Origin of the sequence: Ferriphaselus amnicola, assembly GCF_000974685.2 — a bacterium.
Lineage (GTDB): Bacteria > Pseudomonadota > Gammaproteobacteria > Burkholderiales > Gallionellaceae > Ferriphaselus > Ferriphaselus amnicola.
Genome location: NZ_AP018738.1, coordinates 2572253 through 2629401, shown reverse-complemented (window position 1 = coordinate 2629401; position 57149 = coordinate 2572253). Strand labels below are relative to the sequence as shown.

The window sequence follows — 57149 nt, the reverse complement described above, 5'->3', positions numbered from 1 at the left end:
TTGCCCTGGTCAATAACCCGTTTGAACGCCTGAGGATCGTCTTCTGTCGTCAACTCCGACAGTTGGAAAACTGGCAAAATTACTTTGCGCCGCAATTCCTTCATTGACTGACTTTCTAGCTATCCGATGGGAATGTGTCCATTTTGGAAATACTTGCACAGTAAGTCAAGTCATGTAAAACTTGCATGTACTGTTGCAGGTGCCGGCGAATCGCATCGGCTACAACGTACTCGACCTCGGGCAACTGAAGATTTTGCAGGAAGTCATCACCTTGTCGGTGTTCGTGCCGTTCGCTGTCCTATATATGGGGCAGCCACTCAAGATGGACTATATATATGCGGGGCTGTGCCTGATGGGCGCGGTGTACTTTATCTTTCGTGCGTGATTCAAATGAGCCAAAGCAAACATATTCACATCCTCGGCATTTGCGGCACCTTCATGGGCGGCATCGCCGTGCTGGCCAAACAGGCGGGCTACCGCGTCACCGGCTGCGATGCCAACGTCTATCCGCCGATGAGCACCCAACTCGAAGAACAAGGCATCGAGTTGATCGAGGGCTTTGGTGTCGAGCAGTTGTCGCTTGATCCCGACGTGTTCGTGGTCGGCAACGTCGTGTCGCGCGGCAATCCGTTGATGGAGGAGATACTCAATCGCGGCCTGCCCTACACCTCCGGCCCGCAATGGCTGGCCGATACCTTGTTGCGCGACAAGTGGGTGCTGGCGGTGGCGGGTACGCATGGCAAGACGACGACAACCTCGATGCTGGCTTGGATCTTGGAGTATGCCGGGTTGAATCCCGGATTCCTGATCGGCGGCGTACCGCAGAATTTCGGCGTTTCTGCCCGTATCACTGAGTCGCCGTTCTTTGTCATCGAAGCCGACGAATACGACACCGCTTTCTTCGACAAGCGCTCCAAGTTTGTCCATTACCGTCCGCGCACGGCCATCCTCAATAATCTTGAGTTCGATCATGCCGACATCTTTGCCGACCTCGCCGCCATCGAGACGCAGTTCCATCATCTTGTTCGCAGCGTGCCGGGCAATGGCTTGGTGGTGAGTAACGGGCGCGAGACGTCATTGGCGCGCGTTATTCAGCGCGGCTGCTGGACTGCGGTGGAGCGCTTCGGTAGTGACGATGGCTGGAACATCGACGATGCCGATGTGGTGACGCTCAATGGCGAGGTGCAAGGTAACTTGCGCTGGGAGTTGCTCGGTGAACACAATCGCATGAACGCGCTGGCCGCACTGGCCGCTGCGCGCCACGTTGGTGTGCCGGTGGTGCAGGGCTTGGCCGCACTGGCTGAGTTCAAGAACGTCAAGCGACGCATGGAAGTGCGCGGAACGGTCAATGACATCACTGTCTATGACGACTTCGCCCATCATCCTACGGCAATCGACACTACCGTTGCTGGGCTGCGTCGTAAGGTCGGCGACGCGCGCATCCTAGCTGTGCTGGAACCGCGCTCTAACACCATGAAGCTTGGGGTGATGAAGGATGCGTTGCCGGTTAGTCTGAAGGATGCCGATCTGGTGTTCTGTTACGCGGGCAACCTTGGCTGGGATGCGCGCGGCGCACTATCTCCCTTGGGTGACAAGGCGGTGGTGAAGGATGACCTGAACGAGTTGATTGAGGCTATTGTCGCCGCTGCACGCCCCGGTGATCAGATTCTGGTGATGAGTAACGGCGGCTTCGGCGGCATCCATGGCAAGCTATTGGAGCGGTTGGCCTAAGAAATCTGCTGTAGATCCCAGCGTGGTTTGATGTCGAAGGCGTATCCCACTTGCGGTTCTTGCTGGCGCAGACGTAAGGCTCCGGCGAAAGCGATCATCGCACCGTTATCCGTGCAGAATTCCAGCGCAGGATAGAACACCTGAATTCCTTTACGTGTGGCGGCTGCGTTAAGCTGGCTGCGCAAGAGCTGATTGGCCCCGACCCCGCCCGCAATCACTAGTTGCTTTAGTCCGGTCTGTTTGAGTGCGAAAAGTGCTTTGCTGACTAGCACTTCCACGATGGCTGCTTGTGCAGCGTGGGCGATGTCAGCGCGCGTCTGTTCATCTAGCTCGTGTTGCTTGGTCAGTGTCAGTACGGCAGTCTTAAGTCCACTGAAGCTGAACTCCAAGTCGCCGCTGTGCAGCATCGGACGCGGCAGCTTGAATCGTCCGGGCATCCCAAGTGCGGCCAGGTTTGCCAACTCAGGGCCGCCGGGGTAGCTCAGCCCCAGCAGTTTGGCGCTCTTGTCGAAAGCCTCGCCAGCGGCGTCGTCCAGTGTTTCCCCCAATAAAGTGTATTGCCCGATGCCGTCCACGCGCATCAACTGAGTATGCCCGCCGGAGACGAGCAGGGCGATGAAGGGAAATTCGGGTGCGGGATCGGCAAGTAGCGGCGAAAGCAAATGGCCTTCGAGGTGATGAACGCCAATAACCGGGATGTCGAGCGCATAACCTAGAGCGCAGCCGATGCTGGCTCCTACCAATAGCGCGCCGGAGAGACCGGGGCCGCGTGTATAGGCGATGGCATCGAGATCGGTGAGTTGGCAGTCGGCTTGCTCCAACGTTTGTCGTATTAGCGGTAGTGCACGGCGCACATGATCGCGTGAAGCAAGTTCAGGAACGACGCCGCCATACTCGCTGTGCATGGCGGCCTGTGTGAATAAGGCATGGGCAAGCAGCCTGCGTTCTTGGTGATAAAGAGCGATACCGGTCTCGTCGCAAGAGCTTTCGATGCCGAGAACCAGCTGGGGGATAAGATTTTTCATGGCGCGTATTGTACGTTTTCAGGGGCTTGCGTGGGGTTGGTAAAGAAAGTGTAGTAATTCACTTGACGCAAAAAGTTTCATCGCTATAATGCGCACCTCTTCGCTGCTGCAGGGCGAAAAACAAAGCGATACCTGAGGGTAAAAGCGATTAAGAATCAAAAAATTGATTCTTGTTTTTCAAGTTCAGCATGAAGAAAAAACGGTAAGCGAAATTAAGGTTGACAAGAAATTTTGAGTCCCTATAATGCGCACCTCTTCGCTGCTGAGGCAGTGGATGCGAAGCGAAAGCGGAGCAGGAAAGTTCCTTAAAAGATAGAAGAAACAACTGATGAGTGTAGGTGCTTGGGTTGAGTGGTGTTGATAGTTTAGGCTATTGGCACATACTATAAAAAAACTGAAGTACCTCGCTTATATATGAAAAGACGCAAGTCGATTTATTTTGAGTGAGACCGATTGGCGAAAGCTGATCAAAAGTAGGATTGAACTGAAGAGTTTGATCCTGGCTCAGATTGAACGCTGGCGGCATGCTTTACACATGCAAGTCGAACGGATTTTGGAGCTTGCTCCAGAGTTAGTGGCGAACGGGTGAGTAATATATCGGAACGTACCCGGCAATGGGGGATAACGTAGCGAAAGTTACGCTAATACCGCATATGCCCTGAGGGGGAAAGCAGGGGACCAGTAATGGCCTTGCGTTGTCGGAGCGGCCGATATCGGATTAGCTAGTTGGTGAGGTAAAGGCTCACCAAGGCGACGATCCGTAGCAGGTCTGAGAGGATGATCTGCCACACTGGGACTGAGACACGGCCCAGACTCCTACGGGAGGCAGCAGTGGGGAATTTTGGACAATGGGCGAAAGCCTGATCCAGCCATGCCGCGTGAGTGAAGAAGGCCTTCGGGTTGTAAAGCTCTTTCAGGTGGAAAGAAAAGGTTACGGATAATACCTGTGACTGATGACGGTACCATCAGAAGAAGCACCGGCTAACTACGTGCCAGCAGCCGCGGTAATACGTAGGGTGCGAGCGTTAATCGGAATTACTGGGCGTAAAGCGTGCGCAGGCGGTTTTGTAAGACAGACGTGAAAGCCCCGGGCTTAACCTGGGAACGGCGTTTGTGACTGCAAGACTAGAGTATGGCAGAGGGGGGTAGAATTCCACGTGTAGCAGTGAAATGCGTAGAGATGTGGAGGAATACCGATGGCGAAGGCAGCCCCCTGGGTCAATACTGACGCTCATGCACGAAAGCGTGGGGAGCAAACAGGATTAGATACCCTGGTAGTCCACGCCCTAAACGATGTCAACTAGGTGTTGGGGGAGGAGACTTCCTTAGTACCGCAGCTAACGCGTGAAGTTGACCGCCTGGGGAGTACGGCCGCAAGGTTAAAACTCAAAGGAATTGACGGGGACCCGCACAAGCGGTGGATTATGTGGATTAATTCGATGCAACGCGAAAAACCTTACCTACCCTTGACATGCCAAGAAGATTCCAGAGATGGGATTGTGCTCGAAAGAGAACTTGGACACAGGTGCTGCATGGCTGTCGTCAGCTCGTGTCGTGAGATGTTGGGTTAAGTCCCGCAACGAGCGCAACCCTTGTCATTAATTGCCATCATTTAGTTGGGCACTTTAATGAGACTGCCGGTGATAAACCGGAGGAAGGTGGGGATGACGTCAAGTCCTCATGGCCCTTATGGGTAGGGCTTCACACGTAATACAATGGTCGGTACAGAGGGTTGCCAAGCCGCGAGGTGGAGCCAATCCCAGAAAGCCGATCGTAGTCCGGATTGGAGTCTGCAACTCGACTCCATGAAGTCGGAATCGCTAGTAATCGCGGATCAGCATGTCGCGGTGAATACGTTCCCGGGTCTTGTACACACCGCCCGTCACACCATGGGAGTGGAATCTGGCAGAAGTAGGTAGCCTAACCGTAAGGAGGGCGCTTACCACGCTGGGTTTCATGACTGGGGTGAAGTCGTAACAAGGTAGCCGTATCGGAAGGTGCGGCTGGATCACCTCCTTTCTAGAGTATCTTGATCCGAGTGCCTACACTCATCGGTTGTTTAAGAAGTTGTTAGTTATGAGTCGTTAGCCGTTAGTTAAAACAGTGAATGCTTTAACTGACAGCGAATGAGTTGTTGCTAACGGCTGCGTTTGGGTCTGTAGCTCAGCTGGTTAGAGCACCGTGTTGATAACGCGGGGGTCGTTGGTTCGAGTCCAACTAGACCCACCAAGTAAAGAGGGGGTTTAGCTCAGCTGGGAGAGCACCTGCTTTGCAAGCAGGGGGTCGTCGGTTCGATCCCGTCAACCTCCACCATTACCTGGTACGAGTCACAAGACATAAATGATTATCGAGATGATGATTTATGTCTTGAGTCTTAATGGCGCAAGTAGTTCTTTAAAAATCTGGAAGAAGTAAAGAAAGTGATTCTCACTGACGTGGGTGCGGGAAACCGTGCGCATGTGAGTGGAAAAACTAAATGGGTTTTGATTGTATCAAGCCGTATTGATGCTAGTCGTATCGATGCGGTCACAAACGCGAGACAAACAACACTTGTAATGTTGACCTCTTCGGAGGGCTTAACGTTATAGGGTCAAGCGAATAAGTGCATATGATGGATGCCTTGGCGATTACAGGCGATGAAAGACGTGTAAGCCTGCGAAAAGCTACGGGGAGCTGGCAATAAAGCTTTGATCCGTAGATATCTGAATGGGGAAACCCGGCCCTTTGGGTCATTCCTGACTGAATACATAGGTCAGGTAAAGCGAACTCAGCGAACTGAAACATCTAAGTAGCTGAAGGAAAAGAAATCAACCGAGATTCCGTAAGTAGTGGCGAGCGAACGCGGAGCAGCCTGCAACCTTTAGCCATTCAATTAAGAGAACAGCTTGGAAAAGCTGGCCATAGTGGGTGATAGCCCCGTATTTGAAAATTCAGTGGTGGAAATAGGGTTGGAACAAGTAGGGCGGGACACGAGAAATCCTGTCTGAACATGGGGGGACCATCCTCCAAGGCTAAATACTCGTAATCGACCGATAGTGAACCAGTACCGTGAGGGAAAGGCGAAAAGAACCCCGGAAGGGGAGTGAAATAGATCCTGAAATCGTATGCATACAAACAGTGGGAGCGGACTTGTTCCGTGACTGCGTACCTTTTGTATAATGGGTCAGCGACTTACATTCAGTAGCGAGCTTAACCGAATAGGGGAGGCGTAGGGAAACCGAGTCTGATAAGGGCGATAGTTGCTGGGTGTAGACCCGAAACCAAGTGATCTATCCATGGCCAGGATGAAGGTTGGGTAAAACCAACTGGAGGTCCGAACCCACTAACGTTGAAAAGTTAGGGGATGAGCTGTGGATAGGGGTGAAAGGCTAAACAAACTTGGAAATAGCTGGTTCTCTCCGAAAACTATTTAGGTAGTGCCTCACGTATCACTCTCGGGGGTAGAGCACTGTTATGGCTAGGGGTCTATTGCTGATTACCAAACCATTGCAAACTCCGAATACCGAGAAGTGCGAGCGTGGGAGACAGACATCGGGTGCTAACGTCCGGTGTCGAAAGGGAAACAACCCAGACCGCCGATTAAGGTCCCCAAGACATAGTTAAGTGGAAAACGAAGTGGGAAGGCTAAAACAGTCAGGATGTTGGCTTAGAAGCAGCCATCATTTAAAGAAAGCGTAATAGCTCACTGATCGAGTCGTCCTGCGCGGAAGATGTAACGGGGCTCAAACTATGCACCGAAATCGCGGATATGTACTTGTACATATGGTAGGAGAGCGTTCTGTAGGCCTGCGAAGGTGTTCTGTGAAGAATGCTGGAGGTATCAGAAGTGCGAATGCTGACATGAGTAGCGATAAAGGGAGTGAAAGGCTCCCTCGCCGAAAACCCAAGGTTTCCTGTTCAACGTTCATCGGAGCAGGGTGAGTCGGCCCCTAAGGCGAGGCTGAAAAGCGTAGTCGATGGGAAACAGGTTAATATTCCTGTACCTCAATGTAATGCGATGTGGGGACGGAGAAGGTTAAGCAAGCTGTCTGTTGGAATAGGCAGTTTAAGCGTGTAGGGAGATTTCTTAGGCAAATCCGGGAGATCAATTCTGAGGCGTGATGACGATGCACTTAGGTGCAGAAGTTGCTGATACCAAGCTTCCAAGAAAAGCCACTAAGCTTCAGTTATATTGAGACCGTACCGCAAACCGACACAGGTGGGTAGGATGAGAATTCTAAGGCGCTTGAGAGAACTCGGGTGAAGGAACTCGGCAAATTAGCACCGTAACTTCGGGATAAGGTGCGCCCCGGTAGATTGTAGAGACTTGCTCTCGAAGGTCGATGGGGTTGCAGTGAAATGGTGGCTGCGACTGTTTAATAAAAACACAGCACTCTGCAAACACGAAAGTGGACGTATAGAGTGTGACGCCTGCCCGGTGCTGGAAGGTTAAGTGATGGGGTGCAAGCTCTTGATCGAAGCCCCAGTAAACGGCGGCCGTAACTATAACGGTCCTAAGGTAGCGAAATTCCTTGTCGGGTAAGTTCCGACCTGCACGAATGGCGTAACGATGGCCACACTGTCTCCACCCGGGACTCAGCGAAGTTGAAATGTTTGTGAAGATGCAATCTCCCCGCGGCTAGACGGAAAGACCCCATGAACCTTTACTGTAGCTTTGCATTGGACTTTGAACAGATCTGTGTAGGATAGGTGGGAGGCATTGAAGTAGGGACGCCAGTCCTTATGGAGCCATCCTTGAAATACCACCCTGATGTGTTTGAGGTTCTAACCTAGGTCCGTAATCCGGATCGGGGACCGTGCATGGTAGGCAGTTTGACTGGGGCGGTCTCCTCCCAAATTGTAACGGAGGAGTACGAAGGTTCTCTAGGTACGGTCGGACATCGTACTGATAGTGCAATGGCAAAAGAGAGCTTAACTGCGAGACTGACAAGTCGAGCAGGTGCGAAAGCAGGTCATAGTGATCCGGTGGTTCTGTATGGAAGGGCCATCGCTCAACGGATAAAAGGTACTCTGGGGATAACAGGCTGATTCCTCCCAAGAGTTCATATCGACGGGGGAGTTTGGCACCTCGATGTCGGCTCATCACATCCTGGGGCTGTAGCCGGTCCCAAGGGTATGGCTGTTCGCCATTTAAAGTGGTACGTGAGCTGGGTTTAAAACGTCGTGAGACAGTTTGGTCCCTATCTGCCGTGGGCGTTGGAAGTTTGAGGGGACCTGCTCCTAGTACGAGAGGACCGGAGTGGACGAATCTCTGGTGTACCGGTTGTCATGCCAATGGCATTGCCGGGTAGCTAAATTCGGAAGAGATAACCGCTGAAAGCATCTAAGCGGGAAACTCGCCTCAAGATGAGACTTCCCTGGGCACTAGATGCCCCTAAAGAGTCGTTCGAGACCAGGACGTTGATAGGTCAGGTGTGGAAGCGCAGTAATGCGTTAAGCTAACTGATACTAATTGCTCGTGAGGCTTGATCCTATAACATTAAGTAACAAAACAGGTGTTGCTCGCAACAATCAAAACCTCTTTACTTCATCCAGAATATGGCCGACTGGCCTCTCAACTGAGACACCAGTCAGCCGACAGTTATGTCTGACGACCATAGCAAGTTGGTCCCACTCCTTCCCATCCCGAACAGGACAGTGAAACGACTTCGCGCCAATGATAGTGTGGATTGCCCATGTGAAAGTAGGTCATCGTCAGACTCCTTACAAACAAAAAGCCCAGTTCATTCTGGGCTTTTTGCTTTTATGGCTACCAATTAGCTTGCATACATCTCTAGCCTAGCCAATAGCTTGCTTAGTGCAATTGCGCGGTGGCTTATCTTGGCCTTTTCCTCATGCGGCAACTCTGCCGCCGTTTTTCCGTAGTGGGGTAGCCAGAAATACGGATCGTAGCCGAAGCCGCCATCGCCGCGCGCTTCATGGGCGATCTCGCCGTGCCATTCACCTTCAGCGATCAAAGGTTGGGGGTCGTCGGCGTGACGTACCATTACCAGTACGCAGTAGTAATGAGCGCGGCGGTCAGTAGCGCCTTGCATCGTGTCTAATAGCTTTTCGTTATTGCGCTGGTCTGACTTTGGATTATCTCCAGCAAAACGTGCCGAGATCACGCCGGGTGCACCGCCCAGCGTGTCCACGCAGATGCCAGAATCGTCAGCCAAGGCGGGTAAACCGCTGGCGCGACTGACGTGGCGTGCCTTGGCCAGTGCGTTTTCGACGAAGGTGCAGTGCGGCTCTTCTGCTTCGCTGATGCCAAGCTGGGCTTGTGTCAGGACTTCTATGCCGAGCGGTGCCAACATGCGTTGAAACTCGCGCAGTTTGCCAGGATTGTTGGAGGCAATGACCAGCTTGTTCATTTTAGCCGCCTAGCACGTCGCCTTGAATCTCGACGAGCTGTGCGATGCCAGCCTGCGCCAAATCCAGCAGTGCATTCATTTCGGCGCGAGAGTAGGGGGCGCCTTCTGCCGTTCCCTGCACTTCGACGAAGCCGCCTGAGCCAGTCATCACTACGTTCATGTCGGTGTCGCAGTCGGAGTCTTCGACGTAGTCCAGATCCAGCACGGGTATGCCCTGATAGATGCCGACCGAAATGGCGGCGATGAAATCCTTGAGCGGGCTTTCAGTTAGCTTCTGATCGCGGATCAGTTTGGTCACCGCATCGTGCAGAGCCACATACGCGCCGGTGATGCTCGCGGTACGGGTGCCGCCGTCGGCCTGGATCACGTCGCAATCCACCTGAATGGTGCGCTCGCCTAGCTTTTGTAGATCGACCACGGCGCGCAAGCTGCGACCGATCAGGCGCTGGATCTCTTGTGTGCGCCCAGATTGCTTGCCTTTGGCCGCTTCACGCTGCATCCGTTCACCCGTGGAGCGCGGCAACATGCCATATTCCGCAGTCACCCAACCTTCGCCACTACCACGCTTATGCGGGGGGACGCGCTCTTCGACACTAGCGGTACAGATCACTTTCGTATCGCCGAACTCAATCAATACTGAACCTTCGGCGTGCTTGGTGTAATGGCGGGTGATACGCACTCGGCGCAGTTCATTGGCTAGACGTAGGCTGGGACGCATGGTGACTCCTCAAAAGAATGTCGCCCATTATACCGAGTATAATCACGTGCTTGATTCTCGCAGGAGTGGTAATGATTTATAGCATGACAGGCTACGCCTCTGTAGCAGCAGATTTGCCGAGCGGCGCGTTGACGTTGGAGTTGCGCTCTGTTAACCATCGCTATCTGGATTTTCAGGTGCGGATGCCGGAAGACCTGCGCTCGCTCGAGCCGGCGTTGCGCGAAGCTGTGTCGGCCCAAATGCAACGCGGTAAAATTGAGTGCCGCATCAATTATGCGTCCCGTGGCGTCGCCACAACCACGACCAAGCTTAATACTGAACTTCTGCATCAGCTCGCTGACTGGAGTCGGCAAATTCAGACGGTGCTTCACGATGCGCGCGGATTGAGCGTTTCGGATGTGTTGCTCTGGGAGGGTGTGTTAGAAAGTCCCGCTGCATCAGCGGAGGAGTTGCGGACGGCTGTCTTGCGATTGATGCAGGAGGCAATTGAGGAGTTTTCCTCTGCTCGTGCTCGTGAAGGCGAGAAACTCAAGCAATTTCTGCTGCAACGAGTGGCGCATATTGAGGAGATACGCGTGGCCGTTGCCCCGCGAATTCCTGCTGCGATTGCAGCTTATGAAGCAAAGCTGGCTGCTCGTCTCCGCGAAGCTATGCAAGGACAGGATAGTGACCGCTTACATCAGGAGGTGGTGCTATTCGCTACGCGTATCGACGTTGACGAGGAGTTGTCGCGCTTGTCGTCCCATCTGACCGAGGTTCAGAGAATCCTGGAAAAAGGAGGTGCTGTTGGCAAGCGCTTAGACTTTTTGATGCAGGAACTGAATCGCGAGGCTAATACGTTAGGCTCTAAGGCGGTCGATAGCGAAGTGTCACGCGCCTCGGTAGAGGTGAAACTGCTGATCGAACAGATGCGAGAACAGATTCAGAATTTGGAATAGGCGGTGTTAGTCGGTATAGTCGCGGCCGCAAAGTAAAGAGGGGCGCACTCTGGTGATCAAGGCTGCTGGATATTAATAATTGTGGGGATAGTGTAGATGTCCAAGGATTTGTATGTGTTGCTCTTGAGTGTCTTATTGCTGATTTTAGTGATAAAGGTCTGGCGTAAGATTTCTTCGGTGAGGGAAAAGGCCATTGCAAGAGGCGAATCCATGGCTATTTCGAGAGCGTTTTCATTCGATATATTCCATGGCTTGGGCGCAATTGTGCCACTGGGGATATTTGTAATTGCGGCGGCCTTGTTTCTGGTCATCTTTCCATGCGTGTTTGCGGCAGGATTGAATTACACTGACCCTACGTTCTACCGCGATTATTTTAGTGAAGACATGGGTAAAATTTGCGCTGCATTAGGCCTGGTGAATGCAACAATCTTTGCGATTTTCTTCTGGCCGAACTTCTTTGAAGTTGTGATATTCGGGCTGATCGCGCTTTTAGTAGGTGCCTTGTATTCCCTAGTCGCTGGCTTCGATCCTTCTCAGTCTGTGGTGTTTGTTACCCATACCGTCCAAAACCAGATTGCGCAATTCATCAGCTTTGTGCGCCTTGATTTGCTTAAAATTTAGTAGCCGGGGTAGCCAGGCTCGTATATTGAAACCAGAGTTCAAATTTTAAATATTTCAGATATTACTCATGTCAGGCAACCTTTTCATTATCAGTGCTCCATCTGGGGCGGGCAAGACGAGCTTGGTGCAGCGTTTGCTGGTCATAAACTCGGGCATAAGGCTTTCGATTTCTTACACAACGCGCTTACCGCGCCCAGGCGAAGTCAATGGCCGAGAATATCATTTCGTTAGCCGTGACGAGTTTGTGCAAATGTCCGAGCGTGGTGATTTCTTAGAAAGTGCTGAAGTGTACGGAAATCTTTATGGGACATCGGAATCGTGGATAAATTCGCAGCTGCACGAGGGGAGTGACATCCTGTTGGAGATCGACTGGCAAGGTGCGGCTCAGGTGCGCAGGTTGTTTCCGGAAGCGATTAGTATTTTTATCCTGCCGCCCTCGATTGAAGCATTACACACTCGCTTGAGTGGTCGCCGGCAGGATAGTGAAGAAGTCATTGCCAATCGGATGGCAGCCGCACGTGAAGACATCTCGCATGTCTCTGAATTCGATTATGTTATTATCAATGACAAGCTGGACGAAGCTTTGCGGCAACTGGATGCGGTGGTTATCGCCGCTCGGCAGCAGCGCAAGCGTCAAATGGTCAGATACCAAGACCTCATCAATCAATTGCAATCCTTGGAGTAAATAATGGCACGTATCACTGTAGAAGACTGTCTGAAGAATATCCCAAATCGCTTCGAATTGACCTTGGCCGCTGCTTATCGCGCTCGCCAACTAGCCAATGGCGCGAGCTACTTGGTGGAAGAGAATAAGGACAAGCCGACTGTAGCTGCCTTGCGCGAAATCGGCGAAGGTAAGGTCGGCTTAGAAGTTCTGAATCGCGGTCAAGCCTGATTCTGTCTAGCGGTCGCTTCCAGTGACCGCATCCCCTGTTTTTTCGTATGACTGACGCCGAGATACTGATCGAAGAGGTCGCCGCCTATCTCAAGCCCAAGGACGTGGAACATGTCCGCGAAGCGCTTGAGTATGGTGAGGCGGCGCATTTGGGGCAGTTTCGTAAATCCGGCGAGCCTTACATTAGCCACCCGATTGCGGTGGCTCGCATTCTTACGCCCTTGCATCTGGATGTGCAGGCGATCATCGCGGCACTTTTGCATGATGTGATCGAAGATACCGACATTACCATGGAGCAGATCGCCGAGAAATTCGGCAAGCCGGTGGCGCAACTGGTGGATGGGTTGTCCAAGCTGGATAAGATCGAATTCGAAACGCGCGAAGACGCGGAAGCGGAGAATTTCCGCAAGATGCTGCTGGCGATGGCGCGCGATGTGCGGGTCATCCTCATCAAGCTGGCTGATCGGCTGCACAATATGCGCACGCTGGGGTCGATGACGGCGGAAAAGACCGAGCGGATCGCCCGCGAAACGATGGACGTTTATGCGCCTATCGCTAATCGTCTTGGCCTGAATGCTATCTTTCAAGAGCTGGACGACCTGAGCTTCCGCTATCTGCATCCGAACCGATATGCGGTATTGACCAAGGCGCTGAAGGTGGCTCGCGGCAATCGCCGTGAAGTGGTAGGTAAGATCTTGGATGCTATCCGGCAGCGGCTGACCGAGCAACATATCCAAGCGGATGTGCAAGGGCGCGAGAAGCATTTGCATAGCATCTATCGCAAGATGCAGACAAAATCGCTGGCGTTCTCGCAGGTGCTGGATATCTACGGTTTTCGCGTATTGGTGGATGATGTGGCATCCTGCTATGTAGCGTTAGGTGCGCTGCATGGCTTGTACAAGCCGATTCCCGGCAAATTCAAAGATTACATTGCCATCCCTAAGGCCAACGGCTATCAGTCCTTGCACACAACACTATTCGGCCCCTTTGGTACGCCGATCGAAGTGCAGATTCGTACCCACGAGATGCACAAGATCGCCGACGCGGGCGTGGCTTCTCACTGGCTATACAAGACACCCGACGCACCGTTCAACGACTTGCACAAGAAAACCCATCAATGGCTGCAAAGTCTGCTGGAAAGCCTGTCGCAGAGTGGCGATTCGGTCGAGTTTCTGGAGCATCTCAAGGTTGACCTGTTCCCCGATGAGGTCTATGTGTTCACGCCCAAGGGTAAGATCATGGCGCTGCCACGTGGCGCGACGGCGGTGGATTTTGCCTACAACGTCCACACTGACATCGGTAACCGCTGTGTTGCTGCTCAGGTCAATTTCGAGCTGGTGCCATTGCGTACCGAGTTGAGCAACGGCGATCGCGTCGAAATCATCACCGCGCCGCATGCCAAGCCCAATCCGGCGTGGTTATCGTATGTGGTCACTAGCAAAGCGCGCAGTGAGATCCGCCACTTTCTGCGCACAGCACATTTTTCGGAAGCGATACAGCTGGGCGAGCGTCTGCTCAATCAGGCGCTTTCGTCTCTTGGCCTGAAAAGTTGGGCGGCAGACGAAGCGAGCTGGAACCGGTTCCTTAAGGAGATCGGCGTTAAGTCGCGTGACGAAGTTTTGGCGGACATCGGCCTCGGGCGCCGTTTGAATATGGTGGTTGCGCGTCAGCTGATGCGCGTCGGCGAAGAAGGCGGTCATGAGGCCACATCCAGCGGTGTGGTCACGATCCAAGGGACGGAAGGTATGGCAGTGCAATTTGCCAAGTGTTGCCGCCCGATTCCTGGCGACCCTATCATCGGCGTCATTAAGAGCGGTCAAGGCTTAGTTGTCCACACTCACGACTGTCCGACTTTGCGCAAGGGGCGTAGCGGCGTGGATAAGTGGCTCGATGTCGCTTGGGATCGCAACATCAACCGTCCGTTCGAGGTGAGCGTCAAACTCTTGGTGGCGAACCAGCGCGGGGTCTTGGCCAAGGTCGCTGCCGCTATCGCTGAAGCTGAATCCAACATCGAGAATGTCAACTTCACCAACGAAGGCGACTACACCTGCTTGCACTTCACCTTGCAAGTCAGTAACCGTTTGCATCTGGCAAACGTTATGCGCAGCCTGCGCAAAATCCCAGAAGTTGTGCGTATTTCGCGAGTGAAGAACTTGCCGACTTAACTTTTGGATTATCCAGAGGCTTAAGGCGAACGGGTCTTAGCCCCTGCAAAGCCTAGGAGGCATCACTTGGGCGATCCCAGTCGATTACCTTAGGCGACCCCACTGTAACAATCAGATTTAAAAGCTAATTGAATCGCGACGCTAGATCATAGGCTGCTTGCTTGTGCAGCATTTCTAGTGATAATGACGGCATCCTATGTAATGCAAAGGCGGTGAGGCTATGCAGCACGGAGAAGGCAGATTTCAGCGTTGGCTTGTGAGTCATCTGATCGAGAGTGATCAAGGTGGCATGCGCGCGAGTTTATTTGTTCCGTTGACGCTGGTTTGCAGTATGTAACGTTCTTTCCCTCTGTCACGCTTGCGGCAATTCTGGCAGGGTATCGGGCAGGACTGATCGCCACGGTGATGGGAATGGTGTTCGCTACCTACTTTTTCACGCCGCCGTATTACTCCTTTTCCCATGAAGTGCTGAAGCTCAGTCTGTGGTCAAACCTAGTGTTTCTGGGTGATGGGATCATCGTTTCACTGTCCATCGAAGCGATGCATCGATTTCGTAACCGATACAGACGCGAGCTGCGGTTGATCACAAGCTCTGAGGAGCAGTTGCGAGTGCTGAATGGTGAGTTGTCGGCTTTGGTTGAGAAACAGCGACAGACCGAGGCCGATTTGAAAATATTGGCCGTGGCCTTTGATGCGCAGGATGCGGTGATGATCACTGACTCGCAAGCTAACATTGTTCGCGTCAATAGGACGTTTCAGCAAATCACCGGCTATGCCGAAGCCGAGGTGCGGGGATTAAATCCAAAAATCCTTAGCTCTGGACGTCATGATTCGGCATTCTTCACAGATATGTGGCGGCAAATCAAATGCACTGGGGCGTGGGCAGGGGAAATATGGGATAAACGGAAGGATGGTCAGATCTATCCGAAGCAAATGACGATCACTGCCGTGAAAGCCCCCGATGGAGCGGTCGTAAATTATGTGGCGATTTTCACGGATATCTCCGCGCGAAAAAAATACGAAGATGAAATACGGGATATGGCCTTTGCGGATGCCCTGACTGGCCTGCCAAATCGTCGACTATTGCTTAATCGGTTGTCAGTTGCCGTTTCGGCGTCGGCCCGAAGCGGGCAGTTTGGTGCACTCATGTTCCTCGATTTAGACAAATTTAAGATGCTGAATGACACCCTAGGGCACGATTACGGCGATCTGCTCCTAATCGAAGTTGCCGCTCGAATTAAGTCCTGCGTGCGGGAGGTGGATACCGTTGCTCGTCTTGGTGGCGATGAATTCGTAGTGTTGGTCGAGAACCTCAGCGATGGGATGGAGGTAGCACAACAAGGTGCCTCTAAAGTGGCCGAGAAGATTCGTGAGGTATTGGCGAATCCGTATCAGTTAAAGTCGCAGCCGTACCACAGCTCCCCGAGCATCGGTCTGTGTATGTTCAGTGGGACAGATAGTTCGGTCGATGATCTACTCAAGCGGGCTGATCAGGCGATGTATCGAGCTAAGACCACAGGCCGGAATCGAGTCTGCCTTTTCGACTCGGCTTGCACCGACTACCGCAATGAATTGGCAGGTTGCCCGCCACTTTAAGTTGGCTAGTCTGAGCCTTTCCACAAGGCGGCTTAATTGAACCGGCGGCAGCGGCTTCGGCCTGTGCTGGGTTTGGTGTATCATCGCCGCCCTTGAATGAGTCTGATTCCAATCTCAACCCAATGAATTTTCCGCAACAATTCGATGTGATCGTAGTCGGCGGCGGCCATGCCGGGACGGAGGCTGCGCTGGCATCGGCGCGCATGGGCCGCTCCACGCTGTTGCTCACCCATAACATCGAAACGCTGGGCGTGATGTCGTGCAATCCGTCCATCGGTGGCATCGGCAAGGGGCATCTGGTCAAAGAGGTGGATGCGCTGGGCGGGGCGATGGCGGCGGCCACCGACGAGGGTGGCATTCAGTTCCGCATTCTGAATGGGTCCAAAGGCCCAGCGGTGCGCGCTACGCGCGCCCAAGCCGACCGCGCGCTGTACCGGCAGGCGATCCGCTCACGGCTGGAGAATCAGCCCAACCTGTGGCTGTTCCAGCAGGCGGTGGACGATCTGCTGGTGGAGCACGACACTGTGAACGGTGTGGTCACCCAACTCGGATTGCGCTTCATGGCCAAAACGGTAGTGCTCACTACTGGCACATTCCTTTCTGGGCTTATCCACGTGGGGCAGGCGCACTATCCGGCTGGACGAATGGGCGATGTGCCGTCGGTCAGTCTGGCGCACCGCCTGCGCGAGCTGAAGCTGCCGCAGGGCAGACTCAAGACCGGCACGCCGCCGCGCATCGACGCGCGCAGCATCGATTTTTCGGTGATGACGGAGCAGCCGGGCGACACGCCGACGCCGGTGTTTTCCTTCCTCGGCAACGCGGCCCAGCATCCGCGCCAACTGCCATGCTGGATCACCGACACCAACGAGCGAACTCACGACATCATTCGGGGCGGGCTGGATCGATCGCCGCTGTTCACCGGCGTGATCGAGGGTATCGGCCCGCGCTACTGTCCGTCCATCGAGGACAAGATCACCCGTTTCGCCGACAAGACTTCGCACCAGATATTTCTGGAGCCAGAGGGCTTGAGCACCCACGAGGTCTATCCCAATGGTATTTCCACCAGTCTGCCGTTCGACGTGCAACTGGCGCTGGTGCATTCCATCAAGGGGCTGGAGAACGCGCATCTGACGCGGCCCGGCTACGCCATCGAATACGACTATTTCGATCCGCGTGGGCTGAAGTCCACGCTGGAAACCAAGGCCATCGCCGGGTTGTTCTTTGCTGGGCAGATCAACGGTACTACGGGTTACGAAGAGGCAGCGGCACAAGGCTTGCTGGCAGGCGTGAATGCGGCTTTGCAGGCGCGAGATGAAGAGGGCTGGTGCCCGCGCCGAGATGAGGCTTACCTTGGTGTGATGGTGGACGACCTCATTACGCGCGGGGCAACGGAGCCGTACCGTATGTTTACCAGCCGCGCCGAATACCGGCTGCAATTGCGCGAAGACAACGCCGATCTGCGCCTGACGGAGATCGGTCGTCGCTTGGGCGTGGTGGACGACGTGCGTTGGGCGGCATTCGAGGCCAAGCGCGAAGCTATTGCACAGGAGCAGCAACGGTTGAAATCGACTTGGGTGAATCCCAAAACCTTGGAAGCAGCTGATGCTGAACGTGTGTTGGGCAAGGCGATCGAGCACGAATACTGTTTGCACGAGTTGTTGCGTCGTCCCGATGTGACTTACCAGACTCTGATGACTTTGCCCGGCGCGGGCGAGTCAGCGGCTGATCCGCTGGTGGCGGAGCAGGTGGAGATCCAAGCCAAATACCACGGCTACATTGAGCGCCAGCGTGAGGAGATCGCGCGCCAGCAGGGCCAAGAGGAGACGGTGTTGCCGCAGACTCTGGATTACCGCACGGTGCGCGGTCTATCTATCGAGGTGCAGCAGAAGCTCAACCAGCACAAACCGGAGACGGTGGGGCAAGCCTCTCGCATTTCGGGCGTCACGCCGGCGGCGATCTCGCTGCTTTTGGTGCATCTGAAGCGGGGTTTCAAGGATAAGGGTGTGCAGGCATGAGTCAGGCGACAGAACTTTCGCGCGGTATCACGCAGCTTGGGTTGGATATCACACCGGAAGCGCAGCAGAAGCTGCTGGCATATCTGGCATTACTGCAAAAGTGGAACAAGGTATACAACCTGACCGCGATCCGCGATCCACAGCAGATGGTCAGCCACCATTTGTTGGATAGCCTAGCGGTGCTACCCCATCTTTGGTCAGGGCGCTGGTTGGATGTGGGGTGTGGCGCTGGTTTGCCGGGGCTGGTGCTTGCGGCCGTGCGCCCCGAGTGGTCGTTTGCCATGCTGGACAGCAACAGCAAGAAAACCAGTTTCGTGCAGCAGGCGGCGATCGAGATGGGATTGCAAAATGTGAGCGTACACTGTGCGCGGGTGGAAGACTTTGCGCCGCTACAACCATTTGATGGCATCATCTCGCGAGCCTTTGCGGAGGCGGTGGATTTTGTGACATTGACACGTCATCTATTGGCGAACGATGGTCGCTGGGCGGCGATGAAGGGTGCGCCCGCACAAGAATTGAAGCGGCTGCCGTCCGATGTTGCGGTACTGGCGAATCTACCCCTGCGCGTGCCCGGCTTGGATGCGGCGCGCAGTCTAGTGATATTGAAAGCGGAGTGATGGCAAAGATACTGGCGATAGCCAATCAAAAAGGCGGGGTCGGAAAGACCACCACTACGGTCAATCTGGCGGCGAGTCTGGCGGCGCACGGCCAGCGCGTGTTGCTGGTCGATCTGGATCCGCAGGGCAATGCGACGATGGGCAGCGGCGTGGATAAGCACAAACTGTCGGCTTCGGTCTATCACGTACTGCTGGGCATACGCACATTGGCCGCAGCGCGGGTGCGCTCCGAGGCGGGCAAGTTCGATGTATTGCCATCCAATCGCGACCTTGCTGGCGCGGAAGTAGAGCTGGTGGATATGGAAAATCGCGAAGCGCGGCTGCGCTTCCAGTTGCACGGTGTCGCGGACGAATACGATTTCATCTTGGTCGATTGCCCGCCGACACTGAATCTACTGACGCTGAACGGACTGTGTGCGGCGCGCGCTGTAATGATTCCGATGCAGTGCGAGTACTACGCGCTGGAGGGTCTGAGCGATCTGGTGAATACTATACGCCGGGTGCGCTCCAGCCTGAATTCTGAACTGGAGATCGAAGGGCTGTTGCGCACCATGTTCGACCTGCGCAGCACGTTGGCGCAGCAGGTGTCGGCACAGTTGCAGCAGCATTTTGGGGACAAAGTCTATAAGACGGTGATCCCGCGAAATGTTCGGTTGGCTGAGGCGCCGAGTTATGGCGTGCCGGTGTTGCTGCACGACAAGAATTCCAAAGGTGCGCTGGCCTACTTGGCATTGGCGACCGAGTTGCTGGGTAAATCTGCTGCGACGCAAGGAGAAAATGATGGCAAAACCGAATAAGGGGCTGGGGCGCGGGCTGGATGCTTTGATGGGGGATGTATCCGGCAGCGACGAATTGCGCGAGTTAGAGGTCGGGCAGCTCAAACCGGGCAAATACCAGCCGCGAACGCACATGGATGAAGCTTCGCTGGATGAGCTGGCGGCATCGATCAAAGCGCAAGGGGTGATCCAGCCGATTCTGGCGCGCGAGTTAGCCGAAGGCGGCTACGAGATCATTGCGGGTGAGCGTCGTTGGCGCGCTTCGCAGCGTGCAGGCCTAGATCGGGTTCCAGTACTGGTGCGCAAAGTGCCAGATAATGTGGCTCTGGCGATGGCGCTGATCGAGAACATCCAGCGCGAGAATCTGAATTCGCTAGAGGAGGCTCAAGGTATCCAGCGTCTAATCGACGAATTCGGGATGACACATCAGGAAGCAGCCGATGCTGTGGGGCGCTCACGCAGTGCTGCCTCCAACCTTCTGCGACTCCTTAATCTGTACCCACCAGTACAAGAGTTGTTGATGGGAGGGCGTCTTGATATGGGGCATGCCCGCGCTTTGTTGGCGTTGGATGGCGCACAGCAGATCGTAGTCGGCAACAAGATCGTGGCGGAGCAGTTATCGGTAAGGCAGGCTGAAAAGCTAGTACAGAACACTCTGAATCCGGCACAGCCCAAACTGGAAGCAGAGCCGGATCGCGACATCCTGCGCTTGCAGGAAGAGTTGGCGGAACAGATCGGTACGAGCGTAGAAATCAAAGTGGGCAGGAAAGGTGCGGGGAAACTGGTGCTTGAATACGTCAGCCTCGACCATCTGGATGCGCTGATTTCTAAGCTTAAATAGTTTTCAGTGGAAATCCACTGAAAACCGTGCTTGACTTATGTGAGGGGAAATCGGAGAATGCGCACGGTTAAAACGCCCTGAGCACAGGGTTAACGCTCCAAGGTGCTCAATGGACGAAGCAACAAACAAAAACATAAGCCGCGCAGTAAGCAAAGCGGCACGCTGGCAAATAATCGTAACAGTCGTCATTTCGGTCGCTTCTCTACTGCTTGCAGGGTTAGATGCGGCACTCTCCGCAATAGCGGGAGGGGCTTCTGTAATCGTGGGCAGCTATGCTGGAGTAGTGGCAACCCGAGGTCGCTACAGCTCATCTCCAAGTGGAGTTCTGATTACTTTGCTTAAGGCAGAGGTGATCAAAGTGATGGTTACGGCGGCATTGTTGTTAATGGCGTTCAAGTTTTACAGGGGAATAGTTCCTTTGTCCCTGATTGGTGGGTTGGCAGCTGCTGCGCTGGTTTCTGGCATAGGGTTGCGAGCTATAAATGATGACAATAATAAGTAGGATACGGGATGTCTGAACACGCACTGACCCCTTCGAGCTATATCGAGCATCACCTCGCTTTCAATGCCAAAGATGTTGGCGGTGGATTTTGGACTTTGCACATGGATACCTTGGTGGTGTCTTGGTTGCTGGGCATATTCGCCTTTGGTTTTCTCTGGTGGGTAGTGCGTGGTGCGACTGCCGGTGTGCCCAATAAGCGCTTGGCATTCGTTGAGTTGCTGGTGGAATTCGTTGACGATCAAGTTAAAGGAATTTTCCACGGTGATCGAAATGCATTCGTTGCGCCAGCTGCATTGACGGTGTTCGTCTGGGTATTGATGATGAATGCGATGGACTTCCTGCCTGTCGATATCATGGCTTGGATCTATCACAACGTTTTTGGTCAGGATCACTTCCGTGCGGTTCCAACCTCCGATATCAACTCGACTTTTGCGCTGGCTTTGGCGGTATGGGTGCTGATGATTTTCTTCAGCATCAAGGTCAAGGGTTTGGGTGGCTGGATACATGAGTTGTTCTGTGCGCCATTCGGTTCTAACGTGCTGGTATGGCCTGCTAACTTCTTGTTCAATCTGATCGAATACGTGTCTAAGCCGCTGTCGCACTCACTGCGTCTGTTCGGTAATATGTATGCGGGTGAGATCATCTTCCTGCTATTGGGTATGTGGGCTGCAACCGGTCTGGCGGGTACGATTTTTGGAGCATTGCTGGGTGCTGGATGGGCAATCTTCCACATCCTGATCGTGGTGTTGCAAGCGTTCATCTTCATGATGCTGACGGTTGTGTACATCGCGATGGCGCATGAAAGCCACTAACTAGTTTTGTTTGTAATTTTTATCAACTTGTAATACCAACCTTGTAAATCGAAAGGAAATAAAATGGAAAACACCGTGCAACTGTTGGCGATGGTTCAAGCTTACACCGGAATCGGCATTGGCCTGATCATTGGTCTGGGTGCTGCTGGTGCCTGTATCGGTATCGGTATCATGTGTAGCGCATTCTTGGAAGGCGCAGCCCGCCAGCCTGAAATGATGCCAACTCTGCAAGGCAAGGTATTCCTGCTGTTGGGTCTGATCGACGCTTCGTTCATTATCGGTGTTGGTCTGGCCATGATGTTCGCGTTCGCAAATCCGTTGCTGGCCGTCATTAAATAAGGTTGGCTTTGCCACGCGGCATAAATCGGCGTAAGGAACTGAAATGAACATTAACCTGACACTGTTTGCACAGGCTTTGTCGTTTGCCATTCTGATATGGTTCACGGTCAAGTTTGTCTGGCCGCCGCTGCTGTCTGCAATCGAAACCCGTCAAAAGACCATCGCTGATGGTTTGGCGGCAGCCGAGCGCGGCAAGCATGAGCAAGAGTTGGCCGCCAAGCGCGCTGCGGATGTCATCCGCGAAGCGAAGGAAAAGGCAGCCGAGATCATCGCTCAGGGTGAGAAGCGCGGTACCGAGATTGTTGAAGAAGCCAAGGCTCAGGCCAAGGTCGAAGGCGACCGTATCATTACGGGTGCTAAGGCTGAAGTCGAGCAGGAAGTGTTTCGTGCTAGAGAGCAACTGCGTAATGAAGTATCCGCAATCGCTCTGGCTGGTGCGTCTCGCATCTTGGGTCGCGAAATCGACGCCAAAGCTCACAACGATCTGCTTGAAAAACTAGTCGCGGAAATCTGATCGCCATGTCTGAAGCCATCACTATTGCCCGTCCATATGCTTTGGCTGCTTTTGAGCAGGCCAAGCGAGGTGGAGTCCTGAAAACTTGGTCCGAATTGTTGGAAGCGGCTACGGCTGCGGTCAATGATGCGCAAGTGGCTGCTCTGGTCTCTAATCCCCGCGTTGCGGCAGGACAAGTTGAGTCGCTGATGATCGCACTGTGTGGCGGTAAGGTCGGCTCTGACGGACAGAACTTCATCAAATTGCTGATTGAAGCTCATCGTCTGGCAGTGTTGCCTGAAATCGCTGAGCAGTTCGAAGCGCTGCGTGCGGAAGAGGAGAAGTCGGTTGACGTAATGGTCAGCTCGGCATTCGACTTGAATGACGCGCAGAAGCTGAAGATCGCAGCGGCATTGAAGACCAAGCTGGGACGTGAAATTCGTCTCTCTAGCGAGATCAACAAAGATCTGCTGGGCGGCATCGTGATTCGCGCAGGCGACAAGGTGATTGATGGCTCGGCACGTACACGGCTGGCCGAAATGGCAAGCGCACTGGCTTGATGACAGAAATATCGAAACGAGGAAAAGATGAAGCTCAATCCTTCTGAAATTAGCAATTTGATTCGCAGCCGCATCGAGAATTTCGAAGCGCTGACTCAAGCCCGCACCGAAGGCACGGTTGTATCCGTGACTGACGGTATCGTGCGCGTCCACGGCCTGTCTGATGTAATGCAGGGCGAAATGCTTGAATTCCCTGGCAACACCTACGGCTTGGCGCTGAACTTGGAGCGTGACTCGGTGGGTGCTGTGGTTCTGGGTGAATACGAGCACATCAGCGAAGGCGACACTGTTAAGTGTACTGGCAAGATTCTGGAAGTGCCGGTTGGTCCTGAGTTGCGTGGCCGCGTGGTGAACGCGCTGGGTCAGCCCATCGACGGCAAAGGCCCGATTAATGCCAAGATGACCGACAAGATCGAAAAGGTCGCTCCGGGCGTGATCGCACGTAAGTCGGTCGATCAGCCTGTGCAAACTGGTCTGAAGTCGATCGACTCTATGGTTCCAGTCGGTCGCGGTCAGCGCGAACTGATCATTGGTGACCGTCAGACAGGTAAGACAGCGGTTGCTGTTGATGCCATCATCAACCAGAAGGGTCAGAACATGACCTGTATCTACGTTGCGATCGGCCAAAAGGCATCGACTATCGCTAACGTGGTGCGCAAACTGGAAGAGCATGGCGCGATGGGTTACACCATCGTCGTAGCGGCTACGGCTTCTGACTCTGCTGCAATGCAGTTCTTGGCTCCGTATGCTGGCTGTACCATGGGCGAATACTTCCGTGATCGCGGCGAAGATGCATTGATCGTATATGATGACTTGACCAAGCAAGCTTGGGCTTATCGTCAAATCTCCCTGTTGCTGCGCCGTCCACCCGGCCGCGAAGCCTACCCAGGTGATGTGTTCTACATCCACTCCCGTCTGTTAGAGCGCGCAGCTCGCGTGAACGCCGACTACGTGGAAGCCTTCACCAAGGGCGAAGTCAAGGGCAAGACCGGTTCGTTGACCGCATTGCCGATCATCGAAACTGCTGCTGGCGACGTGTCCGCTTTCGTTCCGACCAACGTGATCTCGATCACTGACGGTCAGATCTTCTTGGAAACAGACTTGTTCAACGCCGGTGTCCGTCCTGCGATCAACGCCGGTGTGTCGGTATCTCGCGTGGGTGGTGCAGCTCAGACCAAGGTCATCAAGAAGCTGGGTGGCGGTGTGCGTCTAGCACTGGCTCAGTATCGTGAACTGGCTGCGTTCGCGCAGTTTGCTTCTGACTTGGATGATGCAACCCGCAAGCAATTGGAACGCGGTCGTTTGGTGACTGAACTGATGAAGCAGCTGCAATATGCGCCTCTATCTGTTGCTGAAATGGCTGTGACACTGTTCGCAGTGAACAAGGGTTACTTCGATGACGTGGAAGTAAAGAGAGCACTGGCATTTGAATCTGCCGTGCACTCCTTCCTGAAGTCTAAGCACAAGGCGATCATGGATGCCATCGACACCACTAAGGATCTGTCGGGTGACAACGAGAAGGCCTTGGCGGCAGCGATCGAGGAATTCAAGTCCACGGGTGTTTACTGATATAACGACTAGCCACGCCACTAGCTGATCAGAAGATGGTTTACTAGTGGTAGGTTAAAAGCCGGAGTAAGTTATGGCAGGCAGCAAGGAAATACGCACCAAGATCAAGAGCGTTGAAAATACGCGCAAGATCACGCGTGCTATGGAAATGGTGGCCGCATCCAAAATGCGTAAAGCGCAAGAACGGATGCGAGCCGCTCGGCCTTATGCGGAAAAGATTCGCCAAGTGGCGGCTCACTTGTCGCGCGCCAATCCAGAGTACAAGCACCCATTCTTGGTCAAGCGCGACGTCAAAAACGTCGGCGTGATCGTGGTGACTTCGGACAAAGGTCTGTGCGGCGGTCTGAATACCAACATCTTGCGTCTGGTGGTGAACCGGATGAAAGACTTGGAAAGTCAGGGTAAGGGCATTTCGGTGTGCCCTATCGGCAACAAAGGCTTCAGCTTTATGAATCGCGTAGGTGCAAAAGTCAAATCACATATGATTGGCTTGGGTGATACGCCACACGTTGAGAAGCTGATCGGTGCAGTGAAGGTGATGCTTGATGCCTATGCTGCGGGTGAGATCGACGCAATCTATCTGAGCTATAACCATTTCATCAACACGATGAAACAGGAACCTCGCATAGAGCAACTGCTCCCACTCAGCGATGAACTGTCTGCTGAGGACAAGCCTGGTAACTGGGATTATTTGTATGAACCAGAGGCTAAGCAAGTCGTGGACGAGTTGATGGTGCGTTACATCGAATCGCTGGTCTATAGCGCAGTGACCGAAAACATGGCTTCTGAGCAAAGCGCGCGTATGGTAGCAATGAAGGCCGCTTCTGATAATGCCAAGACCGTCATCGGTGAACTCAAGCTGGTCTATAACAAGGCGCGTCAGGCAGCGATTACCAAGGAAATCTCGGAAATCGTCGGCGGCGCAGCAGCGGTCTAACAGTTAAACGTTAATTTGGGGAATCTCAAAATGAGTCAAGGCAAGATTGTTCAGTGTATCGGCGCGGTGGTGGACGTTGAATTTCCACGTGATGCGATGCCTAAGGTATATGACGCGTTGCTGGTGCAAGACGACGCGAACACAGTTGGCGAGAAGGGCTTGACCCTGGAAGTTCAACAGCAAATTGGTGACGGCGTAGTTCGTACCATTGCCATGGGCTCCTCGGATGGTCTGCGTCGCGGTACCGCAGTTACCAACACCGGCAACCAGATCTCCGTTCCTGTTGGACACGGCACACTGGGTCGTATCATGGATGTGTTGGGCCGCCCGATTGATGACGCTGGCGAAGTGCAATGTGAAGAGCGTCGCTCCATTCACCAGAAGGCACCGAAGTTCGACGAATTGTCGCCTTCCGTTGACCTGCTGGAAACCGGCATCAAGGTGATCGACTTGGTTTGCCCGTTTGCTAAGGGTGGTAAAGTGGGTCTGTTCGGTGGCGCCGGTGTGGGCAAGACCGTGAACATGATGGAACTCATCAACAACATCGCTAAACAGCACTCTGGTTTGTCCGTGTTCGCCGGTGTGGGTGAGCGTACTCGTGAGGGTAACGACTTCTACCATGAAATGAAGGACTCCAACGTGCTGGACAAGGTTGCGATGGTGTTCGGTCAGATGAACGAGCCGCCTGGCAACCGTCTGCGCGTTGCGCTGTCCGGTCTGACCATGGCTGAAAAGTTCCGTGACGAAGGTCGTGACATCCTGTTCTTCGTGGATAACATCTACCGTTACACATTGGCCGGTACCGAAGTTTCTGCGCTGTTGGGTCGTATGCCTTCCGCTGTGGGTTACCAGCCGACTCTGGCTGAAGAAATGGGCCGCTTGCAAGAGCGTATCACTTCGACCAAGGTAGGCTCGATTACATCCATCCAGGCTGTTTACGTTCCTGCGGATGACTTGACCGACCCGTCTCCTGCGACCACGTTTTTGCACTTGGATTCGACCGTTGTGTTGTCGCGTGACATCGCTTCTCTGGGTATCTATCCTGCGGTTGATCCACTCGACTCGACTTCCCGTCAGCTGGATCCGCTGGTGGTTGGCGAAGAGCACTACTCCGTTGCTCGTGGCGTGCAGCAGACTCTGCAACGCTACAAGGAATTGCGCGACATCATCGCGATTCTGGGTATGGACGAACTGGCACCGGAAGATAAGTTGGCTGTGTCGCGCGCTCGTAAGATCCAGCGCTTCCTGTCGCAGCCTTTCCATGTTGCTGAAGTGTTTACTGGCAGCCCCGGCAAGTACGTGACCCTGAAGGAAACCATTCGAGGCTTCAAGGGCATTGTTGGTGGCGAGTACGATCACCTGCCAGAGCAAGCGTTCTACATGGTTGGCGGTATCGACGAAGCTGTCGAAAAAGCAAAAACGCTGCAATAAGGGATAAGGTATATGGCTATGACCGTTCATGTTGACGTGGTAAGCGCAGAAGAGTCCATCTTCTCCGGCCTTGCGGAACTGGTCATCGTTCCGGGAGAGTCTGGCGAGTTGGGTATCCTGCCACGCCACACCCCACTGTTGACCCGCATCAAACCGGGTTCGGTGCGCCTCAAACTGCCAGATCAGGAAAAAGAAGAGCTGATCTATGTATCTGGTGGAATGTTGGAAGTGCAGCCGGACGTGGTGACCGTGCTGGCCGATACCGCCATCCGAGGTGCTGATTTGGATGAGGCTCGTGCGATGACTGCTAAACAGGCAGCGGAAGAGGCGATGAAGAATCGCAGTTCCGACATCGATTATGCAGCAGCTCAGGCTGAGCTTTCTCAAGCCTTGGCTCAGTTGCAAGCGATCGAGAAACTTCGTAAGCGAACACACTAAGTTATAGCAACTAACAAATAAAGGCAGCCTAGGCTGCCTTTTTTGTTGCTTAGACGAATACGTCAGATGGCCAATGCCACGCTAAAATACCCGCTGTCAGCACTTTTGTTTATACTGAGCCACCTTCAGAAAGCCGAGTATGAAATCACTAAACATTGTCATCCTAGCTGCCGGTAAAGGCACGCGCATGTACTCTGAAAAGCCTAAGGTTCTGCATACTCTAGCAGGGCGCCCATTGGTGCAGCACGTCATCGAAACTGCAAATACTCTGTCACCGGGCGTTAGCTGTGTCGTGTACGGTCATGGTGGCGAACAGGTGCCGCAGACCTTGGCAGACATTGTTACGTGTTTTGTGATGCAAGAACCACAATTAGGTACAGGCCATGCAGTACAACAGGCGCTTCCCTTGCTCGCGGACGATAGCACTACACTCGTTCTCTACGGTGATGTGCCGCTGATTCAAGCCAACACATTACATAAGCTGCTGATGCATCCATTTGCACTCAATTTGCTGACCCTGCATATGGAGCACCCTACAGGTTATGGCCGAATTGTTCGGGAACAGGGTGGCAAGGTAACGGCCATCGTTGAGGAGAAGGATGCTTCGGCCGAGCTCCGTGCAATTAAAGAGGTCAACACGGGTATTCTGGCTGCACCTACTGGGCTACTGCGCCAATGGTTAAGTGCGTTGAAAAATGACAATGCACAAGGCGAATACTATCTGACTGACATCGTTGCTATGGCTGTAGCGCAGGGAGTTCAGGTTCAGACGGCGCATCCTACTCACGATTGGGAGGTGTTGGGCGTCAATAGCAAACAGCAATTGGCCGAGCTTGAGCGCTTATGGCAGCACGTACAAGCGCACCATCTTCTTGCCCAAGGCGTGACTTTAGCCGACCCAGCACGAGTTGATATTCGCGGCAAATTGACGTGTGGGCGCGATGTTGAGATCGATATCGGCTGTATCTTTGAGGGAAATGTGCATCTTGATCACCGTGTGCGAGTCGGTGCATACAGCATCATCCGTGAATCGAAGATCGAATCTGGTACCCATATTGCTCCGTTCAGTCTAATCGATCATGCGGAGGTCGGGAATGATTGCGTGATCGGCCCTTATGCGCGTCTGCGGCCCGGCACTAAGCTGCACAACGAAGTTCATGTTGGCAATTTCGTCGAGATCAAAAATAGCGAAATCGCAGCGCAGAGTAAGGCCAATCATCTGAGCTACATCGGTGACAGTACAGTGGGAAGTCGCGTCAATATCGGTGCGGGAACCATTACCTGCAATTACGATGGCGTAAATAAACATCGTACCGTGATCGGTGACGATGCCTTTATCGGCTCAGACACGCAACTGGTTGCGCCTGTGACGGTGGGGCATGGGGCGACCATTGGTGCAGGCTCGACCATCACACGCGATGCTCCTGCAGGTGAGCTGACCCTATCACGTGGCAAGCAAACTACCATCACCGGGTGGCAGCGCCCAAAAAAGAAGCCACGCTGAATACTCTTTAGGCAAAAGCCTGAAAACACGCTGGAATATCTCACTGTTCGGTGCTCGCACATGCGACTGAAATCGGCATAGTGCCATCCGTAGATATGGATGGCAGCAAGGCTGCCGCAATAGGGAGATCGACACATGGCGACTATCGCCATTTTCAACCAAAAAGGTGGCGTGGGAAAAACCACCACTTGTTTGAATCTGACCGCAGGATTGACTCGGGCGCAGCGCTGCCCGGTCGTGATAGACCTTGACCCGCAGGCACACATGACGCTGGCCTCGGGTGTTCGCGACGTGCGAGCAGACACAAGTGTCGCTGCGTTCTTCAAGGGCGGCGCGCCACTTGCCAACTTGATTCAAGAAACAGCTGGCGGTTGGCAACTGATTCCCGCCACGTTAGAGCTGGCCAAGATCGATGTGATGTTCGGTAACGACACACAGGCTGGCATGATGCTAAGTCATGGGCTGAAAGAAGAGCTCGCGCTCACCGGCGCCCCCGTGCTGATCGACTGCTGCCCCATGTTAGGTGTATTGACGCTGAATGCGCTGTTGGCCGCAGATCGTGTGCTGATTCCGGTTTCCGCTGACTTTCTCTCCCTGCAAGGTGTACACCGGCTGGAGGTTGCGCTCAATGTATTGGAGACCAAGCTGAAGCGGAAGATCGAGCGCCGAGTGGTGGTCACTCGCTTTGATGCAAGACGGAAACTGGCATTCGAGATCTACGACAAGGTCAAAGAGCGTTACGGTGACTTGGTATGCAACACCCGCATCAGTGAGAACGTCGCACTAGCGACGAGTCCCATGCACGCGAAAGACATCTTCAGCTTCGCCCCAAACAGTCCAGGCGCAGTTGACTACAAGGCGCTAACGCTGGAACTGATCAAGTCGGGGTTCTTTAGCTAGCGCAATCTAGGTCGCTATATTCCACGCCTAAGATTCACTCACTTTAACTCCCCAAAGAAACTTCTGATCGCCAGCACTCGTTGGGTGAGGTCGTGATACTTTAACTCGATACGCAGCTTGTCCTGTCCTACCAACTTGTAGTGACGCTTGGTCTGGATCAATTTGATGATCTTCGTCGGATCGATGGGTGGATTCGGCACGAATTGGATCTGGATAGCCTCCGAGGAAGCGTCCAGTTTGGCGATGCCCAATGGCTTGGCGGCGATACGTAGCTGGTGGCATAGAAGCAGCGCTTCGGCGGCGTCCGGCAGCAGGCCGAAGCGGTCAATCAACTCGGCTTGCATGGTCTCCAGTTCGTCCAGTGAAGTGCAGCTCGCCAGCCGCTTGTACAACACCAGCCGCTGGTGGATGTCGCCGCAGTAATCGTTGGGCAGCAGCGCCGGTGTGTGCAGATTGATCTCGGTGGTGACGCCCAGCGGGTGTGCCATGTCAGGCTCGTGGCCTTGCCGCAGAGAAGTGATGGCAGCGTTGAGCATGTCGGTATAAAGGGCGAAGCCGATCTCCTGCATCTCACCGCTCTGTGATTCGCCCAGCACCTCGCCCGCGCCGCGTATCTCCAGATCGTGCATGGCGAGATAAAAGCCGCTGCCCAATTGCTCCATCGCCTGAATCGCTTCGAGACGTTTCTTGGCCTGCGCGGTCAGCCCGTCCAGACTATCCACCAGCAGATAGGCGTAAGCCTGATGGTGCGAACGCCCAACGCGACCACGCAACTGGTGTAACTGCGCGAGGCCGAAGCGGTCGGCGCGGTTCATGATGATAGTGTTGGCGCTGGGCACGTCGATGCCGGTCTCGATGATGGTGGAGCACAGCAGCACATTGAAGCGCTGGTGGGTGAAGTCGCGCATCACCGACTCCAGTTCGCGCTCGCCCATCTGACCGTGTGCCATGCGGATGCGCGCTTCCGGCAGCAAGGTGGTCAGCTTCTCCAGCATATTGGGCATGGTGTCCACTTCGTTATGCAGGAAGTACACCTGCCCACCGCGCTTCAATTCGCGCAGCACCGCTTCGCGGATCACGCCCTGGCTGTAGCCGCTGACGAACGTCTTGATCGACAAGCGGCGCTGCGGCGCAGTGGCGATCACCGAGAAGTCGCGCAGCCCTTCCAGCGACATCGCTAGCGTGCGCGGGATCGGCGTGGCGGTTAGCGTCAGTACGTCCACTTCGGCGCGCAGCGCTTTCAGGCGCTCTTTCTGCTGCACACCGAAGCGATGCTCTTCGTCGATGATGACCAGCCCGAGGTTGGAGAACTTGATGTCTTTCTGGATCAGCTTGTGTGTGCCGATCACGATGTCCACCTTGCCCTCGGCCAAGTCTTTCAGCGCCTGCGTGGTTTCCTTGGTCGACTTGAAGCGGGACAGCTCGGCGATACGCACCGGCCAATCGGCGAAGCGGCTGGAGAAATTTTGGTAATGCTGCTCGACCAGCAGCGTAGTGGGGGCTAACACCGCTACCTGCTTGCCTTCCATCGCGGCGACGAAGGCGGCGCGCAGCGCAACCTCGGTCTTGCCGAATCCCACGTCGCCGCAGATCAACCTATCCATCGGCTTGCCGGATTGCAGGTCGAGGATGACAGCCTCGATGGCGGCGGCCTGATCGGGCGTTTCCTCGAAACCGAAGCCAGCGGCGAAGGCCTCGTAGTCGTGGTAGGTCAGCTTGAAAGCGTGACCCTTACGCGTGGCGCGCTGGGCGTAGAGGTTCAGTAGTTCGGCAGCGGTATCGCGCACCTGTTGCATGGCTCGGCGCTTGGCCTTGTCCCATGCGCCGCTGCCCAGCTTGTGCAATGGCGCATCTTCCGCCGCACCGCCGCTGTAACGGCTGATGACGTGCAGTTGCGACACGGGTACGTAGAGCTTGTCCTCGCCCGAATATTGCAACAGCAGGAATTCGTTGCCGCCCTCGCCCAAATCCAGCGTGACCAAGCCCATGTAGCGTCCGATGCCGTGCTGCTCATGCACGACCGCGTCGCCCGGCTTGAGCTCGGACAAATCGCGCAGCATCCCTTCGACGCTGCTCTTTTTGGTGCTGCGTGTGTTACGGCTCTTGGGCTGGGAGGCGTACAGCTCGGTCTCGGTAACGATGGCTAACTGTGTGTCCGTGAGCGTGAAGCCCCGTTGCAAGGGAGCGACACCCAGCATGAACGCTGCTTTGCCTTGCTCGAATTCGGCGTAGCTCTCGCACGTCTCCGGCGTTAGCCCGTACTCGCGCAGATAGCCCGCCATGATCTCGCGCCGCCCCAGTGATTCCGCCAGCAGCAACACCCGTCCGATCTGATTTCTGATGAAGGACTGAAACGCCAACACCGGCACCTCCGCCTTGCGATCCACGGCGATGGGCGGAATGGGCGTCGTGGGACAGCTTGTCAGCGTGGAGCCTTCGTCTTTATCAACGACATCTACCCGTCCAAATTCCTTGACCCGTCCAAAAAACTGCTCGCCATCCATGAACAGCTCATGCGGCTCCAACAGCGGGCGTTGCGGATCGCCGCGCAGCAGTTTGTAGCGGTTGGCCGCATCCTTGCCGAATTCGGTGATGGCATCGTTCACGGCGTGGTGTAGGCACAGCGTGGCGTTGGGCGGCAAGTAGTCGAACAGCGTGGCGGTCTCGTCGAAGAACAGCGGCAGGTAGTACTCGATGCCGGCTGGGGCGATGCCCTTGCTCACATCCTTGTAGATGCCGGCTTTGGAGGGGTCGCCCTCAAAGCGTTCGCGGAAATTCTTGCGGAAGCGCGCCTGCCCAGCTTCGTCCAATGGAAACTCGCGCGCGGGCAGCAAGCGAATGTCCGGCACGGGGTAGATGGTGCGCTGCGTGTCCACGTCAAAGGTGGCGATGGTCTCGATCTCGTCATCGAACAGGTCGATGCGGTACGGCACTGGGCTACCCATCGGGAACAGGTCGATCAGCCCGCCGCGCACGCAATACTCGCCGGGGGTGAGCACCTGCTGCACGTGGGTGTAGCCTGCCAGCGTCATCTGCGCGCGGAAAGCATCCAGTACCAGCCGCTCGCCCTTGTTCATGAAGAAGGTGTAGGCCGCCATGTAACTCACCGGCGGCAGTGGGTAGAGCGCGGTGGTCACCGGTACGATCAACACGTCATAGGCACTGGTGCGGACATGGTGCAGCGTGGCGAGGCGTTCGGAGACCAAGTCCTGATGCGGCGAGAAATGGTCGTAGGGCAGCGTTTCCCAGTCTGGTAGCAGATGCACGCGCAGCTTGGGGTCAAAGTAAGGCAGCTCTTCCACCAGCCGCTGTGCCTCGCGCGCATCCGCCGTCAAGATCACCAGCGGCGACTGTTTGCGGGCGAATTGTGCCAGCGCCAAAGCATCGGACGAGCCGTGCAGGTTGGCGTAGCGCGGGCGGGAATGGGTGGAATCGAACAGCATGACAGCAGCGGAGCAAATCTGGGCATGCATTATAAGCCAGCACGGTCTCCGCTGGGTTTGCCCGGTATATAATGGCCGCCATTTTTCGCCGTTTATCCGAACCATGCCGACACCCACCGAAATCACCGCACACCAGAACTCCCGCACGCTGGAGATCGCTTTCGACGACGGCGCAAGCTTCGTCTTGCCGTTCGAGTTCCTGCGCGTCAACTCTCCCTCCGCCGAAGTGCGTGGCCACGGGCCTGGGCAGGAGACTTTGCAGGTCGGCAAGCGCAACGTCGGCCTGAGCGAGATCGTCCCGGTCGGCAGCTACGCCGTCAAACTGGCATTTGACGACGGCCATGATTCTGGCCTCTACACTTGGCAATACTTGTACGAACTGGGCAAGGATCAAGACGGGCTGTGGCAGGAGTATCTGCAACGACTGGAAGCGGCGGGCGAAAGCCGAGATTGACGACGTATCCCCTCTCCCATTTAATGGGAGAGGGGCAGGGGAGAGAGTCGGCGCGCACTACCCTCTCCCTAACCCTCTCCCTCAAGGGGGAGGGGATAATTAGCTAAGGAGTTGAGATGAGCAAAACCACCCACTTCGGTTTTCAGACCGTCGCTGAAGAAGAGAAAGCCAAGAAGGTCGCGGGCGTGTTCACCAACGTCGCCAGCAAATACGACGTGATGAACGACCTCATGTCTGCTGGCTTGCACCGCCTCTGGAAACGCTTCGCCGTCAGCGTCAGCAGCGTGCGCGCTGGGGATCGCGTGTTGGACGTGGCAGGCGGCTCGGCGGATTTGTCGCGCCTGTTCCTGAAGGCGGTCGGCAGCGGCGGGCAAGTCGTGCTCACTGACATCAACAACGCCATGCTGCGCGTCGGTCGTGATCGTTTGCTAGACGAAGGCATCGTCACTCCGACGGCGCAATGCGATGCCGAACACCTGCCCTTCCCCGACAACTACTTCGACTGCGTCAACATCTCCTTCGGCTTGCGCAACGTCACCCACAAAGACGCCGCCCTGCGCGAGATGCGCCGCGTACTCAAGCCGGGTGGCCGCGTGCTGGTGCTGGAGTTCTCCAAAGTCGCCAAACCGCTAGAAAAAGCCTACGACCTGTACTCGTTCAAGCTGCTGCCGTTCATGGGCAAACTGGTTGCCGACGACCCCGACAGCTACCGCTACCTCGCCGAATCCATCCGCATGCATCCGGGACAGGAAGAGCTGAAGCAGATGATGGTGGATGCAGGATTGTCGCGCGTGGAGTACTTCAACTTGACCGGCGGCGTGGTGGCGGTGCATCGGGGGTATAAGTTGTAAGCTCGATTATGACTTATGACGACTTTGATGCTGCGCAGGATGAAATGTTTGAGCGACTTTCTGAAGAGTTATATCCAGACCACAAAGAGAAAGCTATAGCTGAATTTACTAATGACAGACTTCGTTCATATTACTTAAATCATCCACGTGTAGCACGGCCCGCTGTTGATCTATTTCGTGAGGCGGAGTCCTTGTTGTGTTCGGGACACCTTGATGCCGCATTAGTATTCTCCGCCTCTGCTACAGAACTATTTCTCAAGGCAACTCTACTTCGCCCGATTATTCATGGCCTAGTAAGTAGTGAGGTTCTTGCAGAAGAGATCGTCAATAACACGCTGGCCCAAACTGGCCTTGATCGGTATAAAAAACTTCTTGATCAGCTATTTGAGCACTTAACAAGTAAGAAATTAGACAGCGTTCTGAGAGTTGGTGCGAGCAAGACATTGGTTGATGAAATTGCCGAAATTCAAAGGATGCGGAATGGTGTTGTGCATCGTGGTGAGTCAATAACACAGGCAGATGCAGAGCGAGCATTGGATGTATGCAAAACGACTGTTATATTTGTCCTGAACCCCGTACTGGCGGCATTAAATCTTGAATCGCGAAAGGGTGAAGGTATTCAACCAGCGCGTAGGCTGGGGTGATGCACCCCAGCATCTAGCCCAGCCTCCGCTAGGATTCGCTCGCTCATCCCAGCCTACATTTCCTGCCTCTTGCATCTCCCTCCGACTTCGACGATGATGTGCATCACATTTGCGATGCACGGAACCCTCCATGAAAACCGCGACCATGCCCGCTTTGCGGGTGCAACCTGAGTTGAGACAAGCTGCCGAGGAGATTCTGCGTCCCGGCGAGACGCTTTCCGCCTTCGTCGAGGACTCGTTGCGGCGCAATGTGGCGTTTCGGCGGACACAGCAGGAGTTCATTGCGCGCGGTTTGACTTCGCGGGATGAGGCAAAGAAAACCGGCGTGTACTTCTCTTCGGAAGAGGTGTTGGCAGAGTTGGACACCCTCATTGCCAGTGCCAAAAAAGAAGGCGCGTAGGTGAGTTGCAAGGTTCGCTATACCCTAGCTGCCAAAGAAGATTTGAAGCGTTTGTTCACCTTTTTAGCTGAGCACGATATTCAAGCAGCGAAGCATGCGCGCAAGACCATCGCAACAAGCATCCAACTGCTGGAGCAGTTCCCGTTCACGTGTCGCAAGGCGGTTAGCGACAGCGCCTGTTTGCGTGAACTGGTGATCTCTTTTGGCGGTGCGGGCTATGTCGCACTGTTCGAGATCGAGGACAATGAAACCGTGACGGTGCTCGCGGTGCGCCATCAACGCGAAGACGATTACCATTAACCAACGATAGGAAACACCATGAGCGATCTACCCAAATGTCCGAAATGCAGTTCGGAATACACCTATGAAGACGGCGACAATTTCGTCTGCCCGGAATGCGCGCACGAATGGCCGAAGGTCGCAGCGGAAGCTGTTGAAGAAACCAAGGTGTTCAAGGACGCGTTCGGTACGCTGCTGGTTGATGGCGATACGGTGACGGTCATCAAGGATCTGAAGATCAAGGGTTCGTCGTCGGTGGTGAAGGTCGGCACTAAGGTGAAGAACATCCGACTAGTGGACGGCGACCACGACATCGACTGCAAGATCGACGGCATCGGCGCGATGCAGTTGAAGACGGAGTTCGTTAAGAAGGTTTGACCATGAGCAACTGGGGCTGCCCGCATCTGGTCGATGACAAGTGCGAACGGGTGAACCAGCTGCCGTGCGAGCTGGGCATGAAAGGCTGCGTGCTGTTCGGGCGCTTCCGTTTCTTCGACGAGAGCAAGAATCGTCCAAAGCAGCACGTTGCCTCGCCTGCTCCAAACCCTACTGCTGAGGATAAGGCCGAGTAGTCCTGCGCCTTTACCAGGAGCGCGCGCCGAATTTATAGCTGCGTCCCGATTCTACTTTCGGGGGCTCTTCGACTGCTTGAGGTTTGGGCGGGGGGGCGACCGGCAGCAAGATGCTGCGCAGCCGCAGTACCATCATCAGCAACTCTTCGTCATCGGCGAGATTCTCGATCTCGGATAAGCGGGTGCGGGCATACGCGCTGTCGGTTTTGAGCAGGTCGAGGTCCACCAGTTGATTGAGCTGTCTTCGCACGTGTAACTTGAAGCGTGCCATTAGTTGCATCAATTCCAATTCGTCAGTCATGTCAGTCTCCTGATATTGCTTGCTATGGGCGATACGAGGCATCGCCTGAGCGTTTACCAGAGATGTGAGCAATATTCAGGCCACCTTGTGTGGGCGGTGCATATCGTATGGCGAAGCGCGAAAAATCAACGGTAGAGAGCGGGGATGAGGGCGGTGGGAATTGAAGCCAGCCCAAAATGGTGCGTGGCGAGTGCGTCATGCACTAGGACTCGGCCAAAATATGGGCTTTGGGCCATTCGCTGTTTCCCCACTAAGCTGGCCAGTAGCCAGCTTAGTACGAGCGGGGTTCGAGGCTGAACTTGTTACAAGAAGCGCGCAACCATGCCTTTAGCCAATTCACCTTGCAGGGGGATCTGCACGCGATGGCCGCTGCCGGGGGCGACGTTCATGGTCACACCTTCGAGGCTGCGCATCTCGGTTAGATCAATGATGTGGTTGCCCGCCGGATGGATGATCTCCAACTTGTCGCCGACCGAGAATTTGTTCTTCACGTCGATCTCAGCCATGCCGTTGGCGCAGCTCACGATGTCGCCGACGTATTGCTGACGGAAGCTCTCCGAGTGGCCGCGCATGTAATTCTGTTGTTCGTGGGTGTGGTGGCGCTCGTAGAAACCATCGGTGTAGCCGCGATTCGCCAGCGCGTCCAGCGCGCCTAGCAGGCTCAAATTGAACGGGCGACCGGCCACGGCATCGTCGATGGCTTGGCGATACACCTGCGCGGTGCGGGCCACGTAGTAGATCGACTTGGTGCGGCCCTCGACCTTGAGCGAGTCGATGCCGATCTTCACCAGACGCTCCACGTGTTCGACGGCGCGCAGGTCTTTGGAATTCATGATGTAGGTACCGTGCTCGTCTTCCAGCACCGGCATCAGTTCGCCCGGGTGATCCTGCCGGGAAATCACGTACACGCGGTCAGCCATCGGGTGGCGCGGCTGGCTGCCGCAGTCGGACAGCGCGCTTTGGCTGAGTGCCTTGTCGAAATCGAAATCCAGTTTCTCAGGGAGTCTCTCGATATCGCCGGTGCCATTCTCCTCGGCGTTATCGATCTTGTAGTCCCAGCGGCAAGAATTGGTGCACGTACCCTGATTCGCGTCGCGGTGATTGAAGTAGCCTGAAAGTAGGCAGCGGCCAGAGTAAGCGATGCACAGCGCGCCGTGCACGAACACTTCCAGCTCCATGTCTGGGCATTGCTGGCGAATTTCTTCGATCTCGTCCAATGACAACTCACGCGACAGAATCACCCGTGACAGACCCAGTGACTTCCAGAATTTCACCGCTGCATAGTTGACCGTGTTCGCCTGCACTGAAAGATGGATCTCCTGCTCCGGCCAGCGTTCGCGCACCATGGCGATCAGGCCGGGGTCGGCCATGATGAGCGCATCTGGCTTCATCGCGATGACCGGCTCCATGTCGGCCATGTAGGTCTTCACCTTCGCGTTGTGCGGCATCAGGTTGCTTGCGACGAACAATTTCTTGCCCAGTGCGTGCGCTTCCTGAATGCCGATCTGCAACTCTTCCAGCTTGAATTCGTTGTTGCGTGCGCGCAAGGAGTAGCGCGGTTGCCCCGCGTACACCGCGTCTGCGCCAAAAGCGTAGGCGGTGCGCATCTTATCGAGCGTTCCAGCGGGAAGTAACAGTTCAGGTGATTTCATCATGTGTCCCTCTTCTTGGCTCCCACTCAGACAGGGTGAGCCAAGAGGAATTATGCGCGATAGCCCAAGCGCTTCAGAATTTCGGTGGAAGCGGCGGCCTGATTCAACGTGTAGAAATGCAGCCCAGGTACGCCTGCGGTCAGCAGTTGTTCGCACAACTGAGTGACTGCGTCACGCCCAAAAGCCTGAACCGAGTCGGTATCGTCACCGTAGCCTTCCAGCGTTTTGCGCATCCAGCGTGGAATCTCGGCACCGCACATCTCGGAGAAGCGCGCCAGTTGCGAGTATTTCATGATCGGCATGATGCCGGGCACGATGGGCTGAGTGATGCCTTGCTTGCGTGCTTGTTCGACGAAGTGGAAGTAGGCGTCGGCATTGTAAAAATATTGGGTGATGGCGGCATTCGCGCCCGCGTGCATCTTGCGCTTGAAGTTGAGTAGGTCGTCGCGCGCTGAGCGAGCCTGCGGATGCACTTCGGGATAGGCGGCGACTTCCAGATGGAAGTGCTCGCCGGTCTCGGCGCGAATGAACGACACCAGTTCGTTAGCGTATTGGAACTCGCCGGTGGTGGCCATGCCGGACGGCAGGTCGCCGCGCAGGGCGACGATGCGCTTCACGCCCAGCGCTTTGTAAGTGTGCAGAATCTCGCGGATATTCTCGCGGGTGGAGCCGACGCAGGATAGATGCGGCGCGGCACCGTAGCCCTGATGCAGGATCTGTTCGACGGTAGCCAGCGTGCGGTCACGGGTGGAGCCGCCCGCGCCAAAGGTCACGGAAAAATATTCTGGCTTGTATAGCGCCAGTTGCTTGCAGGTATCGGCTAGTTTGCCCAGCCCTTCCGGGGTCTGCGGGGGGAAAAACTCAAAACTGATGGGCGTCTTGTTCATGATTTCCTCATGAGTTGTGCGGCGGCTGACGTGAGCCCCCACGAAAAAATACTATACAGAATGGCGCCGGCCAAACCGTACCAAAAGCCGTCCACGACGAAGCCCTTGAGTATCGAGCCGGTGAACCAGAACAGCAGGCCGTTGATCACGAAGATGAACAGCCCCAGTGTCAGCACGGTGGCGGGCAGGGTCAGCAGGACGAACAGCGGGCGGATGAATGCGTTGACCAGTCCGAGGAAGAGCGCTGCGATCATGGCATCGCCGAACCCATCCAGATGGATGCCGGGGACGAAGTTACCTACCGCCAGCAGCGCCAGCGCGTTCAATACCCAGATCAACAGCAGTTGCATCGTCGCTCCTCCAGCCAAAAGGGGCGGAAATTCCGCCCCTCGCATCATACGCCAGCGGCCGCTTAGTAGCGGTAGTGGTCGGCCTTGTACGGGCCTTCCTTGGCGACGTTGATGTAGGCTGCTTGCTGATCGGTCAACTCGGACAGTTGCGCGTTCAGTGTCTTCAGTTGCAGACGGGCGACCTTTTCATCCAAGTGCTTGGGCAGGGTGTAAACGCCCACGGGATACTTGCCGGAACCCTTTTCCGACTCAGTCCACAACTCGATCTGAGCGATGGTCTGGTTGGCAAAGGAGGACGACATCACGTAGGACGGGTGGCCGGTGCCGCAACCCAGATTGACCAGACGACCCTTGGCCAGCAGGATGATGCGTTTGCCGTCCGGGAAGATGACGTGATCGACTTGAGGCTTGATTTCTTCCCACTGGTATTTTTCCAGCGAGGCGACGTCGATCTCATTGTCGAAGTGGCCGATGTTACAGACGATGGCTTGGTTTTTCATCTTCGCCATATGGTCATGGGTGATGACGTGGAAGTTGCCGGTGGTGGTGACGAAGATGTCGGCCTTGTCGGCGGCGTATTCCATCGTGACCACGCGATAGCCTTCCATTGCGGCTTGCAGTGCGCAGATCGGGTCGATCTCAGTGACCCAGACTTGTGCAGACAGCGCGCGCATGGCTTGGGCGGAACCCTTGCCCACATCGCCGTAACCAGCGATTACCGCGATCTTGCCCGCGATCATCACATCGGTAGCGCGCTTGATGCCGTCCACCAGCGATTCGCGGCAGCCGTACAGGTTGTCGAACTTGGACTTAGTGACGGAGTCGTTGACGTTGATGCCGGGGAACTTGAGTTCGCCGCGTGCATGCATCTGGTACAGGCGGTGCACGCCGGTGGTGGTTTCTTCGGTCACGCCCTTGATCTCAGCCAGACGCTTGGAGTACCAAGTTGGGTCCTTGGCCAACGTCGCTTTGATCGACGCGAACAGGCAAGTCTCTTCTTCCGACGTCGGGTTGTTCAGCAGGGAAGGATTGGTTTCAGCGCGTGTACCCAGATGCAGCAACAAGGTGGCATCGCCGCCGTCGTCCAGAATCATGTTGGAGTAGCCGCCGTCCGTCCATTCAAAGATGCGGTGGGTGTAGTCCCAGTATTCGGTCAGCGATTCGCCCTTGACTGCAAACACAGGGATGCCGCCGGCAGCGATGGCCGCCGCTGCATGATCTTGTGTGGAGAAGATGTTGCACGAAGCCCAGCGCAGCTCTGCGCCCAGCGCCTTCAGTGTTTCGATCAGAACGGCGGTCTGGATGGTCATGTGCAGCGAGCCGGTGATGCGAGCGCCACGCAAAGGTTGGGTTGCTGCGAACTCTTCGCGGATAGCCATCAGACCAGGCATCTCGGTCTCGGCGATTGCGATTTCCTTGCGGCCCCAAGCAGCAAGGTTGATGTCGGCGATTACGTAATCATTGAATTCAGCCATAGTGTTCTCCTTGAACATAATGACCGGAGGGAGGGGTATTGCGACTCACCCGAACTCCCGTGCCCGGCACGGTTGGGTGAGCGTCGTTGAAACTTGCCGAGTCACTGAGCCTGGCAGGAAATCCTGTCGCAACGCTCCTCAGTGCTGGAATCTATTAAGTCGAATCAAAGCCGCGACTTGTGGGGCGGCATTCTAGCATAACAAAACGGCACCGTTGGGCGCCGTTTTGTCTTTTGCTTGCGACTACTTACGAATTACAAACCAGCATCGGCACGCAGGGCCTCCGCCTTATCTGTAGCTTCCCAAGTGAAGTCCGGCTCTTCGCGGCCAAAGTGACCGTAAGCAGCGGTGTTCTGATAGATAGGGCGCAGCAGGTTGAGCATTTGCACGATGCCCTTGGGGCGCAGGTCGAAGTGACGCTTCACCAGCTCAGTGATCTTCTCATCGGAGACTTTGCCGGTGCCGTAGGTGGTGACCATGATGCTGGTCGGTTGCGCTACGCCGATGGCGTAGCTGATCTGCACCAGGCACTTGTCGGCCAAGCCTGCGGCGACGATGTTCTTCGCCACGTAACGTCCTGCGTAAGCAGCGGAACGATCGACTTTAGAGGGATCCTTGCCGGAGAATGCACCACCACCGTGGGGAGCTGCGCCGCCGTAAGTGTCCACGATGATCTTGCGGCCAGTCAGGCCGGCATCGCCGTGCGGGCCGCCGATGACGAAGCGGCCAGTCGGGTTGACCAGGTACTTGATATCGCCCTTGATCAACTCCTTTGGCAGCATGGGCTTGATGATCTCTTCGATCACGGCTTCGCGGATCTGCGGCAGTTCGATATCAGCGGTGTGTTGGGTAGAGAGCACCACGGTGTCGATAGCGAATGGCTTGCCGTCCACATACTTCACGGTGACCTGCGACTTGGCATCCGGGCGCAGCCAGTTCAAACGTCCATCACGGCGCAGTTGCGACTGGCGCTCGACGATGCGGTGCGACAGATAGATCGGCAGCGGCATCAGGGTGTCGGTCTCGGTACAGGCATAGCCGAACATCAGACCTTGGTCGCCCGCGCCCTGATTCAGATAGTCGTCGGAAGCGCGATCCACGCCTTGAGCGATGTCTGGACTCTGTTGGCCGTAGCAGACGTGGACCGAACAACCATCGGCGTCGAAGCGCAGGTTGGGGTCGTCGTAACCGATCTTGCGGATGGCTTCGCGCGCGACTTTTCCGTAATTCACATTGGCGCTAGTGGTGATCTCGCCCGCCATCACGACCAGACCGGTAGTGACCAAAGTCTCGGCAGCTACCCGTGCATAGGGGTCTTGGGCTAGAATCGCGTCCAGAACTGCATCAGAGATCTGGTCGGCAACCTTGTCGGGATGGCCTTCAGACACCGATTCAGAGGTAAAAAAGTATTCGCTCATGGCTCTTCCGTTTTTCGGGGGTTCAAAGTGGCGGGATTATAACAAAAACTTGACATTGGCCACCGTGCTCAACTCTCTATACTTATTCCTGTTTAAACAAGCCGCACAGTTATCGCTGCCGACGCTACATCGGCTGGGCTCTCTACTTGGCTCGGCAACTTATCTATTGTCTGGACGTTATGCAGATCGTCTGCACGACAATTTGCAATCGGCTTTGCCCGAGTTGGATGAACCTGAGTTTCGCCGTGTGTTGCGAGCCAATGTGGAGGAGATGGGCAAGTCCATTGCCGAATTGCCTTGGGTCTGGCTGCACCCACTGGAGGAAGTTGTTACTCTGGTGCGCGAATGCCATGGCTGGGAGCTGATAGAGCATGCGCGTGCGCAGGGCAAGGGGGTCATCATTTTGACTCCGCATCTGGGCTGTTTTGAGATTTCGGCTCAATACCTTGCCTCGAAGATCCCGCTCACAGTGCTTTACCGGCCTCCGCGCCTTGCTTGGTTGGAGCCGATGATGCGCCAAGGGCGAGAGCGTGGATTGGTGGAGTTGGCGCGTACTGACGTCAGCGGCGTGCGCGCTATGCTTAAGGCACTCAAGCGCGGACAGGCAATCGGCTTGCTGCCCGATCAGGCACCAGGTAATGGCGAAGGCGAGTGGGTGGATTTCTTCGGTCGTCCGGCTTACACGATGACCTTAGTTGAACGTTTGGCGACCGCCACGGGTGCGATGATCGTGATGACTCACGCCGAGCGGCTGGCTGCCGGTGCGGGCTATGTATTGCGATTCTCTCCACTAGAGCCTGCCGAAGGTGAGTCCATCACCCATGCCATGAATCGCACCGTGGAGGCTGTCGTCCGTACTTGCCCTGAGCAGTATTTGTGGAGTTATAACCGTTACAAAGTTCCCTTTGGGGCTTTACCGCCAGATGTAGCCAAGGAGTTATGATGTTGGCTCGTCTCGGGGTGTTTATCTTCTGGTTGATTCATTTCCTGCCGTTTCGCGCCATCGTTTCCATTGGCAACGGGCTGGGTGTGTTGCTTTACCCGCTCTCTGCCGAACGACGTCGAGTCGGTATGATCAATCTGCGCCTGTGTTTTCCCGAGATGAGTGACATTGAGCGCGAACGATTGGTGCGTGCTCATTTCAAGATGTTTTGTCGTGGGCTGATCGAACGCAGTATTTTGTGGTGGGGGAGCGCCGAGCGTATCTGCAGCCTGATCCGCGTGGAAGGTGTCGAGCACTTTGACGCGATTCAAGGACAGCCTTCGATTCTGCTGACCCCTCACTTTGTCGGGATGGATGCGGGCGGCCAATGGATCGCTCAGCACACGGATACGGTGTGCATGTACGCCAATCAGAAGAATATGTACTTGACCGAGCTGCTACTGAAAAAGCGCGCTCGTTTCCGGCAGCAGCATCTTTACTCACGCCAGCAGGGCTTGCGTCCTATCCTCAAGGGCATGCGCAAAGGCATGCCGTTCATCTATCCGCCGGATCAGGATCAGGGCATCAAGGATGGAGCATTTATTCCCTTCTTCGGCGTACCCGCAGCAACCATGACCAGCGTGTCCCGCATTGCACAGATGACCGGCGCGAAAGTCGTGCCCAGTATCACTCGCGTCCTACCCGGCAGCGAGGGCTATGTGCTGACGTTTTATCCCGCGTGGGACAATTTTCCAAGCGGCGATGACATCGCCGACACCCGTCGCATGAACGCCTTCATCGAAGACCGCATACGTGAAATGCCAGAGCAATACTTCTGGCTGCACAAGCGCTTTAAGACCCGCCCCGAGGGCGAGGAAAGGTTCTACTGATGAAATACCACGAGCTGCGCGACTTTATCGTCCAACTGGAAAAGAGGGGCGAGCTTAAGCGCGTCAGTGCACCTGTCTCTACGCATCTGGAAATGACCGAGATCTGCGACCGTGTATTGCGCGCGCAAGGTCCGGCGCTACTGTTCGAAAATGTGGTCGGCCACAAGATGCCGGTGCTCGCCAACCTGTTTGGCACGCCGCGCCGGGTGGCGCTGGGCATGGGCGAAGAGGATATCGGGGCGCTGCGCGAAGTCGGCAAATTACTGGCGTACCTGAAAGAGCCGGAGCCGCCCAAAGGTTTGAAAGATGCATGGGACAAATGGCCGATCCTGAAACAGGTGCTCACCATGTCCCCCAAGGTGTTGTCGTCTGCGCCGTGTCAGGAGATCGTGTGGGAAGGTGCGGATGTCGATTTAAGCAAGCTGCCGATCCAGCATTGCTGGCCTGGCGATGTCGCTCCGCTGATTACTTGGGGGTTGGTGGTTACGCGCGGGCCGAACAAACCGCGCCAGAATCTGGGCATCTATCGCCAGCAAGTGATCGGCCCGAACAAAGTCATCATGCGCTGGCTCGCGCATAGAGGCGGGGCGCTGGATTTCCGCGATCATTGCGAGAAGAACCCTGGGCAACCGTATCCGGTCGCGGTCGTGATCGGTGCCGATCCCGCAACAATACTGGGTGCAGTCACTCCTGTGCCGGATTCATTATCCGAATACCAGTTCGCCGGATTGCTGCGCGGCAGCAAGACAGAGCTGGTGAAATGCATAGGCTCCGACCTGCAAGTACCCGCTTCTGCCGAGATCGTGCTTGAGGGTGTGATTCATCCGAGCGAGACAGCGCAGGAAGGGCCGTACGGCGACCACACCGGTTACTACAACGAGCAGGACAAGTTTCCGGTGTTCACCATAGAGCGCATCACCATGCGCCGCAATCCTATCTACCACTCCACCTACACCGGTAAACCGCCCGACGAACCGGCGATGCTGGGCGTGGCGCTGAACGAGGTGTTCGTGCCCCTGCTGCAAAAACAGTTTCCGGAGATCGAGGACTTCTATCTGCCGCCGGAAGGATGCTCGTATCGCATGGCGGTCGTCAGCATCAAGAAGCAATACGCCGGACACGCCAAGCGCGTGATGTTCGGCATCTGGAGCTTTTTGCGCCAGTTCATGTACACCAAGTTCATCGTGGTGGTGGACGACGACATCGACGTGCGTTCGTGGCAGGAAGTGATCTGGGCAATCACCACGCGCATGGACCCGGTGCGCGACACGCTGCTGGTGGAGAATACGCCTATCGATTACCTCGACTTCGCCTCGCCGGTGAGCGGTCTCGGCGGCAAGATGGGCTTGGACGCGACCAACAAATGGCCCGGAGAGACACAACGTGAATGGGGCACGCCTATCGTGATGAGCGCCGAGGTGAAAGCCAAAGTCGATGCGATGTGGTGCGAGCTAGGCTTGTGATCTAGCTCCCAGTAAAAAAGCGACCCGAAGGTCGCTTTTTGTTTGCTACTGCGCGGAGTGACTTACTTCACCACTGCGTTCAGTTCGCCTTTGATGTATCGCATCGCCATAGCATCCAGCGAGATGGGCTTGATCTTGCCAGCTTGACCTGCACATCCGAAGGCTTCGTAGCGAGCCTTGCAGATCGCCTTCATCGCCTTGGTGGTTTCGGCCAAGAACTTACGTGGGTCAAAGTCCTTGGGGTTGTTGGCCAAGTAGCGACGGGTTGCGCCGGTGGAAGCCATGCGCAAATCGGTGTCGATGTTAACCTTGCGCACGCCGTGCTTGATGCCTTCAACGATCTCTTCAACAGGAACGCCGTAAGTCTGTGGCATCGCGCCGCCGAATTGGTTGATGATCTCCAGCCATTCTTGTGGCACGGAAGACGAGCCGTGCATCACCAAGTGGGTGTTAGGGATGCGGGCATGGATTTCCTTGATGCGGCTGATCGCCAAGGTGTCGCCTGTGGGCGGCTTGGTGAACTTGTACGCGCCGTGGGAAGTGCCAATGGCGATCGCCAGAGCATCAACCTGAGTCAGCTTTACGAATTCAGCAGCTTCGTTCGGGTCGGTCAGCAGTTGGTCGTGGGACAGAACGCCTTCAGCGCCATGGCCGTCTTCCTTCTCGCCGTGGCCAGACTCCAAAGAACCTAGGCAGCCCAACTCACCTTCGACGGATACGCCGACTGCGTGAGACATTTCCACTACTTGACGGGAAACATTGACGTTGTATTCAAAGCTGGATGGGGTCTTGCCGTCAGCCATCAAGGAACCGTCCATCATTACGCTGGAGAAGCCGGACTTGATCGCTTGGATGCAGATTGCTGGCGATGCGCCGTGATCTTGGTGCATCACAACGGGAATATGCGGATACATTTCAACAGCAGCTTCGATCAGGTGACGCAGGAACGCTTCGCCCGCGTATTTACGCGCACCAGCGGAACCTTGCATGATGACTGGGCTGTTGCATTCGTCAGCCGCTTCCATGATCGCCTTGACCTGTTCCAGGTTATTGACGTTGAATGCGGGCAAGCCGTAGCTGTGTTCTGCTGCGTGATCGAGCAGTTGGCGTAAAGAAACGAGTGCCATGTTTTCCTCTCCTAATTTATCAACTATTAAACAAACTGCCTAAGCCGGAGTGTAAGAGACACTTCGCTCCGGATTCAACCCTTTACTTCTTGTGGTGGTCGCCGACACGGGCGATTCTCATAGTGTTGGTATGGCCAGTCTTACCCACCGCATCACCGATAGTCAGAACCATCAGGTCGTCGTCGCTTACTAAGCCCAGTCGAACCAGCTCTTGTTCGGCTTCGACCAACGTTGTTGCTGGATCAACCGACGTAGGGTTGAAGGCAATCGGATGTACTCCACTGAACAGTGTCACCTTACTCAAGGTGGCATCTGTGGGGGTCAGAGCAAAGATAGGCACGCCCGCGTTAACCCGCGACATCCACAGTGCCGTGGAGCCAGACTGGGTCAATGCAACGATGGCCTTGACCTTGAAGTGCGAAGCGGCGAACAACGCCGACATGGCAATGGACTGATCGATGCGGCTAAACTTCTGGGTCGCTAGGCGACGATCCATGGAGTTATCTTCCACTTCGCGCTCGGCCTTGATACAGATTCGAGCCATTGCTTGAATGGTTTCTACGGGGTAGTCGCCAACGGCTGTTTCTGCCGACAACATTACTGCATCAGTACCGTCGAGCACCGCATTCGCCACATCCGAAACTTCTGCCCGGGTCGGGATCGGATTGGTGATCATCGATTCCATCATCTGCGTGGCCGTGATGACTAGCTTGTTCTTGGCGCGCGCCATCTTGATCATGCGCTTCTGCAAACCTGGAACCGCTGCATCGCCGACTTCGACCGACAAATCGCCACGAGCGACCATGATGGCATCGGAAGCATCGATGATTTCGCTCAGAACGGGAATCGCCTCGGCGCGCTCGATCTTGGCCATCAGTAGGCTCTTGCCGCCCGCTGCATGCATCAGTTCGCGGGCCAACTTCATGTCGTCAGCGGAGCGGGGGAAAGATACAGCCAAGAAGTCAGCCTTGATGAGCGCGGCAGTCTTGATGTCTTCCTTGTCTTTGTCGGTCAGTGCCGGTGCGGTCAATCCGCCACCTTTGCGGTTGATGCCCTTGTTGTTGGACAGCACGCCGCCACGCACAACCGTACACACGATCTCTTCGCCGCGAACTTCTTCTACGTCGAATTCCAGCATGCCGTCATTGAGCAGCAGCACAGAACCCTTGCTTACGTCTCGTGGTAGCTCTTTGTAATCTAATCCGACGCGCTCTTGATTTCCCAAGGCAGTCCAGCTTGCGTCGAGGATAAAGATGTCTCCTTTGTTGAGAATGATCTTGTCATTCTCGAATTTTCGGACTCGAATCTTTGGGCCTTGCAGGTCAGCAAGAATGCCGACGGTACGCCCCACTGCTCGGGCGGCGGCGCGAACTCGATCCGCACGCCCCATGTGGTCTTCGGCGGTGCCGTGCGAGAAATTCATACGCACGACATCAACGCCAGCGCGGATGATCTGTTCTAGGACCTTTTGGTCACTGGTGGCAGGCCCGAGGGTCGCCACGATTTTCGTTCTGCGAAGCATGTAGTTCCTTAGTTAGACGCGCGCTCTTCCAGAATTGCCACAGCAGGCAATGTCTTGCCTTCCAAGTACTCTAGGAAGGCGCCACCAGCGGTGGAGATATAGCTCACTTTGTCATAAATATCATATTTCTGGATCGCAGCGATGGTGTCTCCACCGCCTGCCAGTGTAAATGCCTTGGTGTTGGCGATGGCCATGGCGATGGTCTTCGTGCCAGCACCGAATTGATCATATTCGAAAACGCCGACCGGACCGTTCCAGACCACAGTGCCAGCTTTCATGATGATGTCCGCAATGGCTTGAGCCGAGTCAGGGCCAATGTCAAAGATCATTTCGTCTTCAGCCACGTCTTTTGCGCTCTTCAAGATGGCTGGGGTGTTTTCATTCCCTGGCAGGAAGGGAGCCGCCGTGCCGACGACGACATCGGTAGCGATGGGGATGATTGCGCCGCGAGCGGTCATCTTGGCGATTAAAGCTTGCGCGGTTGGAACCAAATCGTTCTCGCACAGCGACTTGCCGACGGGATGCCCGGTCGCCTTGAGGAAGGTGTTGGCGATACCACCACCTACCACCAACTGTTCGCACTTCTCGGACAGCGCTTCAAGTACGGTCAATTTAGTAGATACCTTGGAGCCGCCGACGATAGCGACCATCGGACGTGCGGGATTCGCCAGTGCTTTGTTCAGTGCATCCAGTTCTTCGGTGAGCAGGATACCGGCACATGCAGTTGGAGCGTACTTGGCGACGCCGTGAGTCGATGCTTCAGCGCGGTGGGCTGTGCCGAACGCATCCATCACGAATATGTCGCACAGAGCGGCGTACTTTGTGGCGGTCTCATCGACGTTCTTCTTCTCGCCCTTGTTGATGCGGCAGTTTTCTAGAACGACTAGTTCTCCAGCGGCAACGTCAAATCCGCCATCTACCCAATCTTTGATCAAACGGACAGTTTTACCGAGGCGACCAGAGATGTTGTCAGCCACGGGCTTTAGCGAGTTCTCTTCAGACCACTCGCCTTCAGTTGGGCGACCCAAGTGCGATGTCACCATCACTTTGGCACCTGCCTTCAGGCAGTGATTGATAGTGGCCATCGACGCAGTGATGCGTGCATCAGAGGTGACCTGACCGTCCTTGACGGGCACGTTGAGGTCAGCGCGAATCAGTACGCGCTTGCCGGCCAGATCGAGATCAGTCATGCGGATGAAGTTTGCCATGTGAATGCTCCTTGAGAAATATGTATAAGCGGTTAGGATTGGCTTGCGCCAAGCCTTACAGCTCACCTTGCGAAAACGGGTGGGTCGTTTTGACCCACCCGTTCAACTGCTTACTTAGCGATGTGACGTACCAGACGCATCAGGTTACAGGTGTAACCGTATTCGTTGTCATACCAAGCTACGACCTTGACGAAGGTTGGGTCGAGCGCGATGCCTGCATCTGCATCAAAGATTGAGGGATTGACGCAACCACGGAAGTCGGTGGATACCACTTTGTCATTGGTGAAACCAAGCACGCCTGCCAGCGGGCCGCTTTCAGACGCAGCCTTCATTGCAGCTACGATTTGCTCGTATGTCGCTTCTTTGCTCAACTCAACGGTCAAGTCAACGACAGATACGTCAGAAGTTGGCACGCGGAACGCCATGCCGGTCAGTTTCTTGTTCAGCTCAGGAATCACTACACCTACCGCCTTGGCAGCGCCAGTGGACGAAGGGATGATGTTTTCCAGAATGCCGCGACCACCGCGCCAATCCTTGTTGGATGGGCCGTCAACAGTCTTCTGTGTTGCAGTGGCTGCATGAACGGTGGTCATCAGGCCGCGCTTGATGCCGAAGGTGTCGTTCAGTACCTTGGCGACTGGAGCGAGAGCATTGGTCGTGCAGGAAGCGGCGGAAACGATCGCTTCGCCCTTGTAGGTGTCGTGGTTCACGCCATAAACGAACATCGGAGTCTTGTCCTTGCAAGGAGCCGACATCACTACTTTCTTTGCGCCAGCAGCGATGTGCTTCTGGCAAGTGGCATCATCCAAGAAGAAGCCGGTACATTCGATCACGATGTCCACGCCTGCTTCGTTCCACTTCAGGTTCGCGGGATCGCGTTCTGCGGTCAGGCGGATGGTTTTGCCATTGACGACCAGATTGTCGCCGCTCACCGCTACATCGCCATTGAAACGGCCATGCACGGAGTCATGCTTCAGCATGTACGCCAGATAGTCTGGTTCCAGCAGGTCATTGATTGCTACGACTTCGATTTCAGGAAAGTCTTTGGTTGCAGCACGAAACACCATACGACCGATACGACCAAAACCGTTGATACCAACCTTAATTGCCATTTCTCTCTCCCGTTAAGATAAAAATAACTTGCTATAACAACTTGTTGTTGTGGTGCGCTTGGACTGCGCCAAGTCGCACCACTGTGGCCTTAATCAGCCGATGACGCGCTTGACGGTGGCAACGACGTTGTCCACGGTGAACCCGAAATGCTTGAACAGTTCAGGTGCTGGAGCGGATTCGCCGAAGCAATCCATGCCAATCACTGCGCCTTCCAAACCAACGTACTTGTACCAGAGCCCAGTCACGCCAGCTTCAACCGCCACACGTTTCACGCCTGGAGTCAGCACGCTGTCGCGATAAGCCTGATCTTGACGATCGAACACGTTGGTAGATGGCATGGAAACTACGCGCACATTCACGCCTTCGGCAGCCAGAGTAGCCTGAGCCTTGATGGCCAGATCCACTTCGGAGCCCGTAGCGATGATGATCGCTTGTGCATCACCTGCGGCCTCAGACAGCACATAGCCGCCCTTACGGATGTCGGCGATCTGCGCTTCGCTGCGTTTCTGGAAGTTCAAATTCTGGCGACTGAAGATCAGTGCTGCTGGACCTGTCTTGCGCTCAACCGCGGCCACCCAGCTCACCGCCGATTCCACGGTGTCGCACGGACGCCATACATCCATGTTCGGGATGTAACGCAGGGTTGTGGTCTGCTCTACGGGCTGGTGCGTCGGACCGTCTTCGCCCAGACCAATGGAGTCGTGGGTGAATACATAGATCACGCGCTGCTTCATCAATGCCGACATGCGCAATGCGTTGCGGGCATATTCCGAGAACATCAAGAAGGTGCCGCCGAATGGCAGCAGGCCGCCGTGCAGTGCCATGCCGTTCATGATGTGCGACATGCCGAACTCGCGCACGCCGTAGCTGATGTAGTTGCCGGTCTTTTTGCCAGAAACGTGATGTGCGCCTGTCCAGTTGGTCAGGTTAGAGCCGGTCAAGTCGGCAGAGCCGCCTAGGAATTCAGGCAGCGCAGGTTGCAGGCCGTTGATGGCGTTTTGCGAAGCCTTGCGAGTGGCGATGGTCTCGGCCTTCTCGTTGGTCTTGGCAATGAACGCTGCCGCATGGGCTTCCCAGTTTGCAGGCAAATCACCGGCGGTACGGCGCAGGAACTCAGCTGCCTCAGCTGGGTAAGCAGCGCGATACTCGGCAAATTTGTTGTTCCACAGAGATTCCAAGCCCGCGCCTTGAGTGCGCGCATCCCATGCTTCATACACGTGAGCAGGAATTTCAAACGGAGCGTAGTTCCAGCCCAGATGAGCGCGGGTGGCGGCCACTTCGGCATCGCCGAGCGCTGCGCCATGTACGTCGTGAGTACCTTGCTTGTTCGGGGAGCCAGCGCCGATCACTGTCTTGCAGCAGATCAAGGAAGGCTTGTCGGTGACCAGCTTGGCTGCTTCGATGGCTGCATTGATCGCTTCAGGGTCGTGGCCCTGAACATTGGCAACTACGTGCCAGCCGTAAGCTTCAAAGCGCTTAGCCGTGTCATCGGTAAACCAGCCATCGGTGTGGCCGTCGATGGAGATGTTGTTGTCATCCCAGAATGCAGTCAGCTTGCCCAGACCCCAGGTGCCAGCTAGCGCACAAGCTTCGTGGGAAATACCTTCCATCATGCAGCCATCGCCCAAGAATACGTAGGTGCTATGGTTGACGATTTCGTGATCGGGCTTGTTGAATTCAGCTGCCAGCAGCTTTTCAGCCATCGCCATACCAACAGCGTTGGTGATGCCTTGGCCCAGCGGGCCAGTGGTGGTTTCTACGCCAACGGTGTAACCATACTCTGGGTGGCCCGGAGTCTTGGAGTGCATTTGGCGGAAGCGTTTCAGCTCTTCAATCGGCAGATCGTAGCCGGTCAGATGCAGCAGTGCGTAGATCAGCATCGAGCCGTGGCCATTGGAGAATACGAAACGATCGCGATCCGCCCACTTCGGGTTGGTCGGGTTGTGGCGCAGATGGCGACGCCATAGAACCTCGGCGATTTCGGCCATGCCCATTGGGGCGCCAGGGTGGCCAGAGTTGGCCTTTTGAACCGCATCTACCGCGAGCATGCGAATCGCGCTGGTGATGTCATTGAACTTTGGGGGGGTTACGTTACGTTCCGAAGCCATGTTTCTCTAGTCTCCTGTGCTTCCCGATATAGCAGATTTGGGTAAGTTTATCCGGTTGGGGGTGGTGAATTATGCCGTAGCGCCATGTTTAGGGCAACTACGAATGTGATGTTATTCCGTTGAGGCATCGGCTTCTTTTTTACTCACACGAATTCCCAGCTGCTTTAATTTGCGGTGAAGGTGTGTGCGCTCCAAGCCTACTTTGTCGGCAATATGGGTGATATTGCCGTTTTCCTTGCGAATATGGTGCTCGAAATACATGCGCTCAAAATGCTCACGAGCCTCACGTAAAGGTAAATCCAAGGGCAGCGAGGCTGTTGTCGCATCTGTTACGGTTGTCCTAGCATCGTTCACCATCGACTCTTGTGATTGCTGGATGTAGCCCTGTTTAATCGCTTTGGCGACCGTGCTCAGCAACTTTTGCAAGGCGACTGGTTTTTCCAGAAAATCAACCGCGCCGATTCGCGTTGCCTCGACCGCCGTCTCGATAGTGCCATGTCCCGACATCATGATGACAGGCATGCTCAGTAGGCCTTGAGCTACCCACTCCTTGAGCAGAGTTACGCCGTCCGTGTCCGGCATCCAGATGTCTAGCAAGACCAAGTCCGGTTGCTGGCGACTGCGGAATTGCCTTGCTTGAGCGGCATTCTCAGCTAGGTGGACGCTATAACCTTCGTCGTAAAGAATCTCCGACAGCAACTCACGGATGCCCACTTCATCATCAACGATCAGTATCTCTTTGCCTGCCATCATGCTGCTCCTGTCAATACCGGTAGGGTGACCGTCACTTGCGCCCCGCCGCTTGCTACATTCTCGATTGCAATGGTGCCACCATGCTCTTCGATGATCTTTTTCACGATCGCCAGTCCTAGGCCGGTACCTTTTGGTTTGGTCGTGATATAGGGTTCGAAGGCTCTATCCAGCAGGCTTTCTGGGAAGCCGCTACCGTTGTCTTCGACCGTCATTTTCAGCCAGCCCTCTTGGTTTGAGGTGTGCAACACCATTTGAGGGGCTTCGACTTGACCCAGTGCATCCTGTGCGTTCTGTAACAAATTGTGGATCACTTGGCGCAACCGCGTCGCGTCGCCCTTGATGCGCGTTTGCCGTGCTTCCAGTAGTACATTGAGCGGATAGCGATTGGCTTCGTACAAGCCCAATACTTCGCGTAGTAATTGGTGCATGTCGAGCTCGGTGAGCTTCAGTGCTGGCGCACGTGCGTAGTCTGCGAAATCCGTCACCATGTTTTTCATTGCCGTGACTTGGCTGACGATGGTCTGGGTTGCGCGTTGCAGCAACGAGGCATCTTTCTCATCCAGTTTGGCGCTCAACTTGTGTTGTAAGCGTTCGGCGGAAAGCTGGATCGGCGTGAGTGGGTTCTTGATCTCATGCGCCAAGCGTCGTGCCACCTCGCCCCATGCTGCTTGCCGTTCGGCGCGTAGCAAGTGGGTGATGTCATCGAACACCACGACGTAGCCATTCTCAGCCGCCGTCGAAAGCCACGTGCCTCGGATTAGCAGTATCTGGTTGCCGTTCTTGCTCAAGCGTTCGATTTGGCGCTGCCATTCGCCATTAGGCATTTCGTCGAAGGCTTGCTCTAGTGTCGCGATGAATGGGCGCAACAACAAGTGAACGCTGGCAACATCCTGCAATGATTGCCCTTGCATCTCAAGCAGCGGCGCGCCAAGTATTTGCGCTGCGCTGGCATTGATCGAACGCAGCTTGTGCTCGGCATCCACCACTAGCACCCCTGAGGACAAATGTGCCAGCACGCTTTCCAGGTACAACTTGGTGTTTTCTACCTGCCGTTGTTGTTGCTCGCTAGTGTCTTTGGCTTCTGCTAGCTGCCGGGTCATCTGGTTGAACAGGCCGGTTAGCATGCCTAGCTCATCGCTACTCTGTACCTCATGTTGGCGTGAGAAATCACCCTGAGCCACGGCACGAGTGCCCTCGGCCAACGCTGCCAAAGGTGCACTTAGTCGATTGCTGAGAAAGAGGGCTGCCGACACGACCGCCAATAGCACCACTAGCAGAAACAGCGTCAGCGTCAATCCGTACATGCGCTTCAGCCCCAAGCGCGCGATCGAAAGCCCCTGATAGTCGCGATAGACCGCCTGTACCATCTCGGCATCATCGGATTGTTGCTTCGGCACCAATTGGGCGAATTGCAGAATGCGTACGCCATTCCCCCGCGCTGAGTTGACGGGGACGAGTACGCGCAGTGCCAGTCGATTGTCCGGCAAGCTATCCACTACGCTGTAGATGCCCTGCGTGCGAACCTCGTGCAGCATGTTGGCATCGGGAAAATCTGGAGCCAAACGACGCTCGCTGGAGGCAAATGCGAGCAGCTTGCCGGTGCTTGAGAACAGTGAAATCTCTTGTGCAGCGCCTTCATCGATTAAGCGATTGAGCGTGGCTACATGCTGCGCAGGCTCTTGTTCGGCCAGTAGTAAGGCGATGAACTGTCCTTTCTTGGAGAGATCTTTCAGGCCGTTATCCAGCGCCCCTCGTCCAAGATTGAGGCCGCCTTCGAGCGCTTTCTCCACTCGCACGTCGAACCATGATTCGATACTCTTGCCGAGAAACTGCACTGACACGCCGTACACCAGCAGGCCGGGAAGGATGGCGATCAGCGTGAAGAACATAGCTAGGCGGAACGCCAGAGTCGCGCCAAACACTTGCGCCTTGATCTTCTGCCGTAACTGCCAGAACTGATAGCCGACCAGTGCCATCAGTAATATCGCCAGTACCCCGATCGACGCTAGTAACCAGTAGAGATTATGCGAGAACAAATCGGAGTTGGCGCTGGCTTGCGATAGCAGGTAGAGCAGTAGCGTGCCGACCACTGCGCTGACGGCGAGGAAGTATTTCACTTACTAGTTACCTCCAGCCGTGTTCGGGTGCACGATCCAGCTGTACCAGTCGGAATCAAGATTCCACTCCTTACTAGTGAGCGCGTTCACTTGTAAGGGTTTGGGGAGTTGGGTGATGTCTAGGCGCATCCGTGCTGAAACCACGTGCTTGCTTTCAGACTTGAGCGCAGTGAGTGGTACGGGTGTCGAAGATTGATGTCCAAGCACGCGCAGGGCATCTTCCAGATTGGCGAAATTTTGAAACAGTGAGCCCCGTCCAATGCGGTATTGACGGGTCAGTGCATTGTAGGAAAGTCTGGTTGTCTGCTCACTCTCCACCAGTACATCGTCGAACCAATACCAGCGCGGGCGATTCAGGTTGAATTCGCTGATGAAGTGCAGCGTGACTCCGCGCATCAGCGCCTGTTCCACCACATAGTTGAAGTTGATGTCGAAATCGACCGAAAGCTGGTAGTTACTGCCGACCATGCGTCCTTCGGCTTTTTGTACCGCAATACCTTCGGCCTGCACACCCGCCATGCCCAGCCATAGCAGTGCCAGCAGGGAGATGGCGCGGCTAAGTAGTTTTTTGCAGCAGTGCATAAAAGAAACCGTCATGCAGGTCGCCGGGTAGAAGTTGTCCGCTTTCAGGGAGGTCTTGGTGCAGCGGCAATTCGTGTGCATCCGTATGCTGCTGCAAAAAATCTTGTACGACCTGCCGATTCTCCTCGTTCATCACCGAACAGGTCGCGTAGAGCAATTTACCACCACTCGCCAGCAAGTGCCACAGCGCATTCAGAATTCGCGCCTGCTGTTGCGCGAAACCCGCGATGTCAGCGGAGCGGCGTAGCCACTTGATGTCGGGATGGCGGCGTACTACGCCGGTCGCCGAACAGGGTACGTCGGCTAGGATGCGGTCGTACCGTTTTCCATCCCACCAGTCCGGAGGATGTGCCGCGTCCCCGACTTGTAGATTGGCGGACAGTTTCAATCGATGCAGATTCTCGTCCACTCGCTTCAGCCGCTCTGCATCCAAGTCCAGCGCCGTCAATTGGATGTCGGCCAACTCCAGCAAATGTGCGCTCTTGCCGCCAGGCGCCGCGCAAGCGTCCAGTACGCGCATTCCCGCGTGCGCATCCAGCAATGTCGCGGCGTATTGCGCGCCAGCATCTTGCACGGAGACCACGCCGTCAAAGAAACTGGGCAGCTTGTCCACCCCGACCGGGCGCGTTAGCAAGATCGCTTCCGGCGCGATCAGGCTGGCCTCGATGCCGTGCTGCGACAGCAGCGCCAAGTAATCGGCGGCCGAAATGTGGCGCTGATTCACCCGCAAGGTCATCGGCGGATGCTGGTTGCCCGCCAGCAGGATCGCATCAGCACGCTCGCCGTATTGCGCTTGGAGTCGATCTATCCACCACTGCGGGTAGGAGTGGCGGCTGGATTCG

At 55.3% G+C, this 57149-nt stretch carries 52 protein-coding genes, 2 tRNA genes, 3 rRNA genes, 2 pseudogenes and 1 riboswitch (2 of these 60 running past the window's edge); of the genes and pseudogenes, 38 read left to right on the top strand and 21 right to left on the bottom strand.

Annotated elements, in window-relative coordinates:
- A protein-coding gene (locus tag OYT1_RS13045; protein WP_062627352.1) for a site-specific integrase crosses the window boundary here: on the bottom strand, positions 1 to 104 show its 5' portion. It extends 1375 nt beyond the left edge of the window; the window shows 104 of its 1479 coding nt (coding positions 1–104); the start codon lies at positions 102 to 104; its stop codon lies off the left edge, out of view.
- Between the two features lie 86 nt (positions 105 to 190).
- On the opposite strand from OYT1_RS13045, the pseudogene OYT1_RS13040 reads away from it, so the two are divergent.
- Together OYT1_RS13040 and mpl are read left to right on the top strand one after the other, a co-directional pair.
- A pseudogene (locus tag OYT1_RS13040) lies at positions 191 to 385 on the top strand (DMT family protein); the annotation flags it as partial.
- A gap of 5 nt (positions 386 to 390) precedes the next feature.
- Positions 391 to 1731 carry a UDP-N-acetylmuramate:L-alanyl-gamma-D-glutamyl-meso-diaminopimelate ligase gene (gene mpl / locus OYT1_RS13035; protein WP_062627353.1) on the top strand — a complete coding sequence of 447 codons (1341 nt, stop codon included), beginning with the start codon at positions 391 to 393 and terminating at the stop codon, positions 1729 to 1731.
- On the opposite strand, the gene tsaD is transcribed toward mpl, so the two are convergent.
- Positions 1728 to 2756 carry a tRNA (adenosine(37)-N6)-threonylcarbamoyltransferase complex transferase subunit TsaD gene (gene tsaD, locus OYT1_RS13030; protein ID WP_062627354.1) on the bottom strand — a complete coding sequence of 343 codons (1029 nt, stop codon included), beginning with the start codon at positions 2754 to 2756 and terminating at the stop codon, positions 1728 to 1730. The genes mpl and tsaD overlap by 4 nt on opposite strands.
- A gap of 481 nt (positions 2757 to 3237) precedes the next feature.
- On the opposite strand from tsaD, the gene OYT1_RS13025 reads away from it, so the two are divergent.
- From OYT1_RS13025 to rrf, 5 genes are all read left to right on the top strand, one after another.
- Positions 3238 to 4775: ribosomal RNA gene (locus OYT1_RS13025) — 16S ribosomal RNA — on the top strand.
- 133 nt (positions 4776 to 4908) lie between these two features.
- Positions 4909 to 4985, top strand: a tRNA-Ile gene (locus tag OYT1_RS13020).
- Between the two features lie 8 nt (positions 4986 to 4993).
- Positions 4994 to 5069, top strand: a tRNA-Ala gene (locus tag OYT1_RS13015).
- Between the two features lie 275 nt (positions 5070 to 5344).
- Positions 5345 to 8229 (top strand): 23S ribosomal RNA (locus tag OYT1_RS13010).
- Between the two features lie 113 nt (positions 8230 to 8342).
- Positions 8343 to 8456 (top strand): 5S ribosomal RNA (gene rrf / locus OYT1_RS13005).
- Together the 16S, 23S and 5S rRNA genes with 2 tRNA genes alongside form the textbook arrangement of a ribosomal RNA operon.
- Before the next feature lie 56 nt (positions 8457 to 8512).
- Here rrf and rdgB read toward each other — a convergent pair.
- Together rdgB and rph are read right to left on the bottom strand one after the other, a co-directional pair.
- The gene (gene rdgB, locus OYT1_RS13000; RefSeq protein ID WP_062626416.1) at positions 8513 to 9109 is read right to left on the bottom strand and encodes an RdgB/HAM1 family non-canonical purine NTP pyrophosphatase; all 597 of its coding nucleotides are present in this window, start codon (positions 9107 to 9109) and stop codon (positions 8513 to 8515) included.
- A 1-nt stretch (position 9110) separates the two neighbouring features.
- Positions 9111 to 9827 carry a ribonuclease PH gene (gene rph, locus OYT1_RS12995; RefSeq protein WP_062626417.1) on the bottom strand — a complete coding sequence of 239 codons (717 nt, stop codon included), beginning with the start codon at positions 9825 to 9827 and terminating at the stop codon, positions 9111 to 9113.
- A gap of 71 nt (positions 9828 to 9898) precedes the next feature.
- Between rph and OYT1_RS12990 the strand changes: the two genes are divergently transcribed.
- The 21 genes from OYT1_RS12990 to OYT1_RS12890 all read left to right on the top strand — a co-directional run bounded on the left by OYT1_RS12990 (position 9899) and on the right by OYT1_RS12890 (position 29776).
- Complete coding sequence (locus tag OYT1_RS12990; protein ID WP_062626418.1) at positions 9899 to 10765, top strand: YicC/YloC family endoribonuclease; 867 nt, start codon at positions 9899 to 9901, stop codon at positions 10763 to 10765.
- A gap of 96 nt (positions 10766 to 10861) precedes the next feature.
- The gene (locus OYT1_RS12985; RefSeq protein ID WP_145983723.1) at positions 10862 to 11386 is read left to right on the top strand and encodes a hypothetical protein; all 525 of its coding nucleotides are present in this window, start codon (positions 10862 to 10864) and stop codon (positions 11384 to 11386) included.
- Positions 11387 to 11453: 67 nt separating this feature from the next.
- Positions 11454 to 12071 (top strand): guanylate kinase, encoded by a 618-nt coding sequence (gene gmk, locus OYT1_RS12980; RefSeq protein WP_062626420.1) that lies wholly within the window; start codon positions 11454 to 11456, stop codon positions 12069 to 12071.
- A gap of 3 nt (positions 12072 to 12074) precedes the next feature.
- Positions 12075 to 12281 (top strand): DNA-directed RNA polymerase subunit omega, encoded by a 207-nt coding sequence (rpoZ, locus tag OYT1_RS12975; RefSeq protein ID WP_062626421.1) that lies wholly within the window; start codon positions 12075 to 12077, stop codon positions 12279 to 12281.
- 47 nt (positions 12282 to 12328) lie between these two features.
- Complete coding sequence (locus OYT1_RS12970) at positions 12329 to 14446, top strand: RelA/SpoT family protein (RefSeq protein ID WP_062626422.1); 2118 nt, start codon at positions 12329 to 12331, stop codon at positions 14444 to 14446.
- 324 nt (positions 14447 to 14770) lie between these two features.
- On the top strand, positions 14771 to 16042 hold the full coding sequence (locus tag OYT1_RS12965; protein ID WP_084611965.1) for a diguanylate cyclase domain-containing protein: 1272 nt from the start codon (positions 14771 to 14773) through the stop codon (positions 16040 to 16042).
- 122 nt (positions 16043 to 16164) lie between these two features.
- A complete protein-coding gene (gene mnmG / locus OYT1_RS12960) occupies positions 16165 to 18057 on the top strand; it encodes a tRNA uridine-5-carboxymethylaminomethyl(34) synthesis enzyme MnmG (protein WP_062626424.1) in 1893 nt (630 codons plus the stop codon).
- Positions 18054 to 18674: a 16S rRNA (guanine(527)-N(7))-methyltransferase RsmG gene (gene rsmG, locus OYT1_RS12955; protein WP_062626425.1), complete on the top strand. Its 621-nt coding sequence runs from the start codon at positions 18054 to 18056 to the stop codon at positions 18672 to 18674. The genes mnmG and rsmG overlap by 4 nt, the downstream gene beginning before the upstream one ends.
- A complete protein-coding gene (locus OYT1_RS12950) occupies positions 18674 to 19471 on the top strand; it encodes a ParA family protein (protein WP_062626426.1) in 798 nt (265 codons plus the stop codon). Before rsmG ends, OYT1_RS12950 begins: the two co-directional genes overlap by 1 nt.
- A complete protein-coding gene (locus OYT1_RS12945; protein WP_062626427.1) occupies positions 19455 to 20291 on the top strand; it encodes a ParB/RepB/Spo0J family partition protein in 837 nt (278 codons plus the stop codon). Before OYT1_RS12950 ends, OYT1_RS12945 begins: the two co-directional genes overlap by 17 nt.
- A 109-nt stretch (positions 20292 to 20400) precedes the next feature.
- Positions 20401 to 20793: an ATP synthase subunit I gene (locus OYT1_RS12940; RefSeq protein ID WP_062626428.1), complete on the top strand. Its 393-nt coding sequence runs from the start codon at positions 20401 to 20403 to the stop codon at positions 20791 to 20793.
- A gap of 8 nt (positions 20794 to 20801) precedes the next feature.
- The gene (gene atpB, locus OYT1_RS12935; RefSeq protein ID WP_062626429.1) at positions 20802 to 21605 is read left to right on the top strand and encodes a F0F1 ATP synthase subunit A; all 804 of its coding nucleotides are present in this window, start codon (positions 20802 to 20804) and stop codon (positions 21603 to 21605) included.
- 63 nt (positions 21606 to 21668) lie between these two features.
- Positions 21669 to 21944 (top strand): F0F1 ATP synthase subunit C, encoded by a 276-nt coding sequence (gene atpE / locus OYT1_RS12930; RefSeq protein WP_035384227.1) that lies wholly within the window; start codon positions 21669 to 21671, stop codon positions 21942 to 21944.
- Positions 21945 to 21987: 43 nt separating this feature from the next.
- Positions 21988 to 22458, top strand: coding sequence for a F0F1 ATP synthase subunit B (locus tag OYT1_RS12925; protein ID WP_062626430.1), 471 nt, complete (start codon positions 21988 to 21990; stop codon positions 22456 to 22458).
- A gap of 5 nt (positions 22459 to 22463) precedes the next feature.
- A complete protein-coding gene (locus tag OYT1_RS12920; protein WP_062626431.1) occupies positions 22464 to 22997 on the top strand; it encodes a F0F1 ATP synthase subunit delta in 534 nt (177 codons plus the stop codon).
- A gap of 27 nt (positions 22998 to 23024) precedes the next feature.
- Positions 23025 to 24566: a F0F1 ATP synthase subunit alpha gene (gene atpA, locus OYT1_RS12915; RefSeq protein WP_062626432.1), complete on the top strand. Its 1542-nt coding sequence runs from the start codon at positions 23025 to 23027 to the stop codon at positions 24564 to 24566.
- 73 nt (positions 24567 to 24639) lie between these two features.
- On the top strand, positions 24640 to 25503 hold the full coding sequence (atpG, locus tag OYT1_RS12910) for a F0F1 ATP synthase subunit gamma (protein WP_062626433.1): 864 nt from the start codon (positions 24640 to 24642) through the stop codon (positions 25501 to 25503).
- 30 nt (positions 25504 to 25533) lie between these two features.
- Positions 25534 to 26934 carry a F0F1 ATP synthase subunit beta gene (gene atpD / locus OYT1_RS12905; RefSeq protein WP_062626434.1) on the top strand — a complete coding sequence of 467 codons (1401 nt, stop codon included), beginning with the start codon at positions 25534 to 25536 and terminating at the stop codon, positions 26932 to 26934.
- 12 nt (positions 26935 to 26946) lie between these two features.
- A complete protein-coding gene (locus tag OYT1_RS12900) occupies positions 26947 to 27372 on the top strand; it encodes a F0F1 ATP synthase subunit epsilon (protein ID WP_062626435.1) in 426 nt (141 codons plus the stop codon).
- A gap of 139 nt (positions 27373 to 27511) precedes the next feature.
- Positions 27512 to 28876 carry a bifunctional UDP-N-acetylglucosamine diphosphorylase/glucosamine-1-phosphate N-acetyltransferase GlmU gene (gene glmU / locus OYT1_RS12895; RefSeq protein ID WP_062626436.1) on the top strand — a complete coding sequence of 455 codons (1365 nt, stop codon included), beginning with the start codon at positions 27512 to 27514 and terminating at the stop codon, positions 28874 to 28876.
- Between the two features lie 135 nt (positions 28877 to 29011).
- Positions 29012 to 29776 (top strand): ParA family protein, encoded by a 765-nt coding sequence (locus OYT1_RS12890; RefSeq protein ID WP_062626437.1) that lies wholly within the window; start codon positions 29012 to 29014, stop codon positions 29774 to 29776.
- A 38-nt stretch (positions 29777 to 29814) separates the two neighbouring features.
- Here OYT1_RS12890 and mfd read toward each other — a convergent pair whose 3' ends face one another.
- Complete coding sequence (mfd, locus tag OYT1_RS12885; protein ID WP_062626783.1) at positions 29815 to 33219, bottom strand: transcription-repair coupling factor; 3405 nt, start codon at positions 33217 to 33219, stop codon at positions 29815 to 29817.
- Positions 33220 to 33322: 103 nt separating this feature from the next.
- Here mfd and OYT1_RS12880 point away from each other — a divergent pair, with 103 nt between their 5' ends.
- From OYT1_RS12880 to OYT1_RS12850, 7 genes are all read left to right on the top strand, one after another.
- Entirely contained in the window at positions 33323 to 33673 is a 351-nt protein-coding gene (locus tag OYT1_RS12880) for a gamma-butyrobetaine hydroxylase-like domain-containing protein (RefSeq protein WP_062626438.1), read from the top strand.
- 116 nt (positions 33674 to 33789) lie between these two features.
- Positions 33790 to 34524, top strand: a complete 735-nt coding sequence (ubiE, locus tag OYT1_RS12875; protein ID WP_062626439.1) for a bifunctional demethylmenaquinone methyltransferase/2-methoxy-6-polyprenyl-1,4-benzoquinol methylase UbiE — start codon at positions 33790 to 33792, stop codon at positions 34522 to 34524.
- An 8-nt stretch (positions 34525 to 34532) separates the two neighbouring features.
- Entirely contained in the window at positions 34533 to 35168 is a 636-nt protein-coding gene (locus OYT1_RS12870; protein WP_062626440.1) for a hypothetical protein, read from the top strand.
- Positions 35169 to 35298: 130 nt separating this feature from the next.
- A complete protein-coding gene (locus OYT1_RS12865) occupies positions 35299 to 35568 on the top strand; it encodes a YlcI/YnfO family protein (RefSeq protein WP_062626441.1) in 270 nt (89 codons plus the stop codon).
- On the top strand, positions 35569 to 35868 hold the full coding sequence (locus tag OYT1_RS12860; protein ID WP_062626442.1) for a type II toxin-antitoxin system RelE/ParE family toxin: 300 nt from the start codon (positions 35569 to 35571) through the stop codon (positions 35866 to 35868).
- Positions 35869 to 35886: 18 nt separating this feature from the next.
- Positions 35887 to 36225: a zinc ribbon domain-containing protein YjdM gene (locus OYT1_RS12855; protein ID WP_062626443.1), complete on the top strand. Its 339-nt coding sequence runs from the start codon at positions 35887 to 35889 to the stop codon at positions 36223 to 36225.
- Between the two features lie 2 nt (positions 36226 to 36227).
- Positions 36228 to 36419, top strand: a complete 192-nt coding sequence (locus OYT1_RS12850; RefSeq protein WP_062626444.1) for a hypothetical protein — start codon at positions 36228 to 36230, stop codon at positions 36417 to 36419.
- Between the two features lie 10 nt (positions 36420 to 36429).
- On the opposite strand, the gene OYT1_RS12845 is transcribed toward OYT1_RS12850, so the two are convergent.
- From OYT1_RS12845 to metK, 6 genes are all read right to left on the bottom strand, one after another.
- Entirely contained in the window at positions 36430 to 36720 is a 291-nt protein-coding gene (locus OYT1_RS12845) for a hypothetical protein (RefSeq protein ID WP_119283565.1), read from the bottom strand.
- Between the two features lie 302 nt (positions 36721 to 37022).
- A complete protein-coding gene (gene trhP, locus OYT1_RS12840) occupies positions 37023 to 38375 on the bottom strand; it encodes a prephenate-dependent tRNA uridine(34) hydroxylase TrhP (protein ID WP_062626446.1) in 1353 nt (450 codons plus the stop codon).
- A 47-nt stretch (positions 38376 to 38422) separates the two neighbouring features.
- Positions 38423 to 39259, bottom strand: coding sequence for a methylenetetrahydrofolate reductase [NAD(P)H] (gene metF / locus OYT1_RS12835; protein WP_062626447.1), 837 nt, complete (start codon positions 39257 to 39259; stop codon positions 38423 to 38425).
- Entirely contained in the window at positions 39256 to 39609 is a 354-nt protein-coding gene (locus tag OYT1_RS12830) for a phage holin family protein (RefSeq protein WP_062626448.1), read from the bottom strand. The genes metF and OYT1_RS12830 overlap by 4 nt, the downstream gene beginning before the upstream one ends.
- Positions 39610 to 39671: 62 nt before the next feature.
- Complete coding sequence (gene ahcY, locus OYT1_RS12825) at positions 39672 to 41084, bottom strand: adenosylhomocysteinase (protein ID WP_172588563.1); 1413 nt, start codon at positions 41082 to 41084, stop codon at positions 39672 to 39674.
- 71 nt (positions 41085 to 41155) lie between these two features.
- A riboswitch (S-adenosyl-L-homocysteine riboswitch) is annotated at positions 41156 to 41230 on the bottom strand.
- Positions 41231 to 41338: 108 nt separating this feature from the next.
- Complete coding sequence (metK, locus tag OYT1_RS12820; RefSeq protein WP_062626450.1) at positions 41339 to 42502, bottom strand: methionine adenosyltransferase; 1164 nt, start codon at positions 42500 to 42502, stop codon at positions 41339 to 41341.
- A gap of 49 nt (positions 42503 to 42551) precedes the next feature.
- On the opposite strand from metK, the gene OYT1_RS12815 reads away from it, so the two are divergent.
- The 3 genes from OYT1_RS12815 to ubiD are packed head-to-tail and all read left to right on the top strand — an operon-like array spanning position 42552 to position 45777.
- Complete coding sequence (locus tag OYT1_RS12815) at positions 42552 to 43445, top strand: lysophospholipid acyltransferase family protein (protein ID WP_232013193.1); 894 nt, start codon at positions 42552 to 42554, stop codon at positions 43443 to 43445.
- Complete coding sequence (locus OYT1_RS12810) at positions 43445 to 44314, top strand: LpxL/LpxP family acyltransferase (protein WP_062626451.1); 870 nt, start codon at positions 43445 to 43447, stop codon at positions 44312 to 44314. The genes OYT1_RS12815 and OYT1_RS12810 overlap by 1 nt, the downstream gene beginning before the upstream one ends.
- On the top strand, positions 44314 to 45777 hold the full coding sequence (gene ubiD, locus OYT1_RS12805; protein ID WP_062626452.1) for a 4-hydroxy-3-polyprenylbenzoate decarboxylase: 1464 nt from the start codon (positions 44314 to 44316) through the stop codon (positions 45775 to 45777). The genes OYT1_RS12810 and ubiD overlap by 1 nt, the downstream gene beginning before the upstream one ends.
- A 62-nt stretch (positions 45778 to 45839) precedes the next feature.
- Here ubiD and fba read toward each other — a convergent pair whose 3' ends face one another.
- The 10 genes and pseudogenes from fba to rsmB all read right to left on the bottom strand — a co-directional run.
- Positions 45840 to 46904, bottom strand: coding sequence for a class II fructose-bisphosphate aldolase (gene fba, locus OYT1_RS12800; RefSeq protein ID WP_062626453.1), 1065 nt, complete (start codon positions 46902 to 46904; stop codon positions 45840 to 45842).
- A gap of 82 nt (positions 46905 to 46986) precedes the next feature.
- Complete coding sequence (gene pyk / locus OYT1_RS12795) at positions 46987 to 48426, bottom strand: pyruvate kinase (protein ID WP_062626454.1); 1440 nt, start codon at positions 48424 to 48426, stop codon at positions 46987 to 46989.
- Positions 48427 to 48434: 8 nt separating this feature from the next.
- Entirely contained in the window at positions 48435 to 49634 is a 1200-nt protein-coding gene (locus tag OYT1_RS12790; RefSeq protein WP_062626455.1) for a phosphoglycerate kinase, read from the bottom strand.
- Positions 49635 to 49744: 110 nt separating this feature from the next.
- The gene (gap, locus tag OYT1_RS12785) at positions 49745 to 50746 is read right to left on the bottom strand and encodes a type I glyceraldehyde-3-phosphate dehydrogenase (RefSeq protein ID WP_062626456.1); all 1002 of its coding nucleotides are present in this window, start codon (positions 50744 to 50746) and stop codon (positions 49745 to 49747) included.
- A 93-nt stretch (positions 50747 to 50839) separates the two neighbouring features.
- Positions 50840 to 52855, bottom strand: a complete 2016-nt coding sequence (gene tkt, locus OYT1_RS12780; protein ID WP_062626457.1) for a transketolase — start codon at positions 52853 to 52855, stop codon at positions 50840 to 50842.
- A gap of 111 nt (positions 52856 to 52966) precedes the next feature.
- Positions 52967 to 53116, bottom strand: coding sequence for a helix-turn-helix domain-containing protein (locus tag OYT1_RS14145; RefSeq protein ID WP_408608790.1), 150 nt, complete (start codon positions 53114 to 53116; stop codon positions 52967 to 52969).
- Between the two features lie 120 nt (positions 53117 to 53236).
- A pseudogene (locus OYT1_RS14140) lies at positions 53237 to 53605 on the bottom strand (response regulator); the annotation flags it as partial.
- Positions 53605 to 55725 carry a sensor histidine kinase gene (locus OYT1_RS12770; RefSeq protein ID WP_062626459.1) on the bottom strand — a complete coding sequence of 707 codons (2121 nt, stop codon included), beginning with the start codon at positions 55723 to 55725 and terminating at the stop codon, positions 53605 to 53607. The gene OYT1_RS12770 and the pseudogene OYT1_RS14140, both read right to left, overlap by 1 nt.
- A 3-nt stretch (positions 55726 to 55728) precedes the next feature.
- Positions 55729 to 56322, bottom strand: a complete 594-nt coding sequence (locus OYT1_RS12765; RefSeq protein ID WP_232013192.1) for a DUF4390 domain-containing protein — start codon at positions 56320 to 56322, stop codon at positions 55729 to 55731.
- A protein-coding gene (gene rsmB, locus OYT1_RS12760) for a 16S rRNA (cytosine(967)-C(5))-methyltransferase RsmB (RefSeq protein ID WP_062626461.1) crosses the window boundary here: on the bottom strand, positions 56282 to 57149 show its 3' portion. 404 nt of this gene lie beyond the right edge of the window; the window shows 868 of its 1272 coding nt (coding positions 405–1272); its start codon lies off the right edge, out of view; its stop codon occupies positions 56282 to 56284. The genes OYT1_RS12765 and rsmB overlap by 41 nt, the downstream gene beginning before the upstream one ends.

Coding starts and splice junctions, on each gene's coding strand:
- mpl (WP_062627353.1), top strand. CDS start 391: ATGAGCCAAAGCAAACATATTCACATCCTCGGCATTTGCGGCACCTTC.
- tsaD (WP_062627354.1), bottom strand. CDS start 2,756: ATGAAAAATCTTATCCCCCAGCTGGTTCTCGGCATCGAAAGCTCTTGC.
- rdgB (WP_062626416.1), bottom strand. CDS start 9,109: ATGAACAAGCTGGTCATTGCCTCCAACAATCCTGGCAAACTGCGCGAG.
- rph (WP_062626417.1), bottom strand. CDS start 9,827: ATGCGTCCCAGCCTACGTCTAGCCAATGAACTGCGCCGAGTGCGTATC.
- OYT1_RS12990 (WP_062626418.1), top strand. CDS start 9,899: ATGATTTATAGCATGACAGGCTACGCCTCTGTAGCAGCAGATTTGCCG.
- OYT1_RS12985 (WP_145983723.1), top strand. CDS start 10,862: ATGTCCAAGGATTTGTATGTGTTGCTCTTGAGTGTCTTATTGCTGATT.
- gmk (WP_062626420.1), top strand. CDS start 11,454: ATGTCAGGCAACCTTTTCATTATCAGTGCTCCATCTGGGGCGGGCAAG.
- rpoZ (WP_062626421.1), top strand. CDS start 12,075: ATGGCACGTATCACTGTAGAAGACTGTCTGAAGAATATCCCAAATCGC.
- OYT1_RS12970 (WP_062626422.1), top strand. CDS start 12,329: ATGACTGACGCCGAGATACTGATCGAAGAGGTCGCCGCCTATCTCAAG.
- mnmG (WP_062626424.1), top strand. CDS start 16,165: ATGAATTTTCCGCAACAATTCGATGTGATCGTAGTCGGCGGCGGCCAT.
- rsmG (WP_062626425.1), top strand. CDS start 18,054: ATGAGTCAGGCGACAGAACTTTCGCGCGGTATCACGCAGCTTGGGTTG.
- OYT1_RS12950 (WP_062626426.1), top strand. CDS start 18,674: ATGGCAAAGATACTGGCGATAGCCAATCAAAAAGGCGGGGTCGGAAAG.
- OYT1_RS12945 (WP_062626427.1), top strand. CDS start 19,455: ATGGCAAAACCGAATAAGGGGCTGGGGCGCGGGCTGGATGCTTTGATG.
- OYT1_RS12940 (WP_062626428.1), top strand. CDS start 20,401: ATGGACGAAGCAACAAACAAAAACATAAGCCGCGCAGTAAGCAAAGCG.
- atpB (WP_062626429.1), top strand. CDS start 20,802: ATGTCTGAACACGCACTGACCCCTTCGAGCTATATCGAGCATCACCTC.
- atpE (WP_035384227.1), top strand. CDS start 21,669: ATGGAAAACACCGTGCAACTGTTGGCGATGGTTCAAGCTTACACCGGA.
- OYT1_RS12925 (WP_062626430.1), top strand. CDS start 21,988: ATGAACATTAACCTGACACTGTTTGCACAGGCTTTGTCGTTTGCCATT.
- OYT1_RS12920 (WP_062626431.1), top strand. CDS start 22,464: ATGTCTGAAGCCATCACTATTGCCCGTCCATATGCTTTGGCTGCTTTT.
- atpA (WP_062626432.1), top strand. CDS start 23,025: ATGAAGCTCAATCCTTCTGAAATTAGCAATTTGATTCGCAGCCGCATC.
- atpG (WP_062626433.1), top strand. CDS start 24,640: ATGGCAGGCAGCAAGGAAATACGCACCAAGATCAAGAGCGTTGAAAAT.
- atpD (WP_062626434.1), top strand. CDS start 25,534: ATGAGTCAAGGCAAGATTGTTCAGTGTATCGGCGCGGTGGTGGACGTT.
- OYT1_RS12900 (WP_062626435.1), top strand. CDS start 26,947: ATGGCTATGACCGTTCATGTTGACGTGGTAAGCGCAGAAGAGTCCATC.
- glmU (WP_062626436.1), top strand. CDS start 27,512: ATGAAATCACTAAACATTGTCATCCTAGCTGCCGGTAAAGGCACGCGC.
- OYT1_RS12890 (WP_062626437.1), top strand. CDS start 29,012: ATGGCGACTATCGCCATTTTCAACCAAAAAGGTGGCGTGGGAAAAACC.
- mfd (WP_062626783.1), bottom strand. CDS start 33,219: ATGCTGTTCGATTCCACCCATTCCCGCCCGCGCTACGCCAACCTGCAC.
- OYT1_RS12880 (WP_062626438.1), top strand. CDS start 33,323: ATGCCGACACCCACCGAAATCACCGCACACCAGAACTCCCGCACGCTG.
- ubiE (WP_062626439.1), top strand. CDS start 33,790: ATGAGCAAAACCACCCACTTCGGTTTTCAGACCGTCGCTGAAGAAGAG.
- OYT1_RS12870 (WP_062626440.1), top strand. CDS start 34,533: ATGACTTATGACGACTTTGATGCTGCGCAGGATGAAATGTTTGAGCGA.
- OYT1_RS12865 (WP_062626441.1), top strand. CDS start 35,299: ATGAAAACCGCGACCATGCCCGCTTTGCGGGTGCAACCTGAGTTGAGA.
- OYT1_RS12855 (WP_062626443.1), top strand. CDS start 35,887: ATGAGCGATCTACCCAAATGTCCGAAATGCAGTTCGGAATACACCTAT.
- OYT1_RS12850 (WP_062626444.1), top strand. CDS start 36,228: ATGAGCAACTGGGGCTGCCCGCATCTGGTCGATGACAAGTGCGAACGG.
- OYT1_RS12845 (WP_119283565.1), bottom strand. CDS start 36,720: ATGACTGACGAATTGGAATTGATGCAACTAATGGCACGCTTCAAGTTA.
- trhP (WP_062626446.1), bottom strand. CDS start 38,375: ATGATGAAATCACCTGAACTGTTACTTCCCGCTGGAACGCTCGATAAG.
- metF (WP_062626447.1), bottom strand. CDS start 39,259: ATGAACAAGACGCCCATCAGTTTTGAGTTTTTCCCCCCGCAGACCCCG.
- OYT1_RS12830 (WP_062626448.1), bottom strand. CDS start 39,609: ATGCAACTGCTGTTGATCTGGGTATTGAACGCGCTGGCGCTGCTGGCG.
- ahcY (WP_172588563.1), bottom strand. CDS start 41,084: ATGGCTGAATTCAATGATTACGTAATCGCCGACATCAACCTTGCTGCT.
- metK (WP_062626450.1), bottom strand. CDS start 42,502: ATGAGCGAATACTTTTTTACCTCTGAATCGGTGTCTGAAGGCCATCCC.
- OYT1_RS12810 (WP_062626451.1), top strand. CDS start 43,445: ATGTTGGCTCGTCTCGGGGTGTTTATCTTCTGGTTGATTCATTTCCTG.
- ubiD (WP_062626452.1), top strand. CDS start 44,314: ATGAAATACCACGAGCTGCGCGACTTTATCGTCCAACTGGAAAAGAGG.
- fba (WP_062626453.1), bottom strand. CDS start 46,904: ATGGCACTCGTTTCTTTACGCCAACTGCTCGATCACGCAGCAGAACAC.
- pyk (WP_062626454.1), bottom strand. CDS start 48,426: ATGCTTCGCAGAACGAAAATCGTGGCGACCCTCGGGCCTGCCACCAGT.
- OYT1_RS12790 (WP_062626455.1), bottom strand. CDS start 49,634: ATGGCAAACTTCATCCGCATGACTGATCTCGATCTGGCCGGCAAGCGC.
- gap (WP_062626456.1), bottom strand. CDS start 50,746: ATGGCAATTAAGGTTGGTATCAACGGTTTTGGTCGTATCGGTCGTATG.
- tkt (WP_062626457.1), bottom strand. CDS start 52,855: ATGGCTTCGGAACGTAACGTAACCCCCCCAAAGTTCAATGACATCACC.
- OYT1_RS14145 (WP_408608790.1), bottom strand. CDS start 53,116: ATGTATTTCGAGCACCATATTCGCAAGGAAAACGGCAATATCACCCAT.
- OYT1_RS12765 (WP_232013192.1), bottom strand. CDS start 56,322: ATGACGGTTTCTTTTATGCACTGCTGCAAAAAACTACTTAGCCGCGCC.